Annotated in this window: 57 protein-coding genes and 7 pseudogenes (1 of these 64 cut by a window edge); 43 read left to right on the forward strand and 21 right to left on the reverse strand. The window is 68.3% G+C overall.

The annotated features are described in order from the left end of the window. Window positions 1-75, reverse strand: a pseudogene (locus CV1CTNOD_RS09160) (IS6 family transposase); the annotation flags it as partial. Between CV1CTNOD_RS09160 and CV1CTNOD_RS09165 the strand changes: the two are divergent. The 16 genes and pseudogenes from CV1CTNOD_RS09165 to CV1CTNOD_RS09235 all read left to right on the forward strand — a co-directional run bounded on the left by CV1CTNOD_RS09165 (window position 65) and on the right by CV1CTNOD_RS09235 (window position 11,697). Next, the gene (locus CV1CTNOD_RS09165; protein WP_131785714.1) at window positions 65-397 is read left to right on the forward strand and encodes a hypothetical protein; all 333 of its coding nucleotides are present in this window, start codon (window positions 65-67) and stop codon (window positions 395-397) included. The pseudogene CV1CTNOD_RS09160 and the gene CV1CTNOD_RS09165 sit on opposite strands and share 11 nt — an antisense overlap. 72 nt (window positions 398-469) lie before the next feature. Next, window positions 470-942 (forward strand): annotated as a pseudogene (locus CV1CTNOD_RS09170) (transposase); the annotation flags it as partial. Window positions 943-1,250: 308 nt separating this feature from the next. Then, window positions 1,251-2,516 (forward strand): YibE/F family protein, encoded by a 1,266-nt coding sequence (locus tag CV1CTNOD_RS09175; protein WP_242606536.1) that lies wholly within the window; start codon window positions 1,251-1,253, stop codon window positions 2,514-2,516. 465 nt (window positions 2,517-2,981) lie between these two features. After that, window positions 2,982-3,320, forward strand: a complete 339-nt coding sequence (locus CV1CTNOD_RS09180; RefSeq protein WP_131785715.1) for an ArsR/SmtB family transcription factor — start codon at window positions 2,982-2,984, stop codon at window positions 3,318-3,320. After that, window positions 3,317-4,054, forward strand: a complete 738-nt coding sequence (locus CV1CTNOD_RS09185; protein WP_131785716.1) for a cation transporter — start codon at window positions 3,317-3,319, stop codon at window positions 4,052-4,054. The genes CV1CTNOD_RS09180 and CV1CTNOD_RS09185 overlap by 4 nt, the downstream gene beginning before the upstream one ends. After that, window positions 4,054-4,221 (forward strand): annotated as a pseudogene (locus CV1CTNOD_RS27735) (ketoreductase); the annotation flags it as partial. The gene CV1CTNOD_RS09185 and the pseudogene CV1CTNOD_RS27735, both read left to right, overlap by 1 nt. Before the next feature lie 20 nt (window positions 4,222-4,241). Next, window positions 4,242-4,412 (forward strand): hypothetical protein, encoded by a 171-nt coding sequence (locus CV1CTNOD_RS24580; protein WP_165485400.1) that lies wholly within the window; start codon window positions 4,242-4,244, stop codon window positions 4,410-4,412. A gap of 125 nt (window positions 4,413-4,537) precedes the next feature. Continuing rightward, window positions 4,538-4,825, forward strand: coding sequence for a hypothetical protein (locus CV1CTNOD_RS09195; protein WP_207386295.1), 288 nt, complete (start codon window positions 4,538-4,540; stop codon window positions 4,823-4,825). Beyond that, entirely contained in the window at window positions 4,815-5,831 is a 1,017-nt protein-coding gene (locus CV1CTNOD_RS09200) for a CobW family GTP-binding protein (RefSeq protein ID WP_131785717.1), read from the forward strand. The genes CV1CTNOD_RS09195 and CV1CTNOD_RS09200 overlap by 11 nt, the downstream gene beginning before the upstream one ends. Further along, window positions 5,828-6,964, forward strand: coding sequence for a WD40 repeat domain-containing protein (locus CV1CTNOD_RS09205; RefSeq protein WP_131785718.1), 1,137 nt, complete (start codon window positions 5,828-5,830; stop codon window positions 6,962-6,964). The genes CV1CTNOD_RS09200 and CV1CTNOD_RS09205 overlap by 4 nt, the downstream gene beginning before the upstream one ends. A gap of 67 nt (window positions 6,965-7,031) precedes the next feature. Beyond that, window positions 7,032-7,239 (forward strand): annotated as a pseudogene (locus tag CV1CTNOD_RS28195) (integrase); the annotation flags it as partial. Between the two features lie 230 nt (window positions 7,240-7,469). After that, complete coding sequence (locus CV1CTNOD_RS09215) at window positions 7,470-8,435, forward strand: metal ABC transporter solute-binding protein, Zn/Mn family (protein ID WP_131785766.1); 966 nt, start codon at window positions 7,470-7,472, stop codon at window positions 8,433-8,435. Between the two features lie 12 nt (window positions 8,436-8,447). Then, a complete protein-coding gene (locus CV1CTNOD_RS09220; RefSeq protein WP_131785719.1) occupies window positions 8,448-9,350 on the forward strand; it encodes a metal ABC transporter ATP-binding protein in 903 nt (300 codons plus the stop codon). Next, window positions 9,347-10,267 carry a metal ABC transporter permease gene (locus tag CV1CTNOD_RS09225; protein WP_131785720.1) on the forward strand — a complete coding sequence of 307 codons (921 nt, stop codon included), beginning with the start codon at window positions 9,347-9,349 and terminating at the stop codon, window positions 10,265-10,267. The genes CV1CTNOD_RS09220 and CV1CTNOD_RS09225 overlap by 4 nt, the downstream gene beginning before the upstream one ends. Further along, window positions 10,264-11,196, forward strand: coding sequence for a metal ABC transporter permease (locus CV1CTNOD_RS09230; RefSeq protein WP_131785721.1), 933 nt, complete (start codon window positions 10,264-10,266; stop codon window positions 11,194-11,196). Before CV1CTNOD_RS09225 ends, CV1CTNOD_RS09230 begins: the two co-directional genes overlap by 4 nt. 9 nt (window positions 11,197-11,205) lie before the next feature. Then, window positions 11,206-11,697: a Fur family transcriptional regulator gene (locus CV1CTNOD_RS09235; RefSeq protein WP_242606539.1), complete on the forward strand. Its 492-nt coding sequence runs from the start codon at window positions 11,206-11,208 to the stop codon at window positions 11,695-11,697. 123 nt (window positions 11,698-11,820) lie between these two features. On the opposite strand, the gene CV1CTNOD_RS09240 is transcribed toward CV1CTNOD_RS09235, so the two are convergent. Both CV1CTNOD_RS09240 and CV1CTNOD_RS09245 read right to left on the reverse strand, forming a co-directional pair. Then, window positions 11,821-12,213: an SCO5389 family protein gene (locus CV1CTNOD_RS09240; RefSeq protein ID WP_131785722.1), complete on the reverse strand. Its 393-nt coding sequence runs from the start codon at window positions 12,211-12,213 to the stop codon at window positions 11,821-11,823. Window positions 12,214-12,325: 112 nt separating this feature from the next. Next, window positions 12,326-12,712, reverse strand: a complete 387-nt coding sequence (locus CV1CTNOD_RS09245; protein WP_131785723.1) for an ArsR/SmtB family transcription factor — start codon at window positions 12,710-12,712, stop codon at window positions 12,326-12,328. 103 nt (window positions 12,713-12,815) lie between these two features. Between CV1CTNOD_RS09245 and CV1CTNOD_RS09250 the strand changes: the two genes are divergently transcribed. From CV1CTNOD_RS09250 to CV1CTNOD_RS09290, 10 genes are all read left to right on the forward strand, one after another. Further along, window positions 12,816-14,876: a heavy metal translocating P-type ATPase gene (locus tag CV1CTNOD_RS09250; protein WP_131785768.1), complete on the forward strand. Its 2,061-nt coding sequence runs from the start codon at window positions 12,816-12,818 to the stop codon at window positions 14,874-14,876. A 234-nt stretch (window positions 14,877-15,110) separates the two neighbouring features. Then, window positions 15,111-16,226: a FecCD family ABC transporter permease gene (locus tag CV1CTNOD_RS09255; RefSeq protein ID WP_165485402.1), complete on the forward strand. Its 1,116-nt coding sequence runs from the start codon at window positions 15,111-15,113 to the stop codon at window positions 16,224-16,226. Beyond that, on the forward strand, window positions 16,223-17,050 hold the full coding sequence (locus CV1CTNOD_RS09260) for an ABC transporter ATP-binding protein (protein ID WP_131785725.1): 828 nt from the start codon (window positions 16,223-16,225) through the stop codon (window positions 17,048-17,050). Before CV1CTNOD_RS09255 ends, CV1CTNOD_RS09260 begins: the two co-directional genes overlap by 4 nt. Continuing rightward, window positions 17,047-18,057: an ABC transporter substrate-binding protein gene (locus CV1CTNOD_RS09265; RefSeq protein ID WP_131785726.1), complete on the forward strand. Its 1,011-nt coding sequence runs from the start codon at window positions 17,047-17,049 to the stop codon at window positions 18,055-18,057. The genes CV1CTNOD_RS09260 and CV1CTNOD_RS09265 overlap by 4 nt, the downstream gene beginning before the upstream one ends. Window positions 18,058-18,073: 16 nt before the next feature. Further along, window positions 18,074-19,417: an MFS transporter gene (locus CV1CTNOD_RS09270; RefSeq protein WP_242606540.1), complete on the forward strand. Its 1,344-nt coding sequence runs from the start codon at window positions 18,074-18,076 to the stop codon at window positions 19,415-19,417. An 85-nt stretch (window positions 19,418-19,502) separates the two neighbouring features. Continuing rightward, window positions 19,503-19,616 carry a streptamidine-related RiPP repeat protein gene (locus tag CV1CTNOD_RS26455; protein WP_241251414.1) on the forward strand — a complete coding sequence of 38 codons (114 nt, stop codon included), beginning with the start codon at window positions 19,503-19,505 and terminating at the stop codon, window positions 19,614-19,616. 178 nt (window positions 19,617-19,794) lie between these two features. After that, complete coding sequence (locus CV1CTNOD_RS09275) at window positions 19,795-20,592, forward strand: TOMM precursor leader peptide-binding protein (RefSeq protein WP_131785727.1); 798 nt, start codon at window positions 19,795-19,797, stop codon at window positions 20,590-20,592. A 2-nt stretch (window positions 20,593-20,594) separates the two neighbouring features. Beyond that, entirely contained in the window at window positions 20,595-22,250 is a 1,656-nt protein-coding gene (locus tag CV1CTNOD_RS09280; RefSeq protein WP_131785728.1) for a CocE/NonD family hydrolase, read from the forward strand. Further along, window positions 22,247-23,635, forward strand: coding sequence for a YcaO-like family protein (locus CV1CTNOD_RS09285; RefSeq protein ID WP_131785729.1), 1,389 nt, complete (start codon window positions 22,247-22,249; stop codon window positions 23,633-23,635). Before CV1CTNOD_RS09280 ends, CV1CTNOD_RS09285 begins: the two co-directional genes overlap by 4 nt. Before the next feature lie 9 nt (window positions 23,636-23,644). Further along, the gene (locus tag CV1CTNOD_RS09290) at window positions 23,645-24,982 is read left to right on the forward strand and encodes a YcaO-like family protein (RefSeq protein WP_131785730.1); all 1,338 of its coding nucleotides are present in this window, start codon (window positions 23,645-23,647) and stop codon (window positions 24,980-24,982) included. On the opposite strand, the gene CV1CTNOD_RS09295 is transcribed toward CV1CTNOD_RS09290, so the two are convergent. Continuing rightward, window positions 24,979-25,707: a SagB family peptide dehydrogenase gene (locus CV1CTNOD_RS09295; protein WP_131785731.1), complete on the reverse strand. Its 729-nt coding sequence runs from the start codon at window positions 25,705-25,707 to the stop codon at window positions 24,979-24,981. The two genes, CV1CTNOD_RS09290 and CV1CTNOD_RS09295, sit on opposite strands and share 4 nt — an antisense overlap. A gap of 473 nt (window positions 25,708-26,180) precedes the next feature. Here CV1CTNOD_RS09295 and CV1CTNOD_RS09300 point away from each other — a divergent pair, with 473 nt between their 5' ends. Beyond that, complete coding sequence (locus CV1CTNOD_RS09300) at window positions 26,181-26,486, forward strand: hypothetical protein (protein WP_131785732.1); 306 nt, start codon at window positions 26,181-26,183, stop codon at window positions 26,484-26,486. Between the two features lie 98 nt (window positions 26,487-26,584). On the opposite strand, the gene CV1CTNOD_RS09305 is transcribed toward CV1CTNOD_RS09300, so the two are convergent. Both CV1CTNOD_RS09305 and CV1CTNOD_RS27740 read right to left on the reverse strand, forming a co-directional pair. Then, entirely contained in the window at window positions 26,585-27,577 is a 993-nt protein-coding gene (locus tag CV1CTNOD_RS09305; protein WP_131785733.1) for an AAA family ATPase, read from the reverse strand. A gap of 95 nt (window positions 27,578-27,672) precedes the next feature. Continuing rightward, window positions 27,673-27,955 (reverse strand): annotated as a pseudogene (locus CV1CTNOD_RS27740) (hypothetical protein); the annotation flags it as partial. Window positions 27,956-28,155: 200 nt separating this feature from the next. Between CV1CTNOD_RS27740 and CV1CTNOD_RS09315 the strand changes: the two are divergent. Next, window positions 28,156-28,365, forward strand: coding sequence for a BldC family transcriptional regulator (locus CV1CTNOD_RS09315; protein ID WP_131766411.1), 210 nt, complete (start codon window positions 28,156-28,158; stop codon window positions 28,363-28,365). A 127-nt stretch (window positions 28,366-28,492) separates the two neighbouring features. Here the strand turns inward: CV1CTNOD_RS09315 and CV1CTNOD_RS09320 are convergent, their stop codons facing one another. The 4 genes from CV1CTNOD_RS09320 to CV1CTNOD_RS09335 form a co-directional block, all read right to left on the reverse strand. After that, complete coding sequence (locus CV1CTNOD_RS09320) at window positions 28,493-28,927, reverse strand: sensor histidine kinase (RefSeq protein WP_242606547.1); 435 nt, start codon at window positions 28,925-28,927, stop codon at window positions 28,493-28,495. Further along, entirely contained in the window at window positions 28,908-29,702 is a 795-nt protein-coding gene (locus tag CV1CTNOD_RS09325; RefSeq protein WP_131785735.1) for a phosphatase PAP2 family protein, read from the reverse strand. Before CV1CTNOD_RS09325 ends, CV1CTNOD_RS09320 begins: the two co-directional genes overlap by 20 nt. A gap of 42 nt (window positions 29,703-29,744) precedes the next feature. Further along, on the reverse strand, window positions 29,745-30,581 hold the full coding sequence (locus tag CV1CTNOD_RS09330; protein ID WP_131785736.1) for an undecaprenyl-diphosphate phosphatase: 837 nt from the start codon (window positions 30,579-30,581) through the stop codon (window positions 29,745-29,747). 510 nt (window positions 30,582-31,091) lie between these two features. After that, complete coding sequence (locus CV1CTNOD_RS09335) at window positions 31,092-31,382, reverse strand: hypothetical protein (protein ID WP_207386296.1); 291 nt, start codon at window positions 31,380-31,382, stop codon at window positions 31,092-31,094. 146 nt (window positions 31,383-31,528) lie between these two features. Here CV1CTNOD_RS09335 and CV1CTNOD_RS09340 point away from each other — a divergent pair, with 146 nt between their 5' ends. After that, window positions 31,529-32,098, forward strand: a complete 570-nt coding sequence (locus CV1CTNOD_RS09340; RefSeq protein WP_242606548.1) for a YceI family protein — start codon at window positions 31,529-31,531, stop codon at window positions 32,096-32,098. Between the two features lie 498 nt (window positions 32,099-32,596). On the opposite strand, the gene CV1CTNOD_RS09350 is transcribed toward CV1CTNOD_RS09340, so the two are convergent. From CV1CTNOD_RS09350 to CV1CTNOD_RS09370, 5 genes and pseudogenes are all read right to left on the reverse strand, one after another. Further along, window positions 32,597-33,646 (reverse strand): LLM class F420-dependent oxidoreductase, encoded by a 1,050-nt coding sequence (locus tag CV1CTNOD_RS09350; RefSeq protein WP_131785739.1) that lies wholly within the window; start codon window positions 33,644-33,646, stop codon window positions 32,597-32,599. A 108-nt stretch (window positions 33,647-33,754) separates the two neighbouring features. Next, window positions 33,755-34,470 (reverse strand): annotated as a pseudogene (locus CV1CTNOD_RS09355) (sulfite exporter TauE/SafE family protein); the annotation flags it as partial. 35 nt (window positions 34,471-34,505) lie between these two features. Beyond that, window positions 34,506-35,690 (reverse strand): ISAs1 family transposase, encoded by a 1,185-nt coding sequence (locus CV1CTNOD_RS09360; protein WP_131785740.1) that lies wholly within the window; start codon window positions 35,688-35,690, stop codon window positions 34,506-34,508. A gap of 371 nt (window positions 35,691-36,061) precedes the next feature. Beyond that, entirely contained in the window at window positions 36,062-36,283 is a 222-nt protein-coding gene (locus tag CV1CTNOD_RS09365; protein WP_010981499.1) for a helix-turn-helix domain-containing protein, read from the reverse strand. Then, on the reverse strand, window positions 36,283-36,768 hold the full coding sequence (locus tag CV1CTNOD_RS09370; protein ID WP_131785741.1) for a DUF2975 domain-containing protein: 486 nt from the start codon (window positions 36,766-36,768) through the stop codon (window positions 36,283-36,285). Before CV1CTNOD_RS09370 ends, CV1CTNOD_RS09365 begins: the two co-directional genes overlap by 1 nt. Before the next feature lie 132 nt (window positions 36,769-36,900). Between CV1CTNOD_RS09370 and CV1CTNOD_RS09375 the strand changes: the two genes are divergently transcribed. Continuing rightward, window positions 36,901-37,353: an AfsR/SARP family transcriptional regulator gene (locus CV1CTNOD_RS09375; RefSeq protein ID WP_165485405.1), complete on the forward strand. Its 453-nt coding sequence runs from the start codon at window positions 36,901-36,903 to the stop codon at window positions 37,351-37,353. Between the two features lie 14 nt (window positions 37,354-37,367). Here the strand turns inward: CV1CTNOD_RS09375 and CV1CTNOD_RS09380 are convergent, their stop codons facing one another. Continuing rightward, window positions 37,368-38,258 (reverse strand): LysR family transcriptional regulator, encoded by an 891-nt coding sequence (locus tag CV1CTNOD_RS09380; protein ID WP_131785743.1) that lies wholly within the window; start codon window positions 38,256-38,258, stop codon window positions 37,368-37,370. A 127-nt stretch (window positions 38,259-38,385) separates the two neighbouring features. On the opposite strand from CV1CTNOD_RS09380, the gene CV1CTNOD_RS09385 reads away from it, so the two are divergent. Beyond that, the gene (locus CV1CTNOD_RS09385; protein WP_131785744.1) at window positions 38,386-39,276 is read left to right on the forward strand and encodes an alpha/beta fold hydrolase; all 891 of its coding nucleotides are present in this window, start codon (window positions 38,386-38,388) and stop codon (window positions 39,274-39,276) included. Between the two features lie 855 nt (window positions 39,277-40,131). Here the strand turns inward: CV1CTNOD_RS09385 and CV1CTNOD_RS28200 are convergent. After that, a complete protein-coding gene (locus CV1CTNOD_RS28200) occupies window positions 40,132-40,350 on the reverse strand; it encodes a hypothetical protein (RefSeq protein ID WP_131785770.1) in 219 nt (72 codons plus the stop codon). 173 nt (window positions 40,351-40,523) lie between these two features. Then, entirely contained in the window at window positions 40,524-42,038 is a 1,515-nt protein-coding gene (locus tag CV1CTNOD_RS09395; protein ID WP_131785745.1) for an IS4 family transposase, read from the reverse strand. A 437-nt stretch (window positions 42,039-42,475) separates the two neighbouring features. On the opposite strand from CV1CTNOD_RS09395, the gene CV1CTNOD_RS09400 reads away from it, so the two are divergent. Further along, window positions 42,476-42,928 (forward strand): hypothetical protein, encoded by a 453-nt coding sequence (locus CV1CTNOD_RS09400; protein ID WP_131785746.1) that lies wholly within the window; start codon window positions 42,476-42,478, stop codon window positions 42,926-42,928. A 168-nt stretch (window positions 42,929-43,096) separates the two neighbouring features. Here the strand turns inward: CV1CTNOD_RS09400 and CV1CTNOD_RS26465 are convergent, their stop codons facing one another. The 3 genes and pseudogenes from CV1CTNOD_RS26465 to CV1CTNOD_RS09410 all read right to left on the reverse strand — a co-directional run bounded on the left by CV1CTNOD_RS26465 (window position 43,097) and on the right by CV1CTNOD_RS09410 (window position 45,763). Continuing rightward, on the reverse strand, window positions 43,097-44,404 hold the full coding sequence (locus CV1CTNOD_RS26465) for an ATP-binding SpoIIE family protein phosphatase (RefSeq protein ID WP_242606542.1): 1,308 nt from the start codon (window positions 44,402-44,404) through the stop codon (window positions 43,097-43,099). Window positions 44,405-44,920: 516 nt separating this feature from the next. Then, window positions 44,921-45,214: pseudogene (locus tag CV1CTNOD_RS28205) on the reverse strand (PAS domain-containing protein); the annotation flags it as partial. Between the two features lie 333 nt (window positions 45,215-45,547). Further along, window positions 45,548-45,763 (reverse strand): transposase family protein, encoded by a 216-nt coding sequence (locus CV1CTNOD_RS09410; protein WP_165485407.1) that lies wholly within the window; start codon window positions 45,761-45,763, stop codon window positions 45,548-45,550. A 545-nt stretch (window positions 45,764-46,308) separates the two neighbouring features. Between CV1CTNOD_RS09410 and CV1CTNOD_RS09415 the strand changes: the two genes are divergently transcribed. From CV1CTNOD_RS09415 to CV1CTNOD_RS09465, 11 genes are all read left to right on the forward strand, one after another. Then, window positions 46,309-47,079 (forward strand): GntR family transcriptional regulator, encoded by a 771-nt coding sequence (locus tag CV1CTNOD_RS09415; RefSeq protein WP_165485408.1) that lies wholly within the window; start codon window positions 46,309-46,311, stop codon window positions 47,077-47,079. Next, on the forward strand, window positions 47,076-47,495 hold the full coding sequence (locus tag CV1CTNOD_RS09420) for a phosphonate C-P lyase system protein PhnG (RefSeq protein WP_165485409.1): 420 nt from the start codon (window positions 47,076-47,078) through the stop codon (window positions 47,493-47,495). The genes CV1CTNOD_RS09415 and CV1CTNOD_RS09420 overlap by 4 nt, the downstream gene beginning before the upstream one ends. Continuing rightward, window positions 47,492-47,965, forward strand: coding sequence for a phosphonate C-P lyase system protein PhnH (locus CV1CTNOD_RS09425; protein ID WP_131766109.1), 474 nt, complete (start codon window positions 47,492-47,494; stop codon window positions 47,963-47,965). Before CV1CTNOD_RS09420 ends, CV1CTNOD_RS09425 begins: the two co-directional genes overlap by 4 nt. Then, entirely contained in the window at window positions 47,965-49,056 is a 1,092-nt protein-coding gene (locus tag CV1CTNOD_RS09430; RefSeq protein WP_165485410.1) for a carbon-phosphorus lyase complex subunit PhnI, read from the forward strand. Before CV1CTNOD_RS09425 ends, CV1CTNOD_RS09430 begins: the two co-directional genes overlap by 1 nt. 5 nt (window positions 49,057-49,061) lie before the next feature. Further along, window positions 49,062-49,940: an alpha-D-ribose 1-methylphosphonate 5-phosphate C-P-lyase PhnJ gene (locus tag CV1CTNOD_RS09435; protein ID WP_131785752.1), complete on the forward strand. Its 879-nt coding sequence runs from the start codon at window positions 49,062-49,064 to the stop codon at window positions 49,938-49,940. Then, window positions 49,937-50,695, forward strand: a complete 759-nt coding sequence (locus CV1CTNOD_RS09440; protein WP_131785753.1) for an ATP-binding cassette domain-containing protein — start codon at window positions 49,937-49,939, stop codon at window positions 50,693-50,695. Before CV1CTNOD_RS09435 ends, CV1CTNOD_RS09440 begins: the two co-directional genes overlap by 4 nt. A 3-nt stretch (window positions 50,696-50,698) precedes the next feature. After that, window positions 50,699-51,373 (forward strand): ATP-binding cassette domain-containing protein, encoded by a 675-nt coding sequence (locus tag CV1CTNOD_RS09445; RefSeq protein ID WP_131785754.1) that lies wholly within the window; start codon window positions 50,699-50,701, stop codon window positions 51,371-51,373. Further along, window positions 51,370-52,509: an alpha-D-ribose 1-methylphosphonate 5-triphosphate diphosphatase gene (locus CV1CTNOD_RS09450; protein ID WP_131785755.1), complete on the forward strand. Its 1,140-nt coding sequence runs from the start codon at window positions 51,370-51,372 to the stop codon at window positions 52,507-52,509. The genes CV1CTNOD_RS09445 and CV1CTNOD_RS09450 overlap by 4 nt, the downstream gene beginning before the upstream one ends. Beyond that, window positions 52,506-53,351 carry an inositol monophosphatase family protein gene (locus tag CV1CTNOD_RS09455; protein ID WP_131785756.1) on the forward strand — a complete coding sequence of 282 codons (846 nt, stop codon included), beginning with the start codon at window positions 52,506-52,508 and terminating at the stop codon, window positions 53,349-53,351. The genes CV1CTNOD_RS09450 and CV1CTNOD_RS09455 overlap by 4 nt, the downstream gene beginning before the upstream one ends. Next, the gene (locus tag CV1CTNOD_RS09460) at window positions 53,336-54,106 is read left to right on the forward strand and encodes an MBL fold metallo-hydrolase (protein WP_131785757.1); all 771 of its coding nucleotides are present in this window, start codon (window positions 53,336-53,338) and stop codon (window positions 54,104-54,106) included. The genes CV1CTNOD_RS09455 and CV1CTNOD_RS09460 overlap by 16 nt, the downstream gene beginning before the upstream one ends. Window positions 54,107-54,538: 432 nt before the next feature. After that, window positions 54,539-54,691, forward strand: partial view of a cobalamin-independent methionine synthase II family protein gene (locus CV1CTNOD_RS09465; protein WP_131785758.1) — the 5' end (the start) only. The gene runs 1,005 nt beyond the window's last position; only the first 153 of its 1,158 coding nucleotides appear in the window; its start codon is at window positions 54,539-54,541; its stop codon lies beyond the right edge, outside the window.

Consider the following 54,691-nt stretch of genomic DNA (forward strand, 5'->3'; position numbering starts at 1 on the left):
CAAGGCGTAGCGCAGATACCAGCGGACCGCCAGCACGATCATCTCAGGGGGGAACCGGAAGCCGGTGAACTCCGATGCCGGGACCGGCGGACGGGACGTCGACGCATTACTCGATCATGCCTGGTCAGACGTCGAGACGGCGGACCTCAGCAACGCAACAGACCCTTTCGACGAGGACGCATGGGGCGATCCGAAAAGCAACGCCGGGTTCCGCCCGATCAGTCTCGACAGCCGTACCGTCGCCGTCCTGCTCGCGTGGCGCGCGACCCAGAATGCCGAGCGTCTCGCCTCCGGGCCGGCCTGGGTCGACTACGGTCGGGTGTTCACCCATGAGGATGGTCGCCGGTTGAACCCGAACGGTGGCGGTCTCAAGCGGTCAGTGCGTCAGCTCTGGTAGAAGGGCTGTCTACTGATCGGAGGACTGGGTGCGGGGCCAGGAGCTGACGTTCACGGACCGGGAAGAGATCTCCAGGGGGTTGGCCTGCTGGAATGCGCCCGCCGCCTGCAACTGGCGCTGAACACCATCAAGCGCTATGCCCGAGTCCCCGAGTCCGAGCGGTTGAAGAAGGCCCCGCAGTACCGGCCCACCCTGGTCGACCCCTACCGTGACCACCTGCGACGGCGTCGCGAGGAGGATCCTGCCGTGAGATGACCGCCCTGACCGGGCACATCCGCGGCTTCGCGGACCTCCTCAAACCCGCCGCGGACAACGGCTGTCGTCTCCACGAGTGGATCTCCCGTGTCCGCGAGGACGACGTCCCCCACCTGCACGCCTTCACCCGCGGCTTGGAACGCGACCACGACGCCGTCGTCAACGGGCTCACCCCCTCGTTCCACAACGGCGGGACCGAAGGCGTCAACACCACGACGAAACTGATCAAGGGCCAGATGTACGGCCGGGCCGGCTTCCGCCTCCTCCGCCACCGCATCCTGCTCAACTGATCCATCCCGACGAGCGATCAACGGCTACGAAAATCTTGTCAGAGCCGAAAAAAGACCAGGAAACTGGCACCTCGTCGAGTGTCTCGACCCTACCGCACGTCCGGATCTACGAGCGCCGAGGGGTGGGACTCCCCTCGGCGACTCACCCACCAACCTGCGCTGGCCGCCACGGCACCCTGTTGATCACCTGGACCTCGGCCAGCGGGGCTGGTCACAACACCAGACGGCGGGCAGCCCCAGCGAAACGGCCACACTCAGGTGCCATGGGGTACAACCACGGCCATCTCATCCCGTCGCACGGTCACGCGGTGTCCAGCCGGACGTCGCGTCCGGCCGCGACCGTCATGGCCACGGCCGTAGTGCTGGTCCTCGCCCTCACCGCCGCAGGCGCCGTCCTGCTGTGGCCGAAAGCGGGCCCCCGTCACACCCCGAGCCAGCTGCGCGACCTCGCTGGCGGCGCCCCCACGCTCATCAACGCAACGATCGAACGCGCCAACCGAGGCCCCTGCCCGGACCTCACCGACGCGGGCGCCGCCCCCACGATCTGCGACCAGCTCGACATCGTCCTGGGTAACCGGCCCGGCACGGAAAACCGGGTCCATCTGGACACCTCTGTGGATCCGACCGGCCCCACGTACAAACCGGGCGGCAAGGTCCGTCTCGCCCCAACGACCGACACCACCGGCCAACCCACCTATTACGTCGCGGACTTCCAACGCGCAGCGCCGCTCGGCTGGATCGCCCTGCTCACCGCCATAGGGGTCGTGGCCGTCGCCCGCTGGCGCGGGCTCGCCGCGCTCGTCGGCCTCGTCCTCACCTACCTCGTGATCGTCAAATTCACGTTGCCGTCCCTGCTCGACGGACATCCTCCCGTCGCGGTCGCGCTGACCACCGGCGCGGCGTTGCTGGTCTGCCTGCTCTATCTCGCCCACGGCGTTTCCGCCCGCACCACCGTCGCGCTGCTCGGCACCCTCGCCAGCCTCGCCCTCACCGCCGCGCTCGGCGCCACGGCCATCGACCTCGCCCGCATCACCGGTCTCGGCTCCGATGAGGACGTCACGCTCAAAGCCTTCGCTGGCGAGCTCAGTCTGCCCGGTCTCGTTCTCGCCAGCATCATCATCGGCTCACTCGGGCTGATCAACGACATGACTGTCACCCAGGCCGCCGCCGTCTGGGAAGTCTTCGACGCCGCCCCCGACGCCTCCGTACGGCATCTCTACCGGTCCGGGATGCGCGTCGGACGCGACCACATCGCCTCCAGCGTCTACACTCTCGCCCTCGCCTACGCCGGCGCCGCCCTACCCACCCTGCTCCTGTTCACCCTCGCCGACCGAAACAGCGCGGACGTCGCCACCTCCGACCTCGTCGCCGCCGAGATCGTCCGCACCGCGGCCGGCACCGTCGGCCTCGTCGCCTCCGTACCCCTCACCACCGCCATCGCCGCGCTCGTCGTATCCCGCCGCCGGCCAGCAGATGCGGGACTCACCCCACCCGATACGGACGCTGCTGTCGTCACCAGCCAACCCGCCGACACCCAACCCCTGACCTACCGCGGTAGCACCGGCGGCCCGTAGCGGCGAACCGCGCTCCCCGCCGTGCCTCACTCAGTGAATGCGAGCACACAACACTGATCATCGCGTCGTGATGGGTACTCCACGACGATCACCGCTGATCCTCAACCGATTCCGATGATCGATGGTCCCGGCTGCATTGAGCCGCCCCGGGTCTGCTGGAGGCTCCGACTGAGTTTCCTCTCGCCGCCTGGAGGCGTCGCCTTACGAGGGAGTGCGATGATGAAGACACGACGAAGGTTCGATCAAGTCTTCCGGGACAGCGCGGTGCGGATCGTTACGGAGACGGGCAAGCCGATCGCGCAGGTTGCCTGAAATCCGGTGATCAACATGGGCGCGCTGGCGAGCAGAGGCTCGGCCGCCGCACATCCGGTATTGACCGCGACGCCTCCGCCGCACGACCGGAGACCGGGCCGTCAGCGATCCATTCATCGATGAATTCAGGAATCCCTGTACTAATATCGGGGGATGCTAACTCTCGTTTCCGACGTGGAGATGCTGGCGCGGTTCGGCCGTGCGCTGGCCGACCCGATCCGCTGCCGGCTGCTGCTCGCGCTGCGCGAGGCCCCGGCCCATCCGTCCGACCTGGCCGACCAGCTCGGGATCTCCCGCACAAGGCTGTCGAACCATCTCGCCTGCCTGCGCGACTGCGGCCTGGTCGTCGCCGTCCCGGTCGGGCGTCGGACCCGCTACGAACTGGCCGACCCCCGGCTCGGGCACGCATTGGACGACCTGCGCGCCGCCGTGGTGGCGGTGGAAACTGACCGTACCTGCGTCGACGCCGAGGAGAAGGGCTGCTGCCAATGACCGCGGAGATATCCCTCGGCATCTCCCCGGGCCGCCGCGATGCGCTCGCCCGGCGCATCCGGCTGCTGGTCACCGTCACCATCACCTACAACGTCGTCGAGGCGATCGTGGCCGTCACCGCGGGCGCCCTCGCCTCCTCCACCGCCCTGGTCGGCTTCGGCCTGGACTCGGTCATCGAGGTCTGCTCCGCCGTGGCGGTTGCCTGGCAGTTCTCCGCGGCCGACCACGCCGTGCGCGAGGCACGGGAGAAGACCGCGCTGCGGATCATCGCTATCTCGTTCTTCGTGATCGCCGCCTACGTCACCGTCGACGCCGTGCGCGCCCTGGCCGGGGCCGGGGATGCGGACCGTTCGCTCCCCGGGATCGTGCTGGCCGCGCTGTCCCTGCTGGTGATGCCGCTGCTGTCCACCGCCCAGCGCCGCGCCGGGCTGGCGCTGGGCTCGGTCTCGGTGGTCGCGGACTCCAAGCAGACACTGCTGTGCACCTACCTGTCCGGGGTGCTGCTGGCTGGCCTGCTCGCCCACGCCACGCTGGGCTGGTCGTGGGCGGACCCGACCGCCGCCCTGGTGATCGCTGTGGTGGCGGTCAGAGAGGGTTGCGATGCCTGGCAGGGTAGGGGGTGCTGCCCGGCCCCCGCCGCCACGGCGGTGCCGGCCACCGAGGCGGATGCGTGCGGCTGCGGTCCGGGTTGCGGCTCTGCTGTCGAGGCGGGAGCGCCGTCGGCTACCGCCTGACCCCAGAGCGGATGGCTGCGGCGCGGAAGTAGCAGCGGGCGCACACCCCGCTGGGCCGGATCGGCCGACCGGAGGTGGCCTGGGCGATTACCCGGCTTGCAGCGCCGGGCACATCTTTTGTCACCGGGGTGGTGTTCCCGGTCAGCGGCGGGACGGTAGTGGCGTGATAGGAGTGGCCGGAGGTGGAATGAGTCTGATCGGCCACCTGCCGCTACCGCTCGGCGCGGCCAGCCACGAGGGCTCGACCGTCATCGTCGCACTCAACGGGTTCCGGCTGCTGCACTCGCCGCGACGCGAAGGGCCCCGGTCGAAGAACACTTCGTCTGTATCCACGGACACGGTACCCCTGGTGGCCTGATCGACATCGCCTCCCATGATCCTGGATTCCAAAACCACAGAAGCCATATTGACATCCGTTATCATTATCGGCAAAGCTGGGTGCATGCGTTCCCCCGTTCCCGCCGACCTGTCGCGGATCGCCGCGTGAGCCTGATCAGCCCAGGCGGGCCCCGGCCGCCGGCCACCCCTCCCGCCGTCGCGGAGCGTCTGCGTGGCTGGATCCGCGACGCGCTCGGACTCGACGGTGAGGTGACCGTGCTCGTGACCCAGCTCGCCTGTACCGAGCCGGGCTGTCCTCCGGTCGAGACCGTGCTGGCTGCCCTCCCACAGGCCGGTCGGCGTTCGGTCACTCTGCCCGGCCCGGCGGCCGACCTCACCGAGGTCGAGGTCCGTCGCGCCTTCCACCTTTCCGGAGACCTCCATGCCCACTGACACCGCTTCGGCGGACGCGACCATAGCCGCCAAGGTCCCGGTGACCGTGCTCACCGGTTTCCTCGGCAGCGGCAAGACCACCCTGCTCAACCGGATCCTCACCGAGGAGCACGGCAAGCGGATCGCCGTGATCGAGAACGAGTTCGGTGAGGTCGGCGTCGACGACGCGCTGGTCGTCGACGCCGAAGAAGAGATCTTCGAGATGAACAACGGCTGCATCTGCTGCACCGTGCGCGGGGACCTCATCCGCATCCTCGGCACCCTGATGCGCCGCCGGGACAGGTTCGACCACATCCTCGTCGAGACGACCGGCCTGGCCGACCCTGCTCCAGTGGCACAGACGTTCTTCGTCGACGACGAAATCGCCGGTCAGCTCCGGCTGGACGCCATTGTCACCCTCGTCGACGCCCGCCACCTGGTCCAGCACCTCGACGACGACAAACCCGACGGCGTGGAGAACGAAGCCGTCGAACAGATCGCGTTCGCCGACCGGATCGTGCTGAACAAGACCGACCTCGTCGACGAGGCGGAACTGGACGACGTGATCGACCGAATCAGGGCGATCAACAGGGTCGCTGAGATCCTGCCCGCCCAGCACGCCAAGGTCGACCTCGACAAGGTCCTCGACGTCGGCGCGTTCGACCTTGGCCGGACGCTTGAGGTCGACCCTGCGTTCCTGACCGACAGCGAGCATCAGCATGACCTGACCGTCACCAGCGTCGGCATCGAGCTGGCCGGCGACCTGTCCGTACCGAAGCTCAACGACTGGCTCGGCGAGCTGCTGGCCACCAAGGGCACCGACATCTTTCGGTCCAAGGGAATCCTCGCGGTCGGCGGGCAGGACAACCGGTACGTCTTCCAGGGCGTGCACATGCTGTTCGAAGGCACCGACGGCCAGCCGTGGGGCGAAGCCCCCAGGATCAGCCGGCTGGTGTTCATCGGGCGCAACCTTGACCGCGGCGCCCTCGAGGACGGGCTGCGTGGCTGTCTGGTGAGCGGGCGGTGAGCCGCGGCCCGGCCCTTCTGCGCGCCGCGGCCGGCGGCATGATCTCGTCCGAGCCGGTGTGGTCGATAGACCTCGACGATGCCGTGAGTGCCGTCGCCGCGGGGCCGCGTGGGTCGCTGGCCGCCGCCGCCTCCCTGTCGGGGCGCACCACCGTCGTGGACACCGACGAGGGGGTCGTCGTCACCGACCTGCCCCGTCACGAGATGGGAGCGCTCGCCGTGGCATGGGCGCCGGATGGCCAGCGCCTCGCGGTCGGCGGCGCCGACGGCAGCCTGGTCGTCAGTGACCTGGCCCGCTGCCAGCACGACGCCGTCCCCGGACGGTCCTGGGTGCACGCGCTGGCCTGGTCCCCGGACGGCTCATACCTGGCCGCCGGCCGCGGCCGGGAGGTCCTGCTGCTGCGGCCCGACGCGACGGTCGTCGCCCGCTGGCCCGGCCAGCCCAGCACCGTCACCGCTCTGGCCTGGGTCGGTGGCCGGCTCGCCGTCGCCTGCTACGGCGGCATCCGCTGGTACGACCCCCAGGCCGACGGCACCGCTCCGGTGCGCACGTTCGACTGGAAGGGATCACTACTCGCCCTCGCGGTTGCCTCGAACGGCCGCTGGGTCGCCTCCGGCAATCAGGACGCCTCGATCCACCTGTGGCGGCTGTGGTCCGGCGAGGACTACGAAATGGCCGGCTACCCCGCCAAGGTGACCGCGCTCGCCTTCGATCCCGGCTCCCGCCGACTCGCCGCCGGAGGCGCCGAGGAGGTCACCGTCTGGAACCTCGGCGGTAAGGGGCCCGGCGGCCGGCGGCCGGACTCCTTGCGCACCCATACCAGGCTGGTCGTCGCGCTCGCTTACGCGCCGGCACCACCACCTCCGCCCGCGGGCCGGCGCCCGGCCGGGCCGGTGCCGCTGGCCAGCGGCGGCCGTGACGGTGTCGTCGCCGTGTGGCGGGGGACCGGCAGCTCGCGGCGTCCAGCGCTGCGTGTGGATCTAGGTGCACCGGTCGGTACGGTCGCGTGGAGGGCGGATGCCGCCCTCCTGCTCGCCGGAACCGAGGACGGCCGGCTCCACGCGATCCGCCCACCAGGCACGCCGCCCGGCTCGTCCCACCCACCCGGCAGGCGGCCTGACCGCAGCCGATGACCAGGATCGTCTGGTCTGGTTCGACACTCAGTACGGAAACCGTTTCCCTGACCGTATTCGTGACAGGCTGGGCTACCCGGTAGGGGCCGCCACCATCTGGCGGATCCCGCACCGCCCTGGTGTCGACCCTGTACCCCGACGGGCCCACGCATCCTGGCGTACGTTCCTGCGCACAGGCATCAGGTATTCTCACCTGCGTTTTTCTCACGGTGGACACGGTTTTCCTTCAGCGGATTGACGTGTTCTTCATCGTGGAGCTCGCTACGCGGCACGTTTAGGTGTCCGTTCGGAGCCTGGAAGGTCACCCTGCGCCGTACGCCCGTCACGCTCGCCCTTGAGGCGGGGCGTCGCATCATCCACGGGTGCCGTCCGGCGAGCACCCCGAGTCCCCACCCGGTGCCCCAACTGGAACTTGTAACGGTTTTCAGTATTGACTAGGTTGATAAAAATGGATCCCGATATGAATATCGTCTCGGGATGGACAGCCGGCAGGGAGATAGTGATCATGGATGGTTCGACGGTGGTCGCAGGGCCGCGGCGGATCCGGCGCAGCCTGGGCATGATGGCCGCAAGCGCGGTCGTGGTGGCCGTCACGGCATGCAGTACGTCCTCGTCGGGTAGCACCAGCAACACCGCTGCCGGCGGCGGAAGCAAGAAGATCACGGTGGTGGCGGCCGAGAACTTCTGGGGCAGCATCGCCGCCCAGCTCGGTGGTGACCGGGTCACGGTCACCAGCATCATCGACAACCCGGATGCCGATCCGCACGACTACGAGCCGACCCCCGCGGACGGCCGGGCGATCGCGGGCGCGCGGCTGTTCATCGACAACGGCGTCGGCTACGACCCGTGGGCGGCCAAGCTGGCGGCGGCCAACCCGGTGGACGGGCGGACAGCGCTGACCATCGGTGACCTGGTTGGCACGAAGGACGAAGACAACCCGCACCGCTGGTACAACCCGGATGATGTCACCAAGGTGATCGACGAGGTCACCGCGGACTACAAGAAGATTGCCCCCGCTGACGCGGGCTACTTCGACCAGCAGCGGGCGTCCTTCACCGCAACCACGCTGAAGCCGTACACCGACCTCATCGCGACGATCAAGAAGACGTACGAGGGGACGCCGGTCGGCGCGTCGGAGAGCATCTTCGCGATGCAGTCACCGGCCCTCGGGCTGAACCTACTGACGCCGCAGGCTTTCCTGCGCGCGATCTCGGAGGGTACCGATCCGACCGCCGCGGACAAGGCCACCATCGACGACCAGATCAAGACCAGGAAGATCAAAGTCTACGTGTACAACAGCCAGAACTCCACCCCGGACGTCCAACGTCAGGTCGATGCGGCGAAGGCGGCCAATATCCCGGTGACCGCCATCACCGAGACGCTCACCCCGGCCGGAGCGTCCTTCCAGGACTGGCAGGTCGCCCAGTTGGAAAGCCTGCGTAAGGCGCTGGCGCAGGCAACCGGAAAGTAACAAAAACCCGCAATGACGGTACGTACACGAGTTTTGGCGATTGGTGACGCCTTCGATGTGGTGGTGCCGGCTGGCGCGGACCGGGCGGCGGCCACGGCGGTGGTGGTATTCCGGGATGCCGCGGTCCTGGTCGGCGGGCGGGTGGTCTGGAGCGGGGTCGACATCGAGACGGCCGCCGGGGAGTTCGTCGCGATCCTCGGCCCCAACGGGGTGGGCAAGTCCACCCTGCTCAAGGCGGCGCTCGGGCTGCTGCCACTGTCCGCGGGGCGGGCGGTGGTGCTGGGCCGACCGCCCGGGCAGGCCCGGGCCGAGATCGGGTACCTGCCGCAGCGTCGCAGCTTCGACCCGTCGGTCCGGATCCGCGGGCTGGACGTGGTCCGGCTCGGTCTGGACGGCCACCGGTGGGGTCTGCCCCTGCCCGGGGGACGTCGCGGTCGGGCAGCCGAGCGGCGGGTCGCCGAGCTGATCGAGATGGTCGGTGCCACCGGCTACGCCCACCAGCCGATCGGGCGGCTGTCCGGCGGGGAGCAGCAGCGGCTGCTGATCGCCCAGGCACTCGCACGCCGGCCCCGGCTGCTGCTGCTCGACGAGCCGTTGGACAGCCTGGATCTGCACAACGCCGGTGCGGTCGCGGCCCTCATCCGTGACATCTGCCGGACGGCGGGGGTGACGGTGTTGATGGTCGCCCACGACGTCAACCCGATCCTGTCCAGCCTCGACCGGGTCATCTACCTCGCCAGCGGCGGCGCCGTGGCGGGAACCCCCGCAGAAGTGATCACAAGCGGGACGTTGAGCCGGCTCTACCAGACCCCCATCGAGGTATTGACCACCTCGGACGGGCGGCTGGTGGTCGTCGGCCAGCCCGAGGCGCCCGCGGTCCATGTCGACCGGCACGACGGGACCGGCCGGCCATGACCCTCGCTGTGGCGGCCGAGGCCGGCCTGTCGTGGAACCTGGCCCGCGACGTTCGCCAGATGTTCGCCTACCCGTTCATGGTGAACGCGTTCAGGGCCGGGACGATCGTGGCCGCGACCGCTGGGGTGATCGGCTGGTTCATGATCCTGCGCCGTCAGGCGTTCGCCGGTCACACCCTTGCCGTGGCCGGCTTCCCGGGCGCGGCCGGGGCGGTCTGGCTCGGGGTCGGCGCGACCTACGGCTACTTCGCCTTCTGCCTGGCCGCGGCGCTGGCCATCGCGGCCATCCCCGGGGTGGGCGGGGCCGCCGCCGGGCGGGCCGAGGAGTCGGCCGCCGTCGGAACCATCCAGGCGTTCGCCCTGGCCTGCGGGTTCCTGTTCGTCAGCCTCTACAAGGGATTCCTCGGTGGGGTGAACACGCTGCTGTTCGGCAGCTTCCTGGGGATCACCGGCGGGATGGTTCTCACCCTGGCCGCCGTCGCCCTCACGGTCCTGGTCGTACTGGCGCTCATCGGGCGTCCGTTGCTGTTCGCCTCGGTCGACCCGGCGGTGGCCGCCGCCGCCGGTGTGCCGGTGCGGGGCCTGTCGGTGGCCTTCCTGATCCTGCTCGGGATCGCCGCCGCCGAGGTCAGCCAGATCACCGGAACCCTGCTGGTCTTCACCCTGCTGGTGATCCCGGCCGCGGCCGCGCAGGTCCTCACCGCCCGGCCGGCGCTCGGCCTGACGCTCACGGTGCTCCTCGGGGTGGGAGTCACCTGGACCGGGCTGACGGTGGCCTACTACTCGCCCTATCCGATCGGGTTCTTCATCACCAGCTTCTCCTTCGGCATCTACCTGCTCGCCCGCCTCGCCGTCGGTGTGCACGACAGGCTCGGCCGGGCCGCCCGCGGCCTCCGGACAGCGGGAGTAGCGGCATGATCGCGGCGGCGTCCGGCACCGGCCTGACCGCGATGTTCGACCACCCGTTCATCCAGCACGCGTTCTTCGCTGGAACAGGGATCGCCGCGGCGGCGGGGCTCGTCGGCTACTTCCTCGTCCTGCGTGCGCAGGTGTTCACCGGGGATGCGCTGTCCCACGTGGCGTTCACCGGTGCGCTCGCCGCCCTGGCCATCGGGATCGACGCCCGCGTCGGCCTGTTCGCCGCCACCATCACCGTCGGATGCGCACTCGGGGTCCTCGGCCGCCGCGGCCGGGCCGACGACGTCGTCATCGGCAGCGTGTTCGCCTGGGTCCTCGGCCTCGGTGTGCTCTTCCTCACCCTGTACACGACCCGCCGCAGCGTCGGCAACGGCACCGCCGGGGTGACCGTCCTGTTCGGCTCGATTTTCGGCTTGGACGCCTCCCGGGCCTGGGAGGCGTCCGTGGTCGCCGCGTTTCTCTGCGTCGCCACGGTCGCGATCGGACGTCCGCTGCTGTTCGCGAGCCTGGACGAGGCGGTCGCCGCTGCCCGGGGCGTCCCCGTCCGTCTCCTCGGGGTCGGTTTCCTCGGCCTTGTCGGGGCGACCGCGGCCGAGGCCACCCAGGCCGTCGGCGCACTGCTGCTGCTCGGCCTGCTCGCCGCGCCCGCCGGTGCGGCCCACCGGCTTACCGCACGCCCCTACCACGGTATGTGGATCTCCACTGTGCTCGCCGTCGCGGCGATGTGGGCCGGGTTGACCGTGAGCTACCTGGCCCCGCGGATCCCGCCGAGCTTCACCATCCTCGCCGTCGCCACCGCCACTTACGCCGCCACCCTGGCCGTCACCTCGCTGACCGCACGCCGCCGCGCCGCCAGCACCGACGTCCACCCGCCCACGATGTCCCCGGAGTCGGTGACGGCGGATCGGTCCACGATCGTCGTCCGATGAGGAGGGACGGTGCCCACCGACAGCACTCGTACACCACCCGGACCTGACACCCCTAACCTGCCACACGAGCGCCAGGGACGACGCACCTCCCGCGACCGCCGTGCCCCGCGCGACACCCTGCAACGCCGTGCGGTGCTGGCCGCGCTCTCCGCCGCCGGCGGATTCCGCAGCGCCCAGGCCCTGCACGACCAGATACGCGGCGGCGGACAGCGCATCGGCCTCACCACCATCTACCGCGTCCTCCACGACCTGGTCCGCGACGGCACCGCCGACACGGTCCGCGGCGAGGACGGCCAGCAGCTGTTCCGCCTCACCCGGTCATCCGGACACCACCATCACCTGGTCTGCCGTGGCTGTGGACACAGCATCGAGGTCGTCTCCGACGTCGTCGAGCACTGGGCGGCGAGCCTCGCCGCCGAACACGGATTCACCGACCTCGACCACGCGATCGACCTGTTCGGGCTGTGCACCGAGTGCCGGCACACCGAAACCACCACGTAGCCGGTAGGCGCAGACCGTGGTCCCGGCCGCACCGATGACGGGAGCACGACTCCACCGGACCGTCTCGCCCACCGTCGCTCGCGTTTTCGTGTCGGGGTCCGGTGGGCGGGTAGACAGCGCCGATCAGCAGTTGACGAATTCCGGCTGCTGGTTGAGGAGCTGGCTCTCCGCGGACACGAACCGCCGGTACTGCTCGCAGTCCACCGCCTGCGGACGGAAGGCGGCCAGCCGGTGACAGTTCTGGAACGCCAGCGCCACCCCGAAGTGCCGTTTCAACGCCCCGCGGATCGCGGTGCTCGCCACCGTCCGCAGCAGCTGCCCCTGCTCGGCGTCATCCGCCGGCGATATCTGGTTGTCCGCGAAGTCACGGTCTGCGGTCGGCAGCTCGCCAGCGAGTCGCTCGACCAGATCATAGGCGTACGGCAGGGATGCACGGATGCAGTCGAGGAAGGCGTCGTCGTCGACATGGCCGCGTTCAGCCTGCTCTAGCAGTTCCGGGGAGACGGTCAGGGACACAGGACCTCCTGGGCAGAGGCGATCAGGACAAGCTCCACCACAGAAGACTCGCCATGGTGAGTGCGGCCCTATGACGCACCTCCGACGGTGAGCCAGAGCCTATGGTCCGGCTTCAGCCGGCGGTGACCGCCGCGGCCGGGCTGTGTGAGGCCAGATCGCCGTCGAGATGGTCGGGTAGGCCCCGGTCGGTGTGGTCGGCGTGGAACAGGGCCTCGGCGAGCAGACGCTTCACATGCACGTCGGCTGCCGAGTAATACACGAACGTCCCTTCACGGCGGCCACGGACGATCCCGGCGAGGCGCAGCTTGGCGAGGTGCTGGCTGACGGCCGTGGGAGCGGCGCCGACCAGTTCCGCCAGGCAGGCGACGGATGACTCACCTTGCAGCAACGCCCAAAGAATCTTGATGCGCGTCGGATCCGCGAGCAGTCGGAAGCCCTCGGCAGCGAGGTGAACCTGCTCGTCGTTGGGCATCTGGAAATCCGGCAGCGCGGTGTGCACCGCTGAATTCTATCGCAGACCTTCCTGATCATCTGCCTGACTGCCTGACTGCCTGCATTGATATGCATGTAGTCTGCGTGGCGTGACGACAGACGTGCCGGAAATCCCGGCGCCGAGCATCTCGCAGCCGGGAATCCGACGGCCGCCCTTGCCCACCGCAGGTGGCCGGGTGTGGACGCTGGCAGAGGTGCGATGGGCAGCGGCTGCGGTGCTGTGGTTCGCCGCCGCCGGGGTGACCCGGCATGCTGGAGCGCCGGCTGCGGTGTGGTGGGGGCTGTATCTGGCCTGCTATGCCTGCGGCGGCTGGCAGCCGGCTGTGGCGGGAGCGCGGGCGCTGCGGGAGCAGACCCTCGACGTGGACCTGCTGATGATTGTCGCCGCGTTGGTGGCGGCCGGGATCGGACAGGTCCTCGACGGCGCGCTGCTGATCGTCATCTTCGCCACCTCTGGCGCGCTGGAGGCCGTGGCCACCCACCGCACCGCGGACTCGGTGCGTGCCCTGCTCACCATCGCGCCGGAGCAGGCCCTCCGGCTACGCCCGGACGGTGGGCAGGAGTTGGTCGACACCGCCGACCTGCGGGTGGGTGATGTGGTGCTGGTACGCCCAGGTGAGCGCATCGGTGCCGACGGCGAAGTCACGGACGGGGCCAGCGAGGTCGACCAGGCAACCATTACTGGCGAGCCGCTGCCGGTGGCCAGACAGCCTGGCGACGAGGTGTTCGCCGGCACGCTCAACGGCACCGGGATGCTGCGGGTGCGCGTGACGCGGCCCGCGGCGGAGTCGGTGCTCGCGCGCATCGTCACTCTGGTGGAGCATGCCTCGGCGGCAAAGGCTCGTACCCAGCTGTTCATCGAGAAGGTCGAGCGGCGCTACTCCATCGGCGTGGTGGGTGCCACCGGGGTGCTGTTCGTCGTGCCGCTGGCCTTCGGCGCGGCGTTGCAACCGACGCTGCTGCGGGCGATGACGTTCATGATTGTCGCGTCGCCGTGTGCGGTGGTGCTGGCGACGATGCCGCCGCTGCTGTCCGCGATCGCCAATGCCGGCCGCCACGGCGTGCTGGTGAAGTCCGCCGTCGTGATGGAACAACTTGGGCAGACCGGCGTCGTCGCGTTCGACAAGACGGGCACCCTGACCGAGGGGACCCCCTATGTCGCCGAGATCCATCCCGTCCGCAACGGCGGATTGTCCGCGGATGAGCTGCTGCGCCTGGCTGCCGGTGCCGAACATCCCAGCGAACACCCCCTCGCGGCGGCGGTGGTGGCCGCCGCCCGCGAACGCGGCCTGTCCGTCCCACCCGCCGAGACCTTCACCTCCACACCCGGCCGCGGCGTGTCCGCGGTGGTCGAGGGCCACCGGGTGCAGGTCGGCAACCCGGCGCGGATGGCCGACCTGCACCCGGCGCTGTGCGGATCCTCGGCCGTCGAGCAGGTGACCGCCGCGGTCGGCGCGGCGCAGGCTGCGGGACGCACCGTGGGGGTGGTCGTGGTCGACGGTGTGCTCGCCGGGGTCCTCGCGCTCGCCGACCGCGCCCGTCCGCACGCCGCCGCCGCCGTCACGGCCCTGACCACGCTGACCGGACGCTGCCCGGTGCTGCTCACCGGCGACAACTCTGCCGCCGCCGGCTGCCTGGCCGCCGAGATCGGAATCGAGGAGGTTTTCGCGGGTCTGCTCCCGAATGACAAGGTCACCCGGGTCCGTGGCCTGCAGGCGAGCGGGCAGCGGGTGCTTGTGGTCGGCGACGGCGTCAACGACGCGCCCGCCCTGGCTGCGGCGGATCTCGGTGTGGCGATGGGCCGCGGCGGTTCGGATCTGGCGGTGGAGACAGCCGACGCGGTCATCGTTCACGACGACCTGAGCACCCTGCCTGCCGTCATCGATCTGTCCCGCCGGGCGCGGCGCCTGGTGGCGGCGAACCTGGTCATCGCCGCGGGCTTCATCACCGCTCTGGTCGCCTGGGACCTCCTGGGCAGCCTGCCCCTGCCACTGGGGGTTGCCGGTCACGAAGGTTCCACCGTCCTCGTCGGGCTCAACGGCCTACGGCTGCTCCACAGTCGCGCCTGGCGCACCGGCGACCACACCGACACGACGGGAACGCCGCCCGCCTGCGGTGCCATGCCGGTTCGCCGACGACAGCGACCGACCTCCCTCGATCGGCACCGGTAGTCGCGGGCTGTCTGCGAGTGCCTCCGTTGCCTGCGTCAGGGCCGTGTTTGACGGGGTAAGGCATGCCTGTTACGGTCACGCACCAATAACGATAACCATTTCAGTTTTCATCATGTGGTGTCCGCCTGCGGGCGCACCGATGGGGAGGACGGGAGCGCTCTGTTGACTGTCGGCCAACCCATACGGCTGAACGGCATGTCCCGATCGCCGGGGGAGACTGGTGGGGCAGCGCGGATGAGCTCTGTCGCGACGCTCGGTCCGGCGCGTCGCACCACACCCGTCGCCGGCCCGGTGTCGCGGACCGCTCGTGGTCCACGAGGCACGTTTCTGATCACTGTCGTTGCTCTGGTGGCGGCGACCCCTATCGTTCTGGTCGCCGCCATCAGCGTCGGCGCGGTGTCGATCTCGCCCATCGATGTGTGGTCCAGCGCCATCGGTCACCTCGTCGGCGGCGGGGGTCACGCCTCGGCCGTCGATGATCAGATCATCTGGCAGATCAGGACACCGCGGGTGCTGCTGGCGTTCGTGGTGGGGGCGGGCCTGGCTGTAACGGGCGCCGTGCTGCAAGCGGTGGTTCGTAATCCGCTGGCCGACCCGTACGTGCTGGGAGTCTCCGCCGGAGCGTCGGTCGCGGCGGTCGCCATGCTCACCCTGGGTGGGATCGCGACAACGGGGCTGTTGTCGGCCCTCGGGGTTTCAGGCGCCGCTTTCATCGGCGCCGTCGTCACCCTGGGTCTGGTGATCGCGCTGGGGCAGCGGCAGCGTCAGCTGGACCCCAACCGTCTGCTGCTCGCGGGGACAGCGCTGTTCTACCTCTTCCAGGCGGGCACGAGCTTCCTGCAACTACGGGTCGGGTCGAACCAGCTGGCCGCGGTGCTGTTCTGGTTGCTCGGGACGGTATCGGGAGCCGATTGGCACAAGCTGGTACTACCCACGCTCATCGTCACGGCGGCCACCCTGTGGCTGGTGACGCGGGCCCGACACCTCAACGCCCTCCTGCTCGGGGACGAGGCCGCCGCCTCGTTGGGCATCTCGGTCAGCCGGCTCCGCGCCCAGCTGCTGGTCATCGCTGCGGCACTCACAGCGGCGGTCATTGCCGTCGCGGGGGGTGTCGGATTCGTCGGCCTCGTGGCGCCGCACTGCGTGCGTCTGCTCATCGGATCGGACCATCGCCGCCTGCTCCCGGTGGCGGCACTGCTCGGCGGAGTGTTCCTCGTCCTCGCCGATCTAATCGGCCGCGTCGTGGCCCGACCGCTGGAACTGCCACTGAGCATCATCACCGCCGTGGTCGGGGTGCCTTTCTTCCTCGTGCTGCTGCGCCGGTCGGGGCGGATGGGGGGCGTCGCGTGACGCGGCTTCGCCTGGATGGCGTGGGCGTGCGGATCGATGCAGCGCAGATCGTTCACGACCTGACCATCGACTGTCCGCCCGGCGCGTTCGTCGGTCTCGTCGGCCCGAACGGCAGCGGGAAGTCGACCGTGCTGAAAACCGTCTACCGGGCGGTGCGCCCGAGCAGCGGGGCGGTCCTTCTCGACGAGACGGATCTGCTGCGGGACCTCACACCGCGCCAGTCCGCGCAGAAGGTCGCCGCGTTGACCCAGGAGCATCCCCACGGTTTCGACTTCACCGTTCTCGACGTCGTCTCGGCGGGGCGGACACCGCACAAGAATGCCTGGAGTCTTATGTCACGGGCCGATCATGAGATCATCTCTGCTGTTCTCGGCATCGTCGGTATGACCGCACACACCGAACGGACGTTCACCTCCCTGTCGGGCGGTGAGAAGCAGCGGGTCCTGCTCGCGCGCGCCCTCGTCCAGGAACCGTCGGTGCTCATTCTGGACGAGCCGACCAACCATCTCGACATCAGCACACAGCTGAACCTCCTGGAACTGGTGCGCTCGCTCGGGATCACAGTGTTGGCCGCGCTGCACGATCTCAACCTCGCGGCGGCATTCTGCGACCAGCTCCACGTCCTGCACAACGGCGTCATCGTCCGCACGGGATCCCCCCGGGAGGTACTGACTCCCGATCTTATTGCGGAGGTTTTCAGGGTGCACGCTCATTGCGGTACCCATCCGGTGACCGGGCGTCTCCATCTTGCTTTTTCCAGCTTTCCCGCCGGCGCTGACCAGGCGACAGCAGAATTCGAACTCGTCAAAGAAGGAAGCATATGAAAATCGCCTCCGCGTCGAAGGTCGTGGTTGCCCTGCTGCTGGCTTCCGCTGTCGGCCTCGCAGCCTGCGGATCCGACTCCACCACCGGGAAGGACAGCATCGCGGGACCAGCCCCGGCGGGGGCAACGGCCGGTGCCGGTGCCGCCTACCCGGTGGACGTCCAGAACTGCGGCCGCACCCTGCACTTCGACAAGGCTCCGACGCGCATTGTCTCGGGCTGGACGACCAACACCGAACTCCTGATCGCCCTCGGTGCGACAGACAGGATCGTCGGCCAGTACAACACCAGTAGCGGCACACCCTCGGCGCAGTACGCCGACACGGAGAAAAGGGTACCGACGCTGAGCACATCCGCTCCGACCCGGGAGGCGCTCCTGGCGGCGCGGCCCGATCTGATCTATGCGGACGGCTCCTATCTTTTTGACGGGCAGCAGTTGCCGACCATTAAGGATCTCAATGCCCAGGGCACCCAGGTGATGATCCTCAGTGGCTTCTGCACCGATGACGCCAGCAAGGCAAAGGTGCGCGACGTCGTCACGGACCTGACGGCACTGGGCACGATTCTCGGGGTCACGAGCAGGGCCGACGAGATCAAAGCCGACATCGACAACCGCCTGCGGCAGGTTGCCGCACAGGTCACCGGAAAGACTCCGGTTCCAGTAGTGATGATCAGCACCTTCAACGGGACCATCTACACCTATGAAGGGGTGTACAACGACATCGCGCAACTCGCCGGAGCGACGAACATCTACGCCGGTATCCTGCCAGCAGGCAAGTTCTATGGCCAGCTCTCGGTCGAGGACATCACCAAGAAGAACCCCGGCATCCTCGTCTACCTGCTCAGCGGCAGCGAATCCGAGGACACGGCTCGCAAGTATCTGACGACGGCCCTCCCGACGCTGGAGGCGGTCAGGAACAACCATGTGATCTTCTTGCCGCAGACTCATTCGACCAACCTCAGTGGCGTCGACGAGGTTGTCAAACTGGCCGCCGCTCTGCATTCCTGACGATGACAGCCCTGTGATGAACACGGTACCAATGTTCCGGCTGTTCCTGGTGAGCCGCGCCGTTTCGTGGGTCGGGACCGCGATGACACTGGTGGCGCTCCCGGTGCTGCTCTACCAACGCACCGGGAGCGCCGCTGCCGCGGGCGTGCTGGCCGGTCTTGAAGCAGTGCCCTATCTTGTCCTCGGGCTGCCGGCGGGTGCGCTGGTGGACCGCTGGGACCAGCGACGCACGCTGATGCTCACCAGCTTCTCCAGCGGCCTGGTGATGGCAAGCATTCCCCTTGCATCCTGGGCCGGGATCCTGACGACACCGCACCTGTTCATAGCCGCGGTCGGTGTTTCGTCCATCTTCGTGTTCTTCGACGCTGCCGGTTTCGGTGCTCTGCCGGCCATCGTCGGCCGCGACGCGGTCCCCGGAGCGACCGGAGCGATGGTGTCGGTGAGCACCCTGGTGAACCTGGTCGGGCCAGCTGTCGGCGGTGTCGCCACGACCACCCTGGGCGCGGCGGGCGTCCTCGCGCTGGACGCGCTCAGCTATGTGCTCGCCGCGGTCCTGCTGGCCCGGGTGCGCTGGACCGTGGAGCCGGCCACCGGCAGCGCTGATGACGAAACCACCGACGACGGCACAGCCACTGGCCGACGGCGGGTCACCAGAACCCGCCGTGACATCGCCGAAGGGCTCCGGTACATCTGGGATCACCGCGTCATCCGGACGCTGACACTGCTCGGGACCGGCGCGAGCATTTCCGGCGGTGCGGTCAGCGGCCTGCTGGTCGTCGTCGCGGTTGAACAGTTCGGTCTTGCCGACGACGACTCCCGGATCGGACTGCTCTACGCTGCCGCGGCCTTCGGCACGCTGATCACCAGTACCTTCCTCAGCCGCATCCAACAGCGAGCCCCCACCGGTCTGATCACGCTGTGCGCACTCGGGGTCAGCTGGCTTGCGCTGATCTGGTGGTCGCGGAACACGGTATGGCTGCTGGGGCTGGGGATCCTCATATTGTGGCAGGCAAGTAACTCTCTGGTCATTCTCAACGGCATCGTCGTCCGGCAGGCTGTGACACCCCAACGCCTGCAAGGTCGGGTCAACACCACGGCACGGATGATCGCCTGGGGTGGAACGCCGCTCGGCGCCATGCTTGCTGGCGCGCTGGCTGAAGCCTGGGACATCCGGACAGCCCTGCTCGTCACCTCGTCGGGTGTCGGTGTGGCGCTGGCGATCGGAGCCGGGACGAACCTGCGCCGCACCGGCAAGCTTGCGGACCTCATCGGAGCGCGGGAGATGCCGGCGCCTGGAGCGCCCGCTGAACGCAATGACCAGCCGCTTACCGGAGCTCACACCGCAGTGGCACCCGAATAGCACTTCGCCGCTTCCGCGTTACGCCGGAACATGCTACGGTATTAATCGTAATGAAAACGGTTATCGTTATGGAGAGGAGGTAGTCATGGAGGAGATCTCTTTCGAGGTGCTGACCGAGGAAGCGGTCCTCGCTGCCCCGCAGGACCCGACCACCCATGCCCTGGTGCAGAACCCGTTCGCGTGGGACGAGGAGAAGTAGTTCGCTGAACCGAAGGCGGTGAGCTACTCCTGGCAGTGGTCGCCGGTGGATATCCGCATCTCCCCGCGGCGCCGGCGACCACGGTGCCCGACCGACGCCATTTGAGGCATCCGGCTACGCGAAAAGTACTGATAGTCGCGCAGTCTTCGGCCTACTGCGCTTGAAGAAAGGCACTCACGTGTTCGCGCCGGGTCATCATCTGTACCGAAGCGTCGACGGCAGTTGGCGTTACAGCGCACCCGGAGACGTCTTTGTTCGAATCGGCGGTGACGACCGGCTGCTCACGCTGGTACAGCAGCTCGAAGCCGGAGTCCCGGGTGTGAGCGTTCCTGAGGCTGATCGGGTCGGTGTCGAGCGAATCATCGCCGCGCTGACCGAACGCGGCGTGCTCGTGGATCCGGATCACAGCCTGCCCGTTCCAGCGGGTTGGAAAGTGCACATAGAAGGCGACGATCCTATCCCCGAGAAACTCCTCGAACTTCTCGACGAAGCCGAATGCACGGTGGGTTGCGTGGACGAACACGTGGTGGCCCGATCGGATGTCATCGTCAGCTGCGCGCAGTGGCTGCCGGACGCCCGATGGCGCCAGCTGGACAGCTGGTGCACGGAACACCGAACGCCGTGGCACGGATGCCATGCCGAGGGCGCCACGTTCGTCATCGGGCCTTTGTCGATCCCGGGCCGAACCGCGTCCTACCGGGATACCCGGGGCCGTCGACTCGCCGCGGCCGCACTACCCGACGAACTGATCGCCCACTGGGCATACCTGGACTCCGACGCGGTCAAACCGGCCGTGCGATTCACCCCGGCAGCCGTGTCGGTGCTGGCCGGTCTGCTCGCCGCGGATCTGCTGGCGTTGGCTGCGGGCACCGGCGTCCCCAGCGAGGGCCACCAGCTCGTCATCGACCTCGCCACGCTCTCGATCACCCGCCATCGGGTACTTCCCCTGCCCGAACTTGCGATCAACCCGGCATAGCCATGGGCAACGGCGCTATCGGCAACCGCGTAGGGGTGGGCGGCATCGACACGAACCAGTTCGTCCATGCGGCAGACGGCGCCCTGATGGCCACCGACGTGTACCTCCCCGACCGGCTGCCCGCCCCGGCGATCATCACCCGTACCCCCTACGGCCGCTCGGCACTGCTGGCAAACGGCATCGGATGGGCCAGGAACGGCTTCGTCTACATTGCTCAGGACGTACGGGGCCGCTACGGATCGGAAGGGATATGGATTCCCTACCATAATGAACGCTCCGACGGGCGGGCTCTCGTCGAATGGGTGGGTGAGCAATCGTGGTGTGACGGGAACGTGATTCTCGCGGGAGCCTCCTACGGGTCGTTCACGGCGTGGGCTGCCGCGCTTGCCGCACCCGACCTCGTGCGCGCGGTGATCAGCGAAGTTCCTGCCGCCGGGATGCGCCAAGCCAATTTCGAACCTTCGGGCGTACTGCGGCTGGCCGAATACGTCGGTTGGTGGACCGAGCATGCGGACGGCCGTACCAGCAGAAACGGGTTGTCCGCGCAGATGCTGCGATCCCGTCCGGACCTGTTGCGCCATCTTCCAGTGGCCGAAATCGGCCAGCATCTATGGGCGCGGTTGCCCCATTGGTGGAGCACGATAGACCCGGATAAGTCCGACAAAGGAAAGACGGCAACCTGGGAGGCGGAACCGGGCGACCAGGAGCTTGCTCGCTGCGCACTGCCGTCCCTGCATATAGGCGGGTGGTATGACCTGTTCCTGCCGCAGACCTTCCACCAATGGGCAACCGTCGGCAGCGGGTGCGATCCGCGACCGGAGCGAGGGCTCGTGGTCGGACCATGGGGACATGAACTGTCCACCCCGAACTCCCACTCGGCCGGCGGCCGCGAGCACGGCCCCGAATCACAACTACCACTGGGCAGGATTCAGGTCGACTGGATTTCACGGGTGCTGGCAGGAGGCGACGCGTCGATCACGAAGGTTTTCCTGATGGAGGGCCAAAGGCGGCGCGATCATGTTTCTTTCGCGCTGCCGGAGGCCCAGGTCCCCGGGTCGATGGAGGACAAACAATGGTTGGATCACTGGCCGGCGTCGACCGGCATGCTACGGCTACACGCCACCGCGGACGGTGCACTGTCACCGACGCCTCCGGATCAGACCGCCGAGCATCATTTCGACTACGACCCACTCGACCCCTTTCCCAGCCTCCCGGTCCATCGCGACCGGGCTGTCCTCGGCGCCCGCCGCGACGCCGTAACCTTTCGAAGCTTCCCGCTGACGCATCCCGCCGCCGTTGCCGGGTCGCCCACGGTCCGGCTGTCCGTACACACCACCGCCCCGAGCGCAGACTGGATCGTCCGCCTGGTACAGCGCTTTGACGACGGCCACGCACTCGAGATCACCTCTGGATCGGCTGTCACCGAGAGCAGCGTGCGCACCCTCGACGTCGTTCTCGGCGCCACGGCCCTGGTGCTTCATCCTGGCAGCCGGCTCGAGCTCCACGTCACCAGCAGCGATTTTCCACGGCTGGCACGTAATCTCAACACCGGCCTCGATCGATACACCACGAGTGCCACCAGGACAGCCATCCAGACGATTCACAGCGGGCCGGTTCACGGCTGTTTCATCGAATTACCGGTGATGGAGTACCAATGATTTCCGCAGATATTCCGCCGGCCGAAAGCCTGCTGGTCGACAGCCGGTTCGGTGTCATCACACAGGTCGTCCCGTACCGGCCGAGCCCCCGCATGCCCCGCTCCTGGGTCGGCTGGAGCGCACGGGCAGGCGACACCCGTACGTTCGCCGCGTGGGAGGGCGAACGATACGGTTTCGGCGCCTCCCTTGGAGATCATGATCGGGCGCGCAGAGCCGCTGTCGGGGAGGTCGTCGAACGCTACTGTGGGAACGCGGTACCCGAGGAGCTGGAGATTGCCAGCTACACCGACCTGACCGTGGCGGGACGAGACACGTTGGACCCGGCGGCTTTTGCTCTTTACTCCGACCACCAGTACAACGCCCGTGGCTTCCCCTTCGAGCGTTTCACCCGCGACCTCCCGGTAGCCTGGGTGCCCGGCCGCGATCTGCACACCGGGCAGCGGGTACTCGCGCCCGCGTCGATGGTCTACCTGAACTACTTCCGAGGCACGCATGTGACGGAACCCGCCACCCATGCGATGCTGTACGCGGGAATCGCCACCGGCGAGAACCGCGAACATGCCGAGCGGTTCGCCCTGGAAGAACTCTTCGAACGCGACGCGAACACAATCTGGTGGGCAAGCGGAACGAGCCCGCAGACCGTTGTCGACGCCGCCGAGCTTCTGGCCCGGTACAACATGTCCCCGGACGACGGTACCGGACGGATTATCCGGCTGCTGCGCATCCCGGGGCAGTTCGACGTCCCGGTTCTCGCCGCGTTCATCGCCGAACCCGAACAGGGTCTCATCTCCTACGGCACGGCCTGTCGGGCCGACCCGCAGGAGGCGGCGAAGAAGGCCCTCGTCGAAGCCTTCGCGATGCTGGAGTTGACCGCCGAACTGGCTGATGCCGACAGCGCGCACTGGCGGGCCCTGGCACGTGGAGAGATACCCGCACACGCCTACCGGCCCTACCGTGCCGATCGGCGCTACGCCGAGGACTTTCGACCGGACTTCCATGATCTCGTCGATCTTCCCGCCGTCGCGCAGCTGTACCTGGACCCGTGCATGCAGGGGAAGCCACTCGACCGACTGCGGGACCGGACACGGCCCATCCGGCTCGCGGACATACCCGTGGTCGAGGAGACTCGGGCCCGTCAGCACTACCTGGACATCCTGGCCGAGCGGAACCTACGGGCCGTCTCAGTGGACGTGACCACGTCCGACGTCCGGGCCGCCGGTCTGACGGTGGTACGTGTGATCGTGCCAGGGCTCTACTGCAACCCTCCCGCCGCTTTTCCGTACCTCGGCGGCAGCCGGCTGTACACCGCGCCCACCGAGCTGGGCTGGGTCACCGAAGACCTGACCGAGGACACGTTGTACCCATACCCGATTCCTCACGTGTAGGGCGCGCAGATGAATCTCTCCGCGATTCTCGACCCGAGAACGGGCATCATCCGCCGGATCGAGCGCAATACCATCGCGCCCACACTGCCACCCGAATTCTTCATGGTCACAGCTGTGCTTTCCGACACCACGAGGTTCTCCGCCTGGGCCAGCGACTTCGCCGGGGCCGGATATGCACTGCTGGACGAAAGCGCCGCGATCGGACCCGCCGTCGGAGAGGCTGTCGAGCGGTACTGCGGAAATCTGGTCCCGGCCGGGTTGCGCCGTGCCACGTTCGCCGAGCTCACTGCATCCGGCTGTCAGGTCGTCGATCCACGCTCGGTGGTCCTGTTTTCCCCCACGCAGTACGGCTCACCACGCTTCCCGTTCGTCGAATTCAGTGAAGATTTCGAACTGGAGTGGGTGTGCGGCACCCAGATGCCGACCGGAGCCGTCGTCTGGGTCCCGGCGAATCTTGTCTGGGTGTCGTACGCGCATCGGGCACCTGCCCGCCGCGTGCCATTCCTCAACCCGGTCCTCAGCTCCGGGCTGGCCGCCGGGGTTGACGAGGCCGGAGCCCAGTGGTCAGCGCTGTGCCAGATGGTCGAACGCGACGCCCTGACCATGGCCTGGCATGGTCGCCGGCTGTTGCGAGAAGTGATCCCGCCACCCTGGCTGGCGCAGCTCGGCGCAGGGGCGCAGGGGAGCCTGACGACCCGCTTCATCGAATTCCCCAACGAATTCGGAATGATCGTCATTGGTGCGCTGGTATTCGATGAGACCAGCGGCTACCTCTCCATGGGCGCGGCCTGCCGGACCACAGCGGAACCGGCGATGCGCAAGGCTCTGGCCGAAGCCTTCCAGCTGCAGATGTTCGTCGGCGATCTCGACGACCCGGACGGGTCGTACATGCGTGCCGCGCGTCGCCCGGACAGCCCACTCAAGCGGTGGCGAGCCGACCGGTTCTACCTCGACGACTGCCGTGATGATCTCGCTGACATCGTCGAATACTGTACCCACCTGCAGCTCTTCCTCGATCCGCGAATGCAGGACCGCCTGGAGGCCGAACTCGCTGATTCCATCACCGGGACGGTCACCTGGGAAAGCCTCGGCACGGGCGCGCCTTTCGCCGCGACAACCGATCCCCTGATTCTCGCAGAAACGTTGGCGCGGGCAGGTCATCCGGTGGTGTCGGTCGACGTCACCACCGAAGATGTGCGTCCGACCGGTATGCGCGTCGTGCACACGCTGGCGCCCGGGCTGTACTCGAACTCGTCGGTCGGCCTGCCGTTTCGCGGTGGTACGCGGCTGGCCGAGCAGCTTGCGGCGGTGGGTAAACCCCGCCGAGACTTCCCCTTGCCGCATTAGTCGGGTCGCCGACCGAGCGGGAACACCACCGTCGGGAACATCGAGTCGGGGATTCGCAGCAACTGCGTGACCATATGATCGTCGAAGGCCGTCACCGCACATGCGGCCAGTTCGAGGGCGGTCGCGACCAGGTAAAGATTTTGAATGGCGATACCCGAGTCGACATGCAGCGTCCGGTAGTGGCGGATCGGGTATTTCACGAGCGTGGTATCCAGTCGGGCAACCAGAAAAACCATCACCGGTGCCCGTTCGGCGAAATCGGGTTGAACCAGCACCGAACGCAGTGCTGCCGTCGGGTCGCCGGCCCACAATGTCTCCAGACAATGACCCTCGGGTTCGTAGCGAAACACCCCGCCGGGTATGTCGCCACCGGGTTTGGCTGCCACGTATACCGCTAGTGATGGCAGACCGCCCGCGGACGGAGCCATGCGTAACTGCTGCTTCCCACCAGCGGGCAACCGGACCGTTCGCTGCGGCCCAAGTGCCCACCGTAACAGCGACGACAGCTCCTCCGCGCCTGGTGGTTCGACATGAAACCGATAATGGGACTTGCGGGTTGCGAGTACCTCGCCGAGTCCGACCGCCACGTCCGACCGCGGTCGAGGTAGCGCAACCTGAGCCGTAGCCCTGGACAGCCCGTCAAGCACAACCTCACGGGTCGGGAGGCCGTTGAGAAGCCGCTGGATCTGCCGAACGCGGCCGATCGCGCTTGTCGTGTCACCCATACTCGTCCTCTCCGGCTCGGAGAATCGACTCCGATGATCATCGGAGATTTCCGTAACCTCCTGAGGCGTGCAACAACTCGCGCCGGTGGCTGTCGCCCGATTCTTCTTCCGCCAGGCACGTGCCAGGCATGCGGTGGCCGATATGGGCGAGGACGCGGCTGGCGTCGGGTTCGGGGGAGGAACCGGCGTCGCAGGTCCATCGAGTCGGGCAGGTCCGGGTCGAACCAACGGCCACCGTGGTTGTCGCCGCGTTCATGGCGAGTGTCGAGGCTCGGGCATGTGTTCTTCTCTCCGTATCTGGGAAGGGAGTCACCCATCGGCGTCGCAGGCCGGCGGGCGGCGTCGAGCGAACTTCTGGCACGGCGTATTCCACAGTTGATATGAAAACGATTTTCTTTAGTCTATCGGCTCGTCGACGACCACGCCGGTCAGATCGTCCGTGAGGCCATCCACTACGTCCAGGAGGAGAAGTCGTGACCACCGCAACCGCACACTCCCCGCACCACAGTGTCACCGAGCACAGCCATGAGGCCGGGTGTGGGCACGTCGCCGTGCCGCACGGCGACCACGTCGACTATGTCCACGACGCCCACCTGCACCGCTCACACGGGGACCATTACGACGAGTGTGAGACCGCGGGGCACACCGAGTGCGGCGGGCACACTCACGCCCATGGCGACGGCTGCGGGCACGTGGCCGTGCCGCACGGCGACCATGTCGACTACCTCCACGACGGGCACCGGCACGCCGCGCACGACGGCCACTGGGATGATCACTGACGGTCGCGCACCGCCGAGTACCGGGCTGCCACGGCCTCCGTACCGGCCTCACGCCACGCCACGCCGGTCGGCGACCGGCGGTCCACGTCACGCGTTGGTCAGACCGTCCCGGCGACAGCGTTTTCCCGTGCTGTGCGGGCGGCCGGGAGCAGTCCGGGTGTGGGCCGGAAGTCGGGGTCGATCTGGGTGGTCAGGTCCATGCCGGTGGCGTCGTTGGCCCACGCCACGGCGTTGCGTAGGTGGATGTCGTGCATCTGCGCGACGAAACGGTCCCGATCGTGGACGGTGGCGTCGACCGCGTGCTGAATCTCGGCCAGCGCCGCCCGGTTCTCCGGTTCGAGATCGTCGATGTCGAACGGCCGGCCCTGTTCCATCGCCCGGACCGGTGCCGACTGGGTGAAGCAGACCAGCAGGTCCTCGCCGATCTCCCGGCGTAGGAACGCGACGTCCTCGACATCGGTGACCTTGTTCCCGAGCACGGACAGGGTGACGTCGAAGTCGGCGGCGTACTCGCGGTACTGCCGATGCACCGCGACCCCTTTCCGGGTCGGCTCGCAGACCAGGAAGGTGTGGTCGAAGCGGGTGAACAACCCGGACGCGAACGCGTCGGCGCCGGCGGTCATGTCCACCACCACGTATTCGCCCGCGGTGTCGAGCAGGTGGTTGAGCAGCAGCTCGACCGACCCGAGCTTGGAGTGGAAGCATGCCACGCCGAGGTCGTCCTCGGTGAACGCGCCGGTGGCCAGCAGCGTCACACCGGCGACGTCGACACCGAACCGTGCCCACAGCGGATTGTGGCCGGTCACCGACAGCAGCCGCGACCCGGACCCGGGAGGGGTCGTCTTCACCATCACCGATGTGGACGGGATGCGCGGGTTGTCCCCACGCAGGTAGTCCTTGATTGCGTCGATGTGCTCGCCCATCGGCGGCGGCACGGTGTCGTCGTCGAGGCCGAGCGCGACACCGAGGTGCTGGTTGATGTCGGCGTCGATGGCCAGGACGGGGCGGCCGAGGGCAGCCAGGTGACGGCAGAACAGTGCGGACAGCGTGGTCTTCCCACTGCCACCCTTGCCGACGAATGCGATCTTCACGATGTGCTCCGATGACGTGGCGGCACTGCTACGGTCGAACACGATACCGGAATCGTAATCGTTTTCGTTAAGTCTCTAGCGGCAGGCCTGTCCGGTCAGGAGGTAGCCGACGGCGCTCCCGTCCCGACAGCAGAGCCGCAACCCGGACCGCAGCCGCACGCATCCGCCTCGGTGGCCGGCAGCGCCGCGGCGGCAGGAGTCGGGCAGCACCCCCTGCCCTGCCAGGCATCGCAACCCTCTCTGACCGCCACCATAGCGATCACCAGGGCGATCATCAGGGCGGCGGTCGGGTCCGCCCACGACCAGCCCAGCGTGGCGTGGCGTGGCGTGGGCGAGCAGGCCGGCCGGCGGCATCCCGGACAGGTAGGTGCACATCAGTCGTTACATGACATGATCGCTGCGCCGGATTGGCTGTCGCATCAGCGATGCCCCGGCAGGTCACTCACCACAGACCGTAGCGCTCCCCTGGTGGACGTGACCGACTCGTCGCGACATGACCCTGCCGGGTCGCGCCCGAATTGCCCCCGAAGGAAAACCATCTGTATATTGGATAGACACACTCTGTGACTGGAGGCTGCATGGCCACGACCCGAGCACCACAAACCGCTCCTCTACTGACACCCGCTGAGGTAGCCACCATGTTTCGGGTGGACCCCAAGACCGTGACCCGCTGGGCCAAGGCCGGAAAACTGACCTCGATCCGCACCCTTGGCGGCCACCGCCGCTACCAGGAAGCCGAGGTCCGTGCGCTCTTGACCGGCATCCCCGCCAGGGATGACACGGCCTAACCCACCACGATCAACCACACCGTCAAGGCTCCCCGTTCCCGGGCCGGCGGAGCCTTGACACACACCCCGGTACGCCACCGATCCTGATTCCAGACGGACAGACCCGCAGCGTGAGGGGGCTACCGGGCTATCCCGTCGCGGCGAATCCGTCGCTCGTGGGGAGGACGAGGGTGGCGACGGCTCCGCCGTCGGGATGGTTGGCGGCGCTGACGGTCCCACGGTGCGCGTGGGTCGTCGCGGCGGCTATGGCGAGTCCGAGGCCGGTTCCACCGTGGTCGCGGGTGCGAGCGGCGTCGGACCGGCTGAAGCGTTCGAAGGCGTGGGGGAGGAATTCCGGGGGAAATCCGGGGCTGTGGTCGCGGACCTGGACGGCGGCGGTCGTCCCGGCGTCGGCTCGGTGGGCTCGGACTTCGACTGCGGTGCCTGGCGGGGCGTGGCGGACGGCGTTGGCCAGGAGGTTGTCGACGGCTTGTCGGAGCATGCCGGTGTCGGCGTCGACGACCACGGCCAGGCCACGGCAGATCAGAACCGCGGTGCGTTCCTCATCCTCCACGACCAGCATTCGCACTATCAAATCGTAGGATCCGCCGGCACACGAGAGCGACGTGGCGGCTGCCGGCTCCGAAGGCCCGTGCTCCGATCCACGTCGCAGCCGGCCTGGCGCGGCGTTCATGAGGAGGTTCATGACGAGGCGGGTGGTCGGGCACGACTTGTGCGAGAAGCGCGCCCAACAGCGGCAGGACGGTGCAGGACAGGGCCACGGCCAGGAGCCACCCGGCGGCGACGTCGGTGGGCCAGTGCATTCCCAGGTAGATGCGGCTGGTGCCGACGGCGAGCGCCCACGCCACAGGGACCGCGACGGCCGCGACCCGGGTCGAGGGCCGCCGAGCGCGGTGGGCGAGAGCCGCGGCAAGCCCGGCGGCGACCAGGGCGGAGGTGGTGGTGTGACCAGACGGCAGGGCGGGGCCGGACGCGTGCCAGGCCCAGTCCGCCGCGGGTGGCCGGGCGCGGTCGACGGCGTGGGCTAGTGAGGTTCGGACCAGTTGTCCCACTGCCAGGGCCGCGGCTCCGACGGCCGCACCGTGCAACCACCATCGCCGTCGGCCTATCGCGACCGCGCCAGCCGTCGCTGCCAGGACGTACGCCCAACCGCCGTTCCCGCTGTCGGTGACCGCGGTCGCGACGTCGGTCGCCGGGGTGCTGCGGTGGGACAGCGCCCACTGGTGGAGGATGGTGTCGACGGCGAACGGGGTGCCGTGGCGGGCGGCGACGGCAGCCACGAGCACCGCCAGCAGGAGTCCCGCCACAGCGGCGGCAAGACGACGATGGGCGCTCACGGTTGTCTCCTTTCGCGTTGCCGGAGGGCGTGGGCGGGGGCGTCAGCCAGTGAGTGCTCCGGTGGCCAGGAGCCCGAACAGCGCGAGGCCTACGGCGACGCGGTAGGCGACGAACGCGTCGAAGGAGTGCTTGGCGACGTACTTCAGGAGCCAGGCGATCGAGGCGTACGCCACGGCGAACGACACCAGCGTGCCGACCGCCAGCGGCATGACGGCTACCCCGCCGCCGACAGCGTCCTTCAGCTCGTACAGACCCGCGCCGGTCAGTGCAGGAATGGACAGGAAGAACGACAGCCGGGTGGCCGCTACCCGGTCCAGGTCCCGGATCAGCGCGGTGGACATGGTGGCGCCGGACCGGGAGAACCCGGGGAACAGCAGGGCGAGGATCTGCGACGAGCCGACGGCCATGGCGTCGGGGAGGTCGATGTCGTCCTCGCCGCGCTTGTGCCGCCCGAACCGGTCGGCGAACCACATCACCGCGCTGCCAGCCAGCAGCGAACCGGCGACCACCCACAGCGAGGCTAGCGGGCCGTCGATCAGGGGCTTGGCCGCGAGACCCACGACGACGACAGGAATGGTCGCGTAGACCACCCACCAGGCGAACTTGTAGTCGTGATTCTGTCTGGCCGCGGGGTTGGTCAGCCCGTGCACCCAGGCTCCGACGAAACGGCGGATGTCGGCGAAAAAGTACACCAGGACGGCTGCGATCGCGCCGACCTGGATGACCGCGGTAAAGCCGACGACGGCACTGTCGTCGACCGAGATCCCCATCAAGCCTTCGGTGATCTTCAAGTGGCCGGTGGAGGAGATCGGGAGAAACTCCGTCACGCCCTCGACGATGCCGAGGACGACGGCCTGCCCGACGCTGATCGCGCTCACGTGATTGTGTTCCTTGGGGTGGGTTGGGCACGGCGGTAGCCGCACGGTCACATGCTGGAGCCGTGTCGGCTCCAAGGGTCGGAGGAGCAGCCGGGCCCGGCGCTGGCAGGACCCGTTCGGTCGACGGTGCGGTTCGTCCGCCAGTCGGACCAGCGTCGCGCGCCGCGGGTCGCCGACTTGCGTGACGAGTTGCGCGTTAGGACACCACGCATGTGAAGACGATGTAACACCTCCGCGCAGGTCGTGCGAAGCTCAGCCGATGCGATCTTGATCGACGATGCCGTGAGGAGCCGGCCCGGTGCGCGCCTGTTCGCGCAACCGGTGAGTTTGCACGGTCGGCAGTTTGCCACGGTCGTCGCCGGCCTGTCCCTGGCCCCCCGGCGGCAGACCGAGGAGATCGCCGTCGTCGTCCTTGCCCGCTCCCGTTGCGCTGATGAGTAGCGCAGAAGCCCTGGTCAGGCCGACAGGCGAATGTCTGGCACCGATACGGGGCGGTTCAATGCGGGGTTCTCACTTCGGGACAGATTGACCAGGCGCTGCCGCGACCAAGCCGACTTCTCCGGCGGTGATGGCCAGGCGTTTGTCGTAGGTCACAAAGGCGCTGATTGTCTTCCCTGACGCGACGAGCTGGTCCGCGGTGGCCAGGTGGATGGCATCCGGTGACCGCAGATGGGGGAACGGGTAGGTGCCCGCGGTGGCTCGGACCGCGTCGTCGATGTCCAGCCGGTCAAGATGGGCGAGGACCAGTACTACGGCCGTGGCCATGACGGTCGCGGCCGGACGCGACGTCCGGCTGGACACCGCGTGACCGTGCGGGTGTCGACGGAGGTTTTTCTCTGGCTGTGGGTAGGACGAGGGGGTCTGGCGGTCGACCTGACCGTCAGAAACGTGGCGATGGGGGATGGCCGCGTTGCCGACGGCTCCGGCGAAGGAGGGAGACGGTGGTCATGACGAGGTGGTTTTTCGAACCCGGGCACACGGGCGCGGAGTTCAAGGCCAGGCACATGATGCTCACCTACGTACGGGGGCAGATCAAGAACATTCACGGGTTCGTCGAGTTCGACCCGGACGAGCCTGAGAAAGCCCGTGTTGAGGCGACGTTGGACGCGACCGGGGTGTACACCGGCGAGCCCACCCGAGACGCTCACTTGCGCAGCGCGGACTTCTTCGACGTCGAGCACCACCCGACGTGGACGTTCGCGGGAACCCGAGTAGCTCAGCTGAGCGCGACCGAGTTCGAGCTCACCGGGGATCTCACGGTCCGCGGTGTCACGCGTCCGGTGACGGTGAACGTGACCTACCTCGGCCAGTGGGACACGCCTTGGTGGGAGAACGGTCGGGACCTCGGGCCGCGGCGACGCGCGGGCTTCGTCGCCACGACCCGGATCAACCGGCACGACTTCGCCGTGAGTTGGAACGACGTTGTCGACCGTGGCGGTGTCGTGGTCAGTGACATGGTCGACGTCAGCGTCGATGTCGAGGCCGTTCTCGAACCCGCTGCAGCCGGCAGCGCCTAAGAGCATCGATCAGGCCGCGCTGGGAGGCCGGGATCTCAGCCGTCCCGGCGGTCTCGGGTGTGGTCGCATCCTCGTACTTACTCGCCTCGGCTGGTCGTTGCGCAGCGGGGTCCGGGTAGGTGGCGAGGCGTCCGCCAGTTGCCCCCTGATGATCTATGTGGCCCGTGCGGCGGTGCCGGCGGGCGGTATCCCTCCTCCGAGAAAAGGTCGGCCCGCCGCCGGTGCCGCAGTCAGGAATGGGACCGGGCCGGCTCCCGCCGACGGGCGAGAAGCCCGTCCGTTACCCGTTACCCGTTACTCGTTACCCGTTACTCGTGTATCCGTTGTTCACCGATCTTTCGATGTGACAGATCCGCCGCCAACCCCCTGGAGATCTCTTCCCGATCCGTGAACGTCAGCTCCTGGCCCCGCACCCAGTCCTCCGATCAGTAGACAGCCCTTCTACCAGAGCTGACGCACTGACCGCTTGAGACCGCCCCCTGCAGATGTTCGGGCCGGTCAGCTCGAATGACCGCCGTCCCGCGTGTCGCCGGGACGAAGGTTTCGCAGAATATCGAGCACGGCCGCCGCATCACGCACGGCGGAGGGCGGCAGCCGGACATAGAGCTGAATGGCGGTGACCCCGGGCTGGATGTAGCGCGCCACCTGCTCGCGGCACTCCTCGGGGCTGCCATGGACGAAAAGGCCGTCGACGACCGCGTCCGGCAGCGCGGCGGCCGCACCGGCCCGGTCGCCGGCCAGCCAGCGGGCGTGGCTGTCCGCGAGGAGGTCGCCGTTTCCGAGCCACTGATGAAAAGCGTGGTACGGCTCCTGGTTGAGGATCCATCCGAGGAACGGCCGCGTCGCCGCGCGCGCCGCGGCACTGTTCGTGGTGGGCGCCACGAACACCTTGACCACCAGTTCCTGGCCGGGTCGCCTCGGCCCGGCGGCCTCGACGACCCGCGGGACGTCGTGGGCGAACAGCAGGTTTGTGACGGCACCGTCCCCCTCGGCGAAGCCCAGCCGCAGCATCCTCGGCCGCAGGGCCCCGAGTATCACCTTGGGCGTCACCGCCGGCGGCTCGGCGAGCGCGAAGCCGCGGATCGAGAACGTGTCGAAATCGCCCGCGACGACCTCGCCGCGCAGTGCGCGGGTGAGGAAGCGCAAGGTGTCATGAGTGCGTTGGAACGGCTGGGCGAAAGGGATCCCGTTGATGTCGCTGACGTGCGCGGGCACGGATGACCCGGTACCCAGCACGAGCCCGCCGGAGGTGAGATCGGCGAGTGTGGCGGCGGTCTGCGCCAATACGGCGGGGCCGCGGGTGAACACCGGCACGATCGCCGACGCCAACCGGAGTGACGGTGCCCAGGCGGCGCCGACGGCGAGCGGGGTGAACGCGTCCGTTCCGCCGCCTTCGGCGGTCCAGACGTCGGTGTAGCCGGCGTCGACGAGGCCTTCGAACAGCGGCCGGTGCGCGCGCAGCGGCAGGCCGGGAAGTGGCAGGGTGACCCCCCAGCGCACATCTCCCTCCGACGTGTCGGCGGTTCCTTCTGACGTGTCGGCATTCATGCGATCATGCTCTCCTCTCGGTGTCATTGCTGGAGCGTTCTTGCTGGGATGCAGGCGCGGGGCGTGGGGGACATGAGCGTGAGCGGTGGAACCGCCTTCGACCCTGGGTCAGAGTCTCGTGGTGGCGGTCTCCCCCTCCAAGGCCGAGTTGGCGGTGGCGGCCTCGGCCTCGGCGATGATGCGGCGTTCCTCGTCACGGTTGGGCCGGTACTGGAGGACCGAGTAGGCGAGGGCGGCGGTCCAGACGGCGTAGATGACGGTGTAGCAGATATAGAGGACGCGCTCGGAAGCGCCGATCCAGTCGCTGCGCAGCAGGGTGCGGGCGTTGGTGAGAATGATGTCGCCGACGCCGGAGCCGAGCACGCGCGGCGGAATGTGCCGGACGAGCCAGGCCGCGATCGGCGCGGCGATGACGCCGCCGATCAGCAGGGCAGCGACCCAGACGAAGTCGATGTTCTTGGAGCCGATGCCGACGATGAAGCCGATGCTGGCGGCGATCGCGATGAGGAACTCGCTGGTGTCGATGGAGCCGATCGTCTTGCGGGGTTCCAGGCGCCCGCTGGCGAGGATGGCGGGGGTGCCGACCGGGCCCCATCCACCCCCGCCGGTCGAGTCGACGAAGCCGGCGACGATGCCGAGCGGAGCGAGGAAACGCTTGTGCAGGGGCTTGCCGAGGTTGCCCTTGGGCAGGCCGACGACGGTGAACCGGATCAGGACGTAGAGACCGAGCGTGAGCAGGATGATCGACATGAGCGGAGCGGCTGTCTCGGTGGACAGGCTGGACAGAACGTGGCGCCCGCGAACGCGCCGACCGCCCCGGGCAGGGCTTCGGCGTAGTGGCGTGACGTCCGTTTCATGATCATGTGAGTCCGAGGAGGGCGAGCGGTCGGCTGGCGTCGCGGGCGTTGTGCCGGAGGCCGGCGGCGATGCTGCTCTTCCCGGCGAGGCGAAGGGCGCCGATGGCGAGGTTGCGCCAGGTCGCCATGGCGCGGGGTGCGGAGCCGGTTCGCAGCTGGGAGGCGTCCTCGGCGAACGTCACGTCTCGGACGTGGTGCAGGGCTTCGATCTTCCAGTGGCTGCGGATCAGCCGGGCGAGCTCGGCGGGTGTGGCCTGTTCCGCAGTGAGGCTGGTGACTGCGTAGACGGTCTTGATGCTGACCTTGCCGGTCTTGCGGTCCACTCGGCGGCGCTTGAGCTGGACGGCCTGGCGGGCGCCGGGAAAGAGCAGGCTGTTCACCGTGCACACCTTGATGCGGCGGATCTCGCCGCGGCCGTGGCCGGTGTCGCGGGTGCGGCCCTGCAGCGGGATCTGCTTCCAGGGAAGGGACTTGAGCTGCTTGTGGAGCTTCTTTTGGTTCCCTTTCACGGTCACGATGTAGTGCGCGCCTCGGCCGAGCAGGTACCTGGCGTGCTCGCGCTGGGTGTGCATGGCGTCGCTGGTCACGACCACGCCCGCCAGGGCGGCGAGGGTCTCCAGCAGAGGCTGGAAGCAGGTGATCTCGTTGGTCTTCTCGCCTACGTCGAGTTGGGCCAGGACCAGGCCGGAGAGGTGGTCGCAGGCGGCGAGCAGATGATTCTTGCGGCCCGTGGCCCTGGCCGCTCCGCGCAGGGTCTTGCCGTCGACCGCCACTGCGTGCAACCGACCCTCGGCCCCAGCGCGCCGGTCGGCCAGCCAGCGGCCCACCGCCCGGTCCAACGCGTCGCCGTCGATGCGGCCCAGCAGCCGCCGCACCGTCGCCTCCGCCGGCAGGCACCGCTTCGGGGACAGCGGATCGGGCCGTACGCCAAGGCGCTCCAGGACGGACGGCGGGGCGTCGGTGATCCACTCACCCACCGCCAGCAGAGAGGTCGCTCCGGCCAGAACCGCGCACGCGGTCAGCGCGAGCACGACGACCAGAGCGTGCCGTACGCCGCGCGGATCGCGAGGGTCGGGCACCTCGGCCAGTCGCTCCAGCAGGCCCGGGATCTCTTTGGGCACGGCCCCGGGATGCTCGCGGAGTTGGTCAAAGCCAGGCGGGATCGGCGATGATGCGTCGGCAGGCACGGTCTTCCTCTCGGATCACGGGACGTCGAGAAATCCATGATCTTGGAAGCCCGTGCCTGTCACGTTCCCAGAACCCCGTTGAACTGACAGACCGTCACGAATCGGGCGTCAAGCGACTACGGTGAAGCCCTGGCTGCCCGCCCAACGACGAACCCCCGCTCTTCCGCGCTGGAAGGACGGGGGTTTGCTGTGGGGAGGTCACGTTCGCAGGTCGCGATCGTCGACCAGGACGGTGCGGTGCAGGTCAACCGGAATCTACCCAACGGGGTCGGGACGGTGCTGCGGGTGATCGGCGATCCACGTCCATGCGGTCCACGTGCCGTGTCACGGGCCGGTGGTGCCAGGCGTTTTCACGCCCGCCCTGGGGCACGTCATCCGCCCGCGGCGTCCTCGGCCTCCCAGCGCAGCAGGTCGCCCGGCTGACACTTGAGCACCTCGCAGAGCGCGGCGAGCGTCGCGAAGCGCACCGCCTTGGCGCGGCCGTTCTTGAGTACCGCCAGGTTGGCGGGAGTGATCCCTACGCGGTCCGCGAGCTCGCCCACGGACATCTTCCGCCTGGCCAGCATCACGTCGATGTCGACGGCGATCGGCATCAGATCACCTCGTCCAGCTCGGCCTGCATCTGCGACGCTTCGACGTCGCGCGCGACAGCCTGGGCGAGCAGCATCCGCAGCACGAGCACGATGAGCGCGACCCCCAGGATGGCCACGCCAACCCCGCCCATGATGACGGTGACGCCCGGGTCGTCCCGTTGGCCCGGCGCATTGAGGACCGTGACCGCGAACCATACGAGGGCAGCCGCCACGATCGCGCCGATCACGCCGTCCACGTACCGGAAGGCGGCGTGGGAGAACACGGTTCCGCGTCGCACCATCGTCACCAGCCGCCATACGCAGACTAGGGCGACCTGGACCGACGCCATGCCCAGGATCGTGATCACGCGCAGCGGGGTCAGCGGGAGCGACTCGTCCTCCGGGTCGGTGGCCAACGCCCACACCATCAATGCCTGTACGAGCACGGTGCCGGCGAGCACCACCACGAGCACGGCGCGCAGCGCATGCACTGTCAGCTTTCCCACGGCCCATCCTTCCATCGAGTTGCGATGGAAATCTATCGAATTTCGATAGATGAGGCAAAGGCTGGGACGGAGGGTGGGCGGCGGTTTCGCACCGTGGCGGGACGCCGCCACCCCTCCCATGGCATGGCGTTCGTGCGAACCGTCTTGATCTTGTCGAAGTCGGCCTCGCTTGAGCACAAATCGGACGCCACCCGACTACGCCGAAGCCCTGGAGTGCTCGGTGCGCTCGAGGTGCGCGATGACGACGATCGCGAGATCGACATTCCGGGCTCCCGGCGGCGCGCCCTGCTGGTCCGGCTGGCACTGGACGCCGGCCGGCCGGTTGGCGGCGCCTCACTCGTAGTCGCCGTGTGGGCGGACGCGGACCAGCAGCCGGCCGAGGAGGCCAACGCCCTACAGACCCTCGTGTCACGGCTGCGTCGCTCGCTCGGTGACGGGACACTGGTCGTCAGGTCGGGCGAAGGTCATGCAGCACAGGCTGCCGGGCCACGCTGGCACGGCGCGTACACGCCGCTGGCGCGTGCTGTCCCCACTCCACTGCGGACTGCCGCGGGCTGTGGTTACCGCAGCGGGGACGGTCGGTGATGACGGGGGAGGGATCAGTGATGACGGGGAAGATCGTGCGCGACGCGGATGAAGCTACGGACGAGAGCGGTCTCCGTGGTCGTCCGCCAGACAAACCCCATCTCGAAGGGCGGCGTGTCCAGCAACCGGGCGTAGAAGATGTCACGTCGAGCATGTCGCCGGGCCACCTGAATATCCACCGTGCTGATGGCCTGGCCGGCGGCGACGACCAGCAGGATCTCGTTCAGAGTGGCAACTGCCGGCCCGCGCGCGAGAGCCTTCCCGAGCGGAGTCTGTCGGGGCAGGTGGGCGTCCCGCCAGTAGTCCGGCACAGAAGCGACAACATCTGCGAACGTGTCGTCGGCGACGTCCTCCAGACAGACCGCCTCGCGACCGGCGAGGCGGTGCCGGCCGGATAGCGCCAGCAGTTTGGGTTCGCGGAGGAGGATCCGGCCCGTGGCCAGGTCGGGTTCGAGTACGGGGAACTTGGTCAGCGCAAGGTCGACCTCCCCCCGGCGTATCGGTCCGTACTGGTCGTCGAGATGAATCTCGTGGAGCGAGATCTCACAGTCCGGATGGTGGTCGTGGAACACCTGCATGGCGGCGAGGAGAAAATCGCCGGCGGTGGGTCCGAGGAAACCCACGCGAAGAACTCGGTTGACCTCGTAAGCGGCGGCAATAGCCTTTTTGAGGGCCGCGTTTGTCAGCGCGTGGGCCGGTTCCAGATCGTCACGGAACTGGCAGCCGATCGGGGTCAGCGCCACCGTGCGGCTGGTGCGTTCGAACAGCGGAGTCCCGATGCGGCGTTCCAGCCGCTGGATCGTCTGGCTGACCCGCGCCTTCGACAGGCGTAGACGCTCGGCGGCACGCCCGAAGTGCAGCTCCTCGGCCAGGATCAGGAACGCTTCGACCTCATGTCGTTCCACCGCCAACCTCCCTGATCGTTAACCGGACGCGTCCGATTGTTTCGTTCTTCCCGGTTGTTCGTCCATGGCCGCCGGGGCCAGGGTGGGCATGGTCCGCTTCACGCCGATCCTCAGGAGAGCCTTTACCATGACCGTGCTGATCCCCGGGTTCGATTACCAGCGGGTGCCCGTCGGTGACGTGACGCTCAATGTCGCGGTAGGAGGCCACGGAAGTCCCATTATCCTACTGCACGGATTCCCGCAGACACACTTGGCATGGCGGCATGTCGCGACGGATCTCGCCGCCGACTATCAGGTTATCTGTCCGGACCTGCGGGGCTACGGCGAGAGTGACAAGCCGGCCGACGATGCCGGCCACACCGTCTACAGCAAGCGCACGATGGCCGTCGACATCGTCGCGCTCGCCGGTCAGCTCGGCCACGACCGTTTCGCCGTCGCCGGTCACGACCGTGGGGCGGGTGTCGCCTTCAGAGCCGGCTTGGATCATCCCGACCGGATCAGCCACCTCGCGGTCCTCGGGGTGATTCCCATGACCGACCTGTGGAAGGCGATGACCGCTCAGCTCAGCGTTGCACTCTTTCACCTGTACTTCATGGCTCACCCAGCCCCGCTGCCAGAGCGAATGATCGGTGCGGATCCCGACGAGTACTTCGGCTATTTCCTGGACGTCTGGGTCAGTGATCCGGCTGCGATACCCGCCGACGTGCGGGCGGCCTATCTCGCCGCGGCGCGCAGACCAGAGAGCATCCGCGCGATCTGCGCAGACTACCGGGCAGGAGCATGTGTGGATGGCCGTCACGACGAAGAAGACCTTGCCCGGGGCAGGCGGCTCACGATGCCAGTCACCGCTGTGTGGAACCATGCGGCCGGGACTGTGCCTCCCTTTGACTTCGAAGGAGCCTGGAGGACGTGGGCACCAAAGCTTCGCAGCGTCGTCCTCGACGGCGGTCACCTGCTCCCCGACGACCGACCTAAGGAGGTCACGGCCGCCCTGCGGACCCTGCTCGACCAGACCTGAGCGGGGCGTGATCCGTCGCCGATTCCTCGACGGCACCGACCAGCGGCGTCCCGACGAAGCTCAGAATCAGTGCCGCGACTACTCCCGCCACCTGACGGTGGCCGCCCCGGGACGCTCCAGCCCCGGGACGCCCACGTCGCGAGACGATCATCGTGACGGACGATCGCCACGCCTGGTAGGAGTGGCAGCCGCAGCTTTTTCTACAGCTCTTTCTACGCGAGTGACGGCTTCTCCTGGAGTGTCTCGACACTCCAGGAGAAGCCGTACGGGACGAGGAAGTCCAGGAAGTCCGCGACCCCCTAAGCTTCGGACGGCGCAAGCACACCAGGCTGGACGGGCTGCGAGAGCAGCCGTCGGACGGCCTCGACCGCGATCACCGCGGTGCATCCGTAGATGTCACGACCCTGCAGGACGCCGCGGGCACGGCGTCCGTCGGAACCGACAGCGTCCGCAACGATCGTGAACGCGGCCGCGGGCCGCCGCTCCTCGGTAGGCCCTTCTGGAAGACCGTTGACAATCTCGGCCACCGCGTCCACGGACATCTGGAGAAGCTGGAAGAACTCCGGTGTGGCGGCGCTTGCGTTGATGACGACCGAGAGCTGACCAGTTCGCACATGGTGGGGAACGGTGACAATCTCGCACCCAGGCCAGTTCATGACCGGAGTCGGCCCGGCGTTTCGAGGAAATGCCACCGAGGTGTGGTTGGTGGGTGGTTCTCCTGGGCGCCATTTGCCGTCGACATAGCTCAGCTGGTCGCCGGTCATCATGGCGAACGCCGACCGCAACGTGCCGCGAGTCATGTCGAAGTCCTGCATGTCGTAGGCGATGACAAGGTCGGAGACCGGCGTGACAAGCTCAGCGGTGGCGTGCGCAAGCAGGTCGGCGGGAACGATGTCGTGGCCGGTCGCGGGCACGACTGTCACCCCGTCGCGCTCGGCGTCGGCGGTGAGGTCGTCGGAAGACGCCTTTGACGAACATCTGCTCGGCGCTCGTGTCGACGTAGTGGCATCCCGCGGCGATTGCAGCCCGCACCACCGGTTCGCCCAGTTCCAGGAACGGACCCGCACAGTTGATGACGGCGTCGCGGCCATGGAAAGCGGCTGCGAGGTCGGCCGGTCGATGCCGGCTGGCCGTACGGCCACATCCACCACGCCTCCGTCCACCCTGGCGCTGTTGCTGCTGTCCGGGCTGTGTGGCGTGCTGCTGTCAAGCTGTCGCGACAGGGCGTGCAGCCACTGCCCTAAAAACTAGGCCGCTTCGTCCGTTTTGGGTAGGTCCGATGGGGTGATCTCGATCGTGTAGGTGACGTAGTGGCTGCGTTGGGTCCGTCGTTGGGTCGGGGTCCTGGGGCTGGTTCGGTGTCGGTCGGTGCGATTGCGTGGTGCGGCGCAGATCGCGGCGGTCAGGTCGGCCTGGGCGGGTAGGTGGCCGCAGGCCGTGCATGGCGCGTGGCCGGTCAGGTGGTCGCGTGCGGCGCGCAGGACGGCGGTGTAGGAGATCGTGTCGGGGTCGACGCCGAGCTCGACGGCGGCAGCGACGGCCTGGTCGACCAGGGTGTTGTGCACGAACAACAGGCCCCACAGCTCCTGTTCCGCGAGTGGCGCCGACTCGCCGTGTAGCTCGGGGGCTGCCCCGCGCAGCGTCGACTTGATCGCCTTGTAGGTCAGCTCGGCCTGCCAGCGCTCCGCGGAGCAGGCCGCGATTTGCTCCGCGGGGTGGGCGACGTGGTCGAGCAGCGTGGTCAGTACCCGGTAGCGGCTGCTCGTGGACGTCCCGGCCTGGTCGGTGACGGTGACGGTGAACTCGACGAGGCGGGCGATGGTGTCGGGCAGCCGGGGTGCCTTCTTGTCGCCGAGCCGGGCGCGGCGGCGGGAGAGCATGCTGGCGGACTCGCGCAGCAGGACGAGCTGGGAGCCGTCCAGCAGCGTGCGTAGCACCCGGGCGGGCAGGCTGTGATGGCCGTTCCTGACTCGCCAGAGCAGCGCGGCGCCGGTCGCGGAGGCCTTCTGCCAGCGCTCCATCGAGAAGAAGCCCCGGTCGGCGAGGTTGAGCGTGCCGGGCTTGAGCGCCGCCAGGAGCCGGTCGAACAGCTCCTGCTCGGAGACGCTGCTGGAGTCGACCTCGGCGGCGAGCACGCAGCGGGTCCCGGCCGCGACGACGGTGACCACCCGTGCCTGCGGGCATCGGCCCCCGGTCGGGGTCGCGAACCGCTCGGCCATGCCGTCGCGGTTACGCAGGTCGAACACAGTGCTATCGGTGGCGGTCAGCAGCAGGCCGAAGCGCCGCGCGCCCCGGGCCTCGGGGAGGTCGCCACGGGCGGCGTCGGCCTCGAACAGGGCCCGGACCACCGCCGGGGCGAGCTGGCCACGGGCATAGGAGAAGGCGGCGTCGGTGACCGGCCCGTCGAGCACCGTGCGCGGGTGGAAGGCGGCGAGCTGGGGCCAGAGCCTGCGGATCACGGACGCGGCCCCCTCGTGGAGGAACAGGCAGCGGCCCACCAGCAGTGCCACGGTCACCTCGCCGACCAGCACCGCCCGCCGGTCACCGACATGCCCGGCGGCGGCCAGCGCCGCGAGGGCCTCCTCGGGCGTGACCAGCACCCACAGCGGCGCCGTCTCGGCCACCGCACCGGCGAGCCTTCCGCCCGGCCCGGCGAGCACCGCCTCCCGCAGCGCCGAGGCCACCGGCGGCTCGGACGGGGCCACGGAACCGGAGGGCCCCGAGGGAGCGGACGACGACGCGGGCGTGGCACACTTCAGCACCGAAGCTCCTGCTCTGGCGGGTTCTAGGCAAACCGCGTCATACCAGGAGCTTCCTCCCTTTCCAGATCCGGGCGTTCCGGCGGAGTCGCTCCCGACCGGGCCCTGCCACGAGAAGCCCGAGAATCAACGACCAGGCAGCATTCACAACGCGCCACGCCCCGCCAACTCGACCCGCCGAATCGGGTGGAACGGACCAATCGACCTACTTTTTAGGGCAGTGGGCGCACGCCTCATCGCTCGTGCGGGGTGTTTCGATCCCTCGATGGGAATACTTCACCCGGTTCCGCACCCCGATCAGCTGTTACTTTCGTTGCACGGCAGAGGAAGGGAGCAGCAATGGCGACTTCACCCCGGCACCGCGGCACCCCGTCCGCACGGCCCCGTCCGCACCCCGACAGCGCCGGCGAGACCCCCGGCAGACAACGGCGGAAAGCATCGTGACGAGGGCGGGCGAGGATGCCGGAAAGAGCGCGGCAGCCGGCCGGCCCAGTGGTTTCCCAGCGGCGCTCGGCGTGTCCGTCGTCTGCTGGTCGGTGGTGGGCTTTCTCGCGTTGTGGGCAGGAATGGACGCGCTGGGCAACGACCCCGACCAGCAGACCGCGCAGGAACTGCGCGACCAGTTGGGTGAGGGCACGGTACGCACAACCGCAACGGTGCAGTCGCAGGACCTGCTCGCGCTGGGCGTCGGCATCGCCGTCCTGGCCGCGGTCGTCGCCCTGCTGCTGCGCAGACGATGGGCCCAGCACGTGCTGCCGGTACTGGCCGTCCTGTCGGTGATCGTGCTGGCCTCCGGCGGCCACTGGGGAGCCGCGCTGGTCTTTCTCGCGTTCGTGATCGGCGCAGCCGTGCTGCTCGCCGAATCGACGCGGGATTATCTGCAGAAGAAATAGCCGACGGCGGGGCCGCCTCCCACCCGGCCCCGCCATACTCCCTCGTACCCCACTCCCTCCCTCGTGCTCTGTTCCCTCGTAGCCCCGCCTCCGCTCAACGCAACCGACGGGTCTGACGCCCTTATGTTCGTCAAGCCACTGTCGTGGCTGATCCGGTCGTCCGGAGAACTACGAGGCGCTGCTCGCCGCCGCGAAGGGCGCCACACCGATCACCCGCGCCGTCTGAGCGTCGGTGCCGGTGTCGAGTTGGCACCAGACCGTCTTGCCGGAGTGGGTGGGTCGGGTGTCCCACCGGGTGGCGAGTGCATCGACGAGGATCAGGCCACGACCGTATTCTTCCTGCTCGTCGGGGTGGAGGATACGGGGGAGGCGGCTGTCGCTGTCGGAGACCTCGATGTAGAGGGCCGTCGGGGCGCTGCGGAGCACGAGTTCGCCGGGGACTCGGGAATAGCGGATCGCATTGGTGACAATCTCGCTCACTAGGAGTTCGGCGGTATCGACGGCTTCGGGCAGCTGCCAGCTGCGCAGTGCGGTGGTGACGGCGTGGCGGGCCTGCCCGACAGCACTGAGGTCGGGGGTGAGCGGGATGGTGAGCGTGCGGGTGTTGGTGGCCGCGGCGGCCCGAACAAGCAGGAGCGCCACGTCGTCGTCCCGACCGGCATGATCGACCAGGCGCATCAGCCGGTCGGCGGTGGCGTCCGCGGTGCCGGCGCCTGCGAGAGCCTCCTGCAGCCGGCTGATCCCCTGAGAGACATCGATGTCGCGTGACTCGACGATGCCGTCTGTGTAGAGCGCGAGCGTCGCCCCGACGGGAAACGGGTGGCAGGCCTGGACGAAAACCTGTCCGCCGATACCGAGAAGCGCGCCGTCCCCGCCGGCCAGGAGGCGGACACGGCCATCGGGATCACGCAGGGCGGGAGGGGGGTGGCCGGCGTTGGCGAGGACCATCGTCGCGGTGGCAGGCTCGAAGATCGCATAGACGCAGCTCGCCAGGGCACCGTCAGGCCCTGCCCCGATGGTCTGGACGAGGTTGTCCAGATGGGTGAGCACGTTGTCGGCGGGCAGGTCGAGCGAGGCGAACGCCCGGGTGGCGGTGCGGAGCTGACCCATGACGGCGGCGGCGGTCACACCGCGGCCGACCACGTCTCCGATGACGAGAGCGACCCGACCCGCCGAGAGTGGGATGACGTCGAGCCAGTCCCCGCCTACCTCGACACCGATCGGCGGACCCGGCCCGACACGAGGCGACCGGCCGGAACCGGACCCCGGCTCGTACCGCCAGGCGATGTCCATTCCAGTCACGGCCGGGATATCGGGTGCGAGCAGGTTGCGCTGCAGCATGACAGAAACCTCCCGCTCGCGAGCGTACGCGCGGGCATTGGCGATAGCGGCCGAGACACGCTCACCCAGGTCGGCGGCTATCTCGACGTCGTCGTCGGTGTAAATACGCCCGGAAAGGCCGACATGTGCAACCATGGCCCCGTGAAAGAAACGCCCCACCAGCAAGGGCACCGCGATCCCCCAACGCAGCCTCAGTCGCCGGAAGTAGTCGATGAAGCCAGGGGTCTGGTATCCGCTGATTAACGATTCATCGTCAGCCGCGTAGTGAATTGGACGACCCGACGCAAAGGCTTGGTAGATCGGAGAATTCCGGTTGCAGGAAAGGATTTCTCCGACAGCCGAGAATGGGATATCGCAGCTTTGCAAGGGTGGATCGGAAACGCGTGTGATTATGGCCCGGCGCAATTTCAACAGCTCCGGTCGGGCGTCTTTGCCAAGAGGCTCGTCGAGCAGGTACACGCTGCAGGTGTCGGCGAATTCCGGTACCACCAGATCGGCTATACCCTCCAGCGTGGCGTCCAGTTCCAGGGATCGCCCGACGAGTGCGCTCGCCCGGCTGTGCAGCCGCAGTCGCCGCTCCACCCGCGCACCTTCCCGCTCGGCACGGCGCTGATCCGTCACATCGACCAGTATCACGCCAACTGCCGCGGGCAACCCCTCGCAGTCCCGGAGCGGAAAGTACGAAAAGCGCCAGATACGTTCCTCCTGCGGGAACATCACGGTCCTACCGGTGATCTCCGTGTCTTCAACCGGTTCACCAGTGGCCAAGACCCACCGGGCAAGCTGCCACACCCGCGGGTCCACATCCGGCAGCAGCTCAGGGATGGGCGTGCCCGCCATCCGCTCGCGAGACAGGCCGCTTATCGCCCGCAAAGCCCGGTTGCTCCGTCGCACCCGCAGATCCGGATCGATGATTGCCATCGCCGTCAGGCTGAATTCGATCATTTACGTGGCCAGTGGCGCGTCGAGCCCGACATCCAGTGAGTGGTCGGACAAAACGTCCTGCAAGGTCCTCTTCGGCTCAGATGTCGTAAGCCACCTCCTCCAATATGGGACAGTCGCTATAGCTGACAACCTATCCAGGATCTTGTGAACGGACAAGACAGTTTACCCGCCGGGTGGCCCGGGAGGATTTCACCCCGGGCTCCCACAGAACGGAGCGTGACAATCTCTCGTCACTCGATCGCGGTGGGTCTGTTGCGTTCGCCGGGTCCTTGATCGGGCAAGGTGGGTGGATGCGTCGACGTCCCGTCCGTCTGCCGGTTCCGGCCTCGGAGTTCACTGGGCGTATCGTTCGGCCGGCCCGGGTACCTGCTCCTGAAACGTCTGCTGTGCACAGTCCAGGCTCGGACACACCAGCCGCCGCACGGTCACCTCGATCACGACGGGTCTGCCCCCGACCGGGAGATCGGCAAGCTGGCGTCGGTGATAGCCGTGCACCCGTGCGGTGAGCGTCCCGCAGCGCGGACAGGCCACCGGCCCGGGTCCGGGCAACGACCCGCACCCTCTGCCCCTCATCGACAACGCGCTGGACCAGCACTGCGGCCAGCTGAGGAAAGACCGTCTTCAACAGCTCGGCGTCACACAGTTGCCAGCCTGTCACCGCGACGACGGCCTGTCACCACCGGAATCTTGGCAGAGCCGTTTCTTGGGCAGACCCCCAGACACTTCCCCGGGCGCCGGTTGTGCATGTACTTGCCATCGTGAGGAGTTCCTGCGCAAAAGCTGAACCTGTCTACACAAGCTGACACGCGTGTTTCACCTTCCGTTCATGCGAGCTAACTTGTCTAGTCAAGCTGGAGGGTGACACTGTGCTGGTGCGAAGACCGGCCACAAAGTGGCGAAATGATCACAGGGAGTGCTCTGCATCCGGTCGCGGTCCCGCGACGGTGCGTTGTGTTCAGGGTGGCCAAGCTTGGTGTGTTCATGAGTGAGCCGGTGTTCGTATTGCTTGCCGGGCGTCGGCTGTCGCCGCCGAAGACCTGGGGTCAGGGATTGAACGAGGCGTCCGTTGAGCTGTTGACCGAAGGAGCGTGTGCGTGAGCGCGCAACGAGCCGAGCCGCTGTGGCTGTCGCTGAGCGACCAGGTGGAGTCGGAGCTGAGCCGACTACCGGCCGGGGCGCCAGCGCTGTCGGAGCATGAGCTGGCGGCGCGGTTCGGGGTGAACCGGTTGACTGCGCGGGCGGCGATGCAGGATTTGGAGCGGCGTGGGGTGGTGCGCCGGTATCAGGGCCGGGGCACGGTGGTGGCGCGCAAGGTGGAGTACCGGATCGGTCCGGATTGGATCCCATCGTGGACGCGCACGGTCGCCGCAGCCGGCGTCGAACCGCGGACAGTGACCGAGGATGCGGCGACCCGCCGCGCGCGCAACGACGAGCGGGCCGAACTCGATCTCGGCGGGCATGATCGGGTGGTGCAGCTGGATCGGTTGCGGCTGTGCGATGGGGAGTGCGCGGGATACCAGACCAGTGTGCTCCCGGCCGCGCGGGTGCCTGGGTTGCGGGATGTGGTGGGTGTCGGCGGCTCGGTCTATGAGGCGCTCACCGAGCACTACGGGTTCGCCCCGGGGCGGGTGTGGACGCGGGTGGAGCAGATCAGTGCTCCCGGGTGGGTGGCGCGGCGGCTGGGGATGCGCGGGCGCCCGGCGGTGGTGCTGGTGCGGGGCCGGTTGGACTGTCAGCGCACCGGTGCGCCGCTGGAACTGACGTTCGCGTGGCTGCGGGCGGACATGTTCGACGTGATTGTCGAGGTGGGCGAATGGAAACGCTTGCCGGCGCCGATCCCAGTCCGGAAGGCGGACGCGTCATGAACACGGCGAACGGGGCGCGGTTGAGCGCGGAGCGCCGCGCGGAGGGTCTGGCGGCGGCTGCTCGCACCGATCGGGCGGCGTTGCTGGCGTTGGCTGAGCCGATCGCCGCCCGAAGTGATGTGGCGGTGGATGTGGCGCCGGAGCCACGAACGGTGATGACGGTCCTGGACACCCCGATCGGCCAGCAGTGCTTGACCGAGGTCGTGGTCACGACCGCCGTGGTCACCGTGGCCGGCACCCCAGGATGGGGGTGCGTGCTGGGGTGGGATGCCGAAGCCGCGTTGGCTGCCGCGCTTGCGGATGCCGCCGGCCAGGCCGGGGCCGACCGACTCGCCGAGGCCGCGTTGCGGGCGGAAGAGGCGGAACGGGCCGTCCGCATAGGGCAGGTTCGCACGACCCGTATGGAGGTGGCATGACTGCGCAAACCGAGATCGTGCTGCACGACGCGTTTCGCGCCACGCTGGTGGCGCTGTCCCACCCCGGTTCCGTACAGCCGGTGCCCGGTGCCGGGGATGTGGTGGAAGCGGTTCGGCTCGTGCTGGACGCCACCTGGGAGCCCGAGGCACTGCCGGTGGTCATCACCGGTGTTCCGGAGCCGGGTGAGTTGCTCGACCTTCCGGTCGGCACCGAGGAGGAGCCGGAGCTGGGCGCCACCGTGGTTGTTTTGGTTGACGAGGACGCGCCGGTGACGCGGGTGCGGTTGTCCGGGCCGGGCGTGGACGGTGACCTCGACACCGACCTGCCGTTGGCGGCGGGCGTGCTCGCCGAGCGGGAGCAGGCGTGTGCCGCCTGGCCACGGGGGATCGACGTCGTGGTGGTCGGCCCCGGCCCATGCGTGGTGGGCTTGCCGCGCACCACGCGGATCGCGCTTCTGGGGACGGACTGATGTACACGACGGTGCGGGAAAGCCAGGATGCGATCGACGCGTCGGCCCGGTTGACGGACCAGCAGCAGGCGGGGTTCGATGGCCACGATCGGGCCGGCACGGTGGGTGCGCTGGTGCCGCTGCTTGTGGATCAGGTAATGGCCGAGGCCGGTGTGGTCGAACCGGCAGTCGCCGCAAAGGCGATCGAACAGGCCCGCGGGGATGTCAGCCGTGCCGTGTCGCTGCTGCGGTCGTGGGTGTCCTGCCTGCCCCGCGAGGGCACGTCTGTTGTGGCGTGCAGTGATATCGAGGTGGAGCGCCGGATCACCCCAGCATTCGCCGAGCCGGACGGCGGCCAGTTCCTCGGGGCGTCGCTGGACTACGCGCCCCGGCTGCTCAACCTCGACGTTACCCCGGCAGGCGGCCGGGCGAGCGGCGATGCCGGACCGGTGGCCGAGCCAGACCCGGAACCGCTGGTGTTGCCGCGAGCCGCCGCACGGCTAGAGGAACAAGATTTGATCGCCGCCACCGAATCGACCGAACCCGTGGACCTGACCCGGCGCGCGTCGGCCGCAGGGGCTGGGCGGGGCGCCTTCCAGCATTTCTTGTCTCGTGCGGAAACCGGGGCGCTGACTGCGCTGGCCTACACCGCGGTGCGGGAGGGACCGAAACAGGCCGATCCCACGCTGGTGGAGCTGCAGGCCGGGCGGCTGCCGGTATCGGTGACCCATCCGCGGACCGGGAACCCGGTGCGGGTCGGGTCGGTGGCGGTGACCACGTGTGAGTTGGTGCTGTATCACGTGCAGGTCGATTCTTCCGGTGAGCACACCGATTCCCGGTTCACTCTCGGCTACGGCGCCACCGCCGGGCGGGTTGAGCGGCGGGCGATCAGCGCCGCGATGCTGGATGCCCGGGTCACCCGCGCCCACGCGAACTCACCGGGCACCGCCAAACCGCCCTCGGACGACGCCGATTGGTTGGTCACCGCGCTGGACGGGCAGGAAGCCACGGGTTTCGTCGAGCATCTCAAGCTGGCACATCACGTCAGCTTCGCCTCTGACCTCGATCGCGTCCGTGCGGTTGGCGAGCACACCCGGAACGACGAGGAGTGAAGGTCATGTCCGCACTGTCTGATCTGCTGCACCGCGCCGAACCGACCCACATTTCTGGCTATCTGTGGGCGTATCTGGATGCGGCGTCCAAACGGGAAATCCGCCGTGCCCTGCTGAAGGCGGTATGTATCCCGGGGCACATCACCCCGTTTGCCTCGCGCGAGATGCCGGTGGCCCGGGGGTGGGGGTCGGGTGGTTTGCAGGTCACCCTGGCCACCATCGTCGCCAGTGACACCGTGAAGGTGATCGATCAGGGTGATGACGAGAGCCTCAATGCCCGCACCATGCGCGCGTTGATCGCGGATTCCGCGGGGGTGGAGACCACGACGGACGCGCGGGCGGCGACGTTGGTCCAGACCCGGCACCGGATTCCCGAGGACGATCTCGACGACCACACCGTGCTGGTGTTCCAGGTGCCGATCTCTGATCCGTTGCGGGAATTCGAACAGCGGCCGACCGCGGCGCGGCGGATGCATGCCGAGCGTGATTACGCGGTGATCTGGCTCGGGCTCTATGAGGATCACGCCCGGTTCTCCCGGTCCCGGTTCTCGCATTCCTATCCGTGTGAGGTGGAGGGCGGCTACATCATCTCCACCACCCCGATCCCGCGTTTCGACGTGCCACGCCTGCACCAGGCGCCGTTCCTGTCGCTGTTCGGCGCCGGACGGGAAGCGGCGGTCTATGCGATCCCGCCCTACACCGACGTCACCCCGATCACCTTCACCGACCGCGAATTCGAGATCGAATCCTTCGACACCCCGTGTGCGAAGTGCGGGGCCGAGGACAGCTATCTGACCGAGGAGATCGTGAACGGGCGCCGAGCGTTGGTGTGCTCGGACACCGCCCGCTGCCGACGCCGCCAGGACGAGAAAGGCCCGCGATGACAACACCGGCCCTGGATGTCCGAGAGCTGAGCGTGTGCTACGGCGGCACACTCGGCTGCGCCGACATCTCCTTCGACGTGCAGCCCGGGGAGGTGCTGGGCATCGTCGGCGAGTCGGGTTCTGGGAAATCCACGGTGCTCGGCTGCTGTGGCCTGGACCTGCAGCCAACCGCCGGAGTGGTGCGGTTGTCCGGGCGGGACACCGCGGCGATCGTCGGTGCGCAGCGGCGCTGCCTGCGCAACCAGGACATCGGGATCGTGCGGCAAGCCGCCCATGAGGAACTTCGGCTCGGGATCAGCGCGGGTGGCAACATCGCCGAACGACTCCTGGCCACCGGGCACCGCGGGTTCGAGGCGATCAGGGCCCGCGTCGACCGCGTCTACCATGAGGTCGAACTGCCGGCCGGGCGGATGGACGCCGCCGTCGCCACATTCTCCGGCGGGATGCGGCAGCGGGTGCAGATTGCCCGTGCCCTGGTCAGCGAACCCGCGGTGCTGCTGCTGGACGAACCCACCACGGGGCTGGACGTCAGCGTGCAGGCCCGGATCCTCGACCTCATCCGGCGGCTGCAACGGCAGACCGGGGTGGCGATGGTCATCGTCAGCCACGACCTCGCAGTGATCCGGATGCTGGCTGATCGGCTGCTGGTCATGCGCCAGGGCCGGGTCGTCGAGGCCGGGGTGACGGACCGGGTGCTGTCCGACCCACGCCACCCCTACACCCAGCTCCTCGTCTCCTCCCAACTCGAGGTGTAACGCGTGTTGCGGATCCGCGGCCTGACCAAGAGCTTCACCGACCACCTGCGTGGTGGCACCATCCGGCCCGTGCTGCGCGGGATCGACCTCGACGTCGCCCCCGGCCAGTGTGTCGTGCTCACCGGAGCCAGCGGCTCAGGGAAATCCTCGCTGCTGCGCTGTATCTATGGCACCTACGCCGCCGACACCGGCTCCATCCACCTGGACACCCCCGACGGGACCATCGACCTGGCGCGGGTGCCGGATCGAGACCTGATCCGGATCCGCCGCGGCCAGCTGGGCATGGTCACCCAGTTCCTGTCCGCCCCGCCCCGGGTATCGGCGCGGGATCTGGTGGCCGAACAGGACGTCACCCTCGAGCACTCCACCGGGTTGTTGACCGAACTCGGGCTCGATCCAGCACTGCACGCTCTGGCGCCGTCGACGTTCTCCGGCGGGGAGCGCCAGCTGGTCAACATCGCGATCGCGCTCGCCCGGCCCCGGCCAGTGCTCCTGTTGGACGAGATCACCGCCTCACTGGATCACAACCGCCGCGCCACCGTGCTGCGGGTGCTCGCTGAGCGGAAGAACAGCGGCACCGCGCTGCTGGCGATCTTCCACGAACTGCCCGATGAACCGGGCTTCATCGACGAGGTCTGCCGCCTGGACGGCGGACGTGTTGTGGAGGCTATGGTATGAGCATCACGTTACAGGCGCACCGTGTCCTCACCGGCGAATGCCTACTGACGCCCGGATACGTCACCGTGGACGGTGAGCACATCGCCGCGGTGGGGACCGAACCGCCGCAGGGCGCCACGATCGTCGACCTGGGGGAGCGCGATCTGCTGCCCGGATTGATCGATCTGCACTCGGATAGCTGGCACCACCGCGCCCACCCACGCCCCTCCACGAGCTTCGCCCTGGACGAGACGCTGGTCATGCTGGACACCGAAGTCGTCTCTTGGGGGATCACCACACACTTCGTGTGCGTGGCGGTCCAGGACGACGCCGCCAAAGGCCGCACACCCGACCACGCCGCGCAGTCGGCGCGCATCGTGGAGAAGGTTCGCGACCAGTTACGTGCTGATCACCGGGTCCACCTGCGTGTGGAGACCACCAGCGAACGCCTCGACCTCGCCGCCGACCTCGCCGCACTGGGCTGCGTGTCACTGCTGTCCTATATGGACCACACCCCAGGGCAGGGCCAGTTCCAGCGGGAAGAGGACTGGCGCGCCTACTACGCCACCACCGGCGAAACCGACCTCGACGCGATGCTCGCCCGCAGGCGCGCCCGCCAGACTCACACCGGCACCACTATCACCGAGCTCGCCCGCCTGGCGCACCAGCGCGGGATTTCGCTCGCTTCGCACGACGACGATACCCTGGCCCGGGTGGACCGGGCCCACCGGCTCGGGGTGCGGATCGCCGAATTCCCCGTCACCGCCCAGGCCGCCGCAGCCGCCACCGAACGCGGCCTGCTGACCGTGATGGGCGCGCCGAACGCCCTGCGTGGCACCAGCCACCTGTCCGGCAACCTCTCCGCCCGCCAGGCTTTGCACGCCGGGCACCTGGGCGCCTTGGCGTCGGACTACCACCCCCCGAGCCTGCTCGGCGCCATCTACGCCCTGCCCGCAGCAGGCCTGTGCGCCCTGTCCACCGCCGTCGCACTGGCGACCCGGGGCCCGGCCCGCGCGGCCGGGCTGACCGACCGGGGCATTCTCACCCCCGGGAACCGCGCAGACCTTGTCGCGGTCACGCAGCGGGCCGGGCGGCCGGTGGTGGCGCAAACCTGGGTCGCCGGCACCCCCGTATTCGGGCCCTGGACGCGGGCATGACCGACATCGTGCACCCCGCCCTGACCGACGCAGCCGCCAGCGCTCGTGCGGCGCTGGCCGACGCGCTCACCTCCCACACCCGTGCCCAACTGGAAACCGACGACGGCATGGGCGCCGACGGCACCCCGACCATGCGCATCGACACCCTCGTCGAACACCGGATCCTGGACACGCTCACCCGGCACGGGGTGAACGTCCTGTCCGAGGAGGCGGGATTCCTCGACCGCGGCTCGGCCTACACCGTAGTGCTCGATCCGGTCGACGGCAGCGCCAACGCCGCCGCCGGCGTCCCCCTGTGTGCCCTCTCCGCCGCGCTGGCCGTCGACGGCGACTTCCGCCAGGCGCTGACCTGCTGGCTGCACACCGGCGACACCTGGCAAGCCACGGTGGACGGCGGAAGCTACGGCCCCCGGGGAGAACCCATACGCCCGAGCAGCACCACTACGCTCGATGCGGCGGCGGTGTCGCTGCTGCGACCGCACACCGCGACCCCGGACGGTGCCGCGTGGTGGGCGGTCGCGCGGTCCGCACGACGGATCCGGGTGCTGTCCTGCTCCACCCTCGACATCGCGCTCGTCGCCTCCGGCGCGATCGACGCGTTCGCCGACCCCGGCAGCGACACCCACCGGCTCGTGGACCTCGCCGCCGGGGTGGTCTTCGCCCGCGCCGGCGGGTTCGTCCTGCGCGACCTGCACGACCGGCCCCTCCGTTTCACCACCGACCTCACCCTGCGGTGGAGCGGCATCACCGCCGCCACCGAGCACCTGGCCGACGACCTCGCCAGCACCATCCACACCGCCCTCACCGATCCCACCCGGGAGTCGCCATGGGTTTCACACTGACCGTGCTCACCTGCGAAGCCGGACGCACCTCCGGCTACCTGGTGCAGCACCACGGCCGTAGCATCCTGTTTGACTGCGGCCCTGGCGTCATCGATGCCCTCCAGCAGCACATCCCGCTGACCCGGCTCGACGCCGTCGTCATCACCCACTCCCACGCCGACCACTGCCTCGACCTCACCGGCCTGGCCTACGCCCTGCGCTTCCCCACGCCCCGCGACACCCCGGTCCCGCTGTGGATACCAGCCGACATGACCGGCTTGCTGACCCGGCTCGACGACCAGTTCGGCGTCCCGACCCTGGAGGCCATGCGCCGTCCCATCCAACAAGCCTTCCAGGTCAACACCCTCGACCTCGACACACCCACCAGCGTCGACCTGCTCGGCGACCTGCAGCTGACCGCCCGCCCTGCACTGCACGCCGTCCCCAGCGCCGCACTACGCTTGACCGACGGTGCCACCACCGTCGCCTTCTCCTCCGACACCGGCCCCACCGACACCGTCACCGCCACTGCGGAAAACACCGACCTGTTCGTCTGCGAAGCCACCTACCTGCAGGCCACGGACGCCGAACTCATCGGCCACGGCCACCTCACCGCCGAGCTCGCCGGGCAGATCGCCGACCGCGCAAACACCCGTCAGCTCGTCCTCACCCACCTTTCCAGTCCGAACAGCGCGCTCCAGGCCCGCGCCGACGCAGGCCACACCTACACCGGCAAACTCGACGTCGCCACCCGCGGCGCCCGCTACACCACCTGACATGTCCACGACCCGACACCACCGCGACCCGTAACTCCCCGGCGCGGTGATTTTTAACAGTGATCGTGACTGCCAGTACACCTCCTGTGAATTCACCGAGTTCCGTTCCGCCAACGGTGTCCGCCGATCGTTGGGGCGACGTGCCACTTGTTACGACTGCGAGCATCATGTTGTCGTGGAATCATCCTTCGTGACCTGTAAGAAAGAGCTGATCCATAAGCGGGAACACTCCAGCTGGGCCGCCCGATCACTGCTGCCCAAATTTTGTGGTTGTGTAGACAAATTTAATTCCAGCCGTCACCGGGAATTCACTTCGGCTCGCTTGTCTATTCAAGCTAAAGGTGCACGATATGCACACCGCCATAGCAGCATCCCGCAAGCAGAATATCTTCCGAATCCTGTTCATTTTCTTGTTCCTTGAGGTGATCAGTCATGCACACAAGCACCGATCGGATTCTCACCACCCACACCGGCAGCCTGCCTCGCCCAGAGGAGCTGACCGAGCTCATGCACCGCAAGATGGACGGCAAGCTGGTAGATGAGGACCAGCTCGCCGCCGCGATCGAGGTCGCGCGCGCCAACGTG

It is taken from the genome of Protofrankia symbiont of Coriaria ruscifolia (assembly GCF_900634745.1).
GTDB classification, from domain to species: Bacteria; Actinomycetota; Actinomycetes; order Frankiales; family Frankiaceae; genus Protofrankia; species Protofrankia californiensis.

What these genes read in the sequence shown, in the direction of transcription:
- CV1CTNOD_RS09320 (WP_242606547.1), bottom strand. Translation starts at nt 28,927, where the DNA reads ATGCTGGTCGTGGAGGATGAGGAACGCACCGCGGTTCTGATCTGCCGT.
- CV1CTNOD_RS09285 (WP_131785729.1), top strand. Translation starts at nt 22,247, where the DNA reads ATGATTTCCGCAGATATTCCGCCGGCCGAAAGCCTGCTGGTCGACAGC.
- CV1CTNOD_RS24580 (WP_165485400.1), top strand. Translation starts at nt 4,242, where the DNA reads ATGAGTCTGATCGGCCACCTGCCGCTACCGCTCGGCGCGGCCAGCCAC.
- CV1CTNOD_RS09230 (WP_131785721.1), top strand. Translation starts at nt 10,264, where the DNA reads ATGATCGCGGCGGCGTCCGGCACCGGCCTGACCGCGATGTTCGACCAC.
- CV1CTNOD_RS26465 (WP_242606542.1), bottom strand. Translation starts at nt 44,404, where the DNA reads ATGGTTGCACATGTCGGCCTTTCCGGGCGTATTTACACCGACGACGAC.
- CV1CTNOD_RS09255 (WP_165485402.1), top strand. Translation starts at nt 15,111, where the DNA reads ATGAGCTCTGTCGCGACGCTCGGTCCGGCGCGTCGCACCACACCCGTC.
- CV1CTNOD_RS09460 (WP_131785757.1), top strand. Translation starts at nt 53,336, where the DNA reads ATGGGTTTCACACTGACCGTGCTCACCTGCGAAGCCGGACGCACCTCC.
- CV1CTNOD_RS09200 (WP_131785717.1), top strand. Translation starts at nt 4,815, where the DNA reads ATGCCCACTGACACCGCTTCGGCGGACGCGACCATAGCCGCCAAGGTC.
- CV1CTNOD_RS26455 (WP_241251414.1), top strand. Translation starts at nt 19,503, where the DNA reads ATGGAGGAGATCTCTTTCGAGGTGCTGACCGAGGAAGCGGTCCTCGCT.
- CV1CTNOD_RS09265 (WP_131785726.1), top strand. Translation starts at nt 17,047, where the DNA reads ATGAAAATCGCCTCCGCGTCGAAGGTCGTGGTTGCCCTGCTGCTGGCT.
- CV1CTNOD_RS09295 (WP_131785731.1), bottom strand. Translation starts at nt 25,707, where the DNA reads ATGGGTGACACGACAAGCGCGATCGGCCGCGTTCGGCAGATCCAGCGG.
- CV1CTNOD_RS09180 (WP_131785715.1), top strand. Translation starts at nt 2,982, where the DNA reads ATGCTAACTCTCGTTTCCGACGTGGAGATGCTGGCGCGGTTCGGCCGT.
- CV1CTNOD_RS09315 (WP_131766411.1), top strand. Translation starts at nt 28,156, where the DNA reads ATGGCCACGACCCGAGCACCACAAACCGCTCCTCTACTGACACCCGCT.
- CV1CTNOD_RS09280 (WP_131785728.1), top strand. Translation starts at nt 20,595, where the DNA reads ATGGGCAACGGCGCTATCGGCAACCGCGTAGGGGTGGGCGGCATCGAC.
- CV1CTNOD_RS09440 (WP_131785753.1), top strand. Translation starts at nt 49,937, where the DNA reads ATGACAACACCGGCCCTGGATGTCCGAGAGCTGAGCGTGTGCTACGGC.
- CV1CTNOD_RS09185 (WP_131785716.1), top strand. Translation starts at nt 3,317, where the DNA reads ATGACCGCGGAGATATCCCTCGGCATCTCCCCGGGCCGCCGCGATGCG.
- CV1CTNOD_RS09290 (WP_131785730.1), top strand. Translation starts at nt 23,645, where the DNA reads ATGAATCTCTCCGCGATTCTCGACCCGAGAACGGGCATCATCCGCCGG.
- CV1CTNOD_RS09455 (WP_131785756.1), top strand. Translation starts at nt 52,506, where the DNA reads ATGACCGACATCGTGCACCCCGCCCTGACCGACGCAGCCGCCAGCGCT.
- CV1CTNOD_RS09225 (WP_131785720.1), top strand. Translation starts at nt 9,347, where the DNA reads ATGACCCTCGCTGTGGCGGCCGAGGCCGGCCTGTCGTGGAACCTGGCC.
- CV1CTNOD_RS09435 (WP_131785752.1), top strand. Translation starts at nt 49,062, where the DNA reads ATGTCCGCACTGTCTGATCTGCTGCACCGCGCCGAACCGACCCACATT.
- CV1CTNOD_RS09425 (WP_131766109.1), top strand. Translation starts at nt 47,492, where the DNA reads ATGACTGCGCAAACCGAGATCGTGCTGCACGACGCGTTTCGCGCCACG.
- CV1CTNOD_RS09430 (WP_165485410.1), top strand. Translation starts at nt 47,965, where the DNA reads ATGTACACGACGGTGCGGGAAAGCCAGGATGCGATCGACGCGTCGGCC.
- CV1CTNOD_RS09385 (WP_131785744.1), top strand. Translation starts at nt 38,386, where the DNA reads ATGACCGTGCTGATCCCCGGGTTCGATTACCAGCGGGTGCCCGTCGGT.
- CV1CTNOD_RS09350 (WP_131785739.1), bottom strand. Translation starts at nt 33,646, where the DNA reads ATGAATGCCGACACGTCAGAAGGAACCGCCGACACGTCGGAGGGAGAT.
- CV1CTNOD_RS09340 (WP_242606548.1), top strand. Translation starts at nt 31,529, where the DNA reads ATGACGAGGTGGTTTTTCGAACCCGGGCACACGGGCGCGGAGTTCAAG.
- CV1CTNOD_RS09270 (WP_242606540.1), top strand. Translation starts at nt 18,074, where the DNA reads ATGAACACGGTACCAATGTTCCGGCTGTTCCTGGTGAGCCGCGCCGTT.
- CV1CTNOD_RS09215 (WP_131785766.1), top strand. Translation starts at nt 7,470, where the DNA reads ATGGATGGTTCGACGGTGGTCGCAGGGCCGCGGCGGATCCGGCGCAGC.
- CV1CTNOD_RS09220 (WP_131785719.1), top strand. Translation starts at nt 8,448, where the DNA reads ATGACGGTACGTACACGAGTTTTGGCGATTGGTGACGCCTTCGATGTG.
- CV1CTNOD_RS09365 (WP_010981499.1), bottom strand. Translation starts at nt 36,283, where the DNA reads ATGCCGATCGCCGTCGACATCGACGTGATGCTGGCCAGGCGGAAGATG.
- CV1CTNOD_RS09450 (WP_131785755.1), top strand. Translation starts at nt 51,370, where the DNA reads ATGAGCATCACGTTACAGGCGCACCGTGTCCTCACCGGCGAATGCCTA.
- CV1CTNOD_RS09420 (WP_165485409.1), top strand. Translation starts at nt 47,076, where the DNA reads ATGAACACGGCGAACGGGGCGCGGTTGAGCGCGGAGCGCCGCGCGGAG.